Source organism: Pirellulales bacterium, from assembly GCA_019636335.1.
Classification (GTDB): Bacteria; Planctomycetota; Planctomycetia; order Pirellulales; family JAEUIK01; genus JAHBXR01.
Genome location: JAHBXR010000010.1, coordinates 57672 through 115342, shown reverse-complemented (window position 1 = coordinate 115342; position 57671 = coordinate 57672). Strand labels below are relative to the sequence as shown.

Annotated in this window: 48 protein-coding genes and 3 tRNA genes (2 of these 51 cut by a window edge); 19 read left to right on the top strand and 32 right to left on the bottom strand. The window is 64.6% G+C overall.

Annotated elements, in window-relative coordinates:
• From KF708_11975 to sppA, 3 genes are all read right to left on the bottom strand, one after another.
• A protein-coding gene (locus tag KF708_11975; GenBank protein ID MBX3413397.1) for an AMP-binding protein crosses the window boundary here: on the bottom strand, positions 1 to 617 show its beginning. Its footprint begins 1612 nt before the window's first position; 617 of the gene's 2229 nt are visible here — the first part of the coding sequence; it begins with the start codon at positions 615 to 617; its stop codon lies beyond the left edge, outside the window.
• A 50-nt stretch (positions 618 to 667) separates the two neighbouring features.
• Positions 668 to 1801 (bottom strand): ABC transporter permease, encoded by a 1134-nt coding sequence (locus KF708_11970; GenBank protein MBX3413396.1) that lies wholly within the window; start codon positions 1799 to 1801, stop codon positions 668 to 670.
• Between the two features lie 680 nt (positions 1802 to 2481).
• Entirely contained in the window at positions 2482 to 3540 is a 1059-nt protein-coding gene (gene sppA, locus KF708_11965) for a signal peptide peptidase SppA (protein MBX3413395.1), read from the bottom strand.
• Between the two features lie 341 nt (positions 3541 to 3881).
• Here sppA and KF708_11960 point away from each other — a divergent pair, with 341 nt between their 5' ends.
• The 3 genes from KF708_11960 (at position 3882) to KF708_11950 (ending at position 6675) form a co-directional block, all read left to right on the top strand.
• Positions 3882 to 4592, top strand: coding sequence for an ABC transporter ATP-binding protein (locus KF708_11960; protein ID MBX3413394.1), 711 nt, complete (start codon positions 3882 to 3884; stop codon positions 4590 to 4592).
• 69 nt (positions 4593 to 4661) lie between these two features.
• Complete coding sequence (locus KF708_11955) at positions 4662 to 5561, top strand: hypothetical protein (protein ID MBX3413393.1); 900 nt, start codon at positions 4662 to 4664, stop codon at positions 5559 to 5561.
• Positions 5562 to 5679: 118 nt separating this feature from the next.
• Positions 5680 to 6675, top strand: coding sequence for a hypothetical protein (locus KF708_11950; GenBank protein ID MBX3413392.1), 996 nt, complete (start codon positions 5680 to 5682; stop codon positions 6673 to 6675).
• 186 nt (positions 6676 to 6861) lie between these two features.
• Here the strand turns inward: KF708_11950 and KF708_11945 are convergent, their stop codons facing one another.
• The 14 genes from KF708_11945 to KF708_11880 all read right to left on the bottom strand — a co-directional run bounded on the left by KF708_11945 (position 6862) and on the right by KF708_11880 (position 20506).
• Positions 6862 to 8634, bottom strand: a complete 1773-nt coding sequence (locus tag KF708_11945) for a glycosyltransferase family 39 protein (GenBank protein MBX3413391.1) — start codon at positions 8632 to 8634, stop codon at positions 6862 to 6864.
• Positions 8635 to 8664: 30 nt separating this feature from the next.
• A complete protein-coding gene (locus KF708_11940) occupies positions 8665 to 10071 on the bottom strand; it encodes a glycosyltransferase (GenBank protein MBX3413390.1) in 1407 nt (468 codons plus the stop codon).
• Between the two features lie 307 nt (positions 10072 to 10378).
• Positions 10379 to 10452 (bottom strand) — tRNA-His (locus KF708_11935).
• A gap of 42 nt (positions 10453 to 10494) precedes the next feature.
• Positions 10495 to 10671, bottom strand: a complete 177-nt coding sequence (locus KF708_11930; GenBank protein ID MBX3413389.1) for a hypothetical protein — start codon at positions 10669 to 10671, stop codon at positions 10495 to 10497.
• Between the two features lie 188 nt (positions 10672 to 10859).
• Positions 10860 to 11306 (bottom strand): TIGR03067 domain-containing protein, encoded by a 447-nt coding sequence (locus KF708_11925; GenBank protein ID MBX3413388.1) that lies wholly within the window; start codon positions 11304 to 11306, stop codon positions 10860 to 10862.
• A gap of 73 nt (positions 11307 to 11379) precedes the next feature.
• Positions 11380 to 12936, bottom strand: a complete 1557-nt coding sequence (locus tag KF708_11920) for a methyltransferase regulatory domain-containing protein (protein MBX3413387.1) — start codon at positions 12934 to 12936, stop codon at positions 11380 to 11382.
• 47 nt (positions 12937 to 12983) lie between these two features.
• Positions 12984 to 13478 (bottom strand): 6-pyruvoyl tetrahydropterin synthase family protein, encoded by a 495-nt coding sequence (locus KF708_11915; protein MBX3413386.1) that lies wholly within the window; start codon positions 13476 to 13478, stop codon positions 12984 to 12986.
• 21 nt (positions 13479 to 13499) lie between these two features.
• A complete protein-coding gene (locus tag KF708_11910) occupies positions 13500 to 14381 on the bottom strand; it encodes a triphosphoribosyl-dephospho-CoA synthase (GenBank protein MBX3413385.1) in 882 nt (293 codons plus the stop codon).
• Positions 14378 to 15268: an alpha/beta fold hydrolase gene (locus KF708_11905; protein ID MBX3413384.1), complete on the bottom strand. Its 891-nt coding sequence runs from the start codon at positions 15266 to 15268 to the stop codon at positions 14378 to 14380. Before KF708_11905 ends, KF708_11910 begins: the two co-directional genes overlap by 4 nt.
• On the bottom strand, positions 15262 to 16884 hold the full coding sequence (locus tag KF708_11900) for a serine/threonine protein kinase (protein MBX3413383.1): 1623 nt from the start codon (positions 16882 to 16884) through the stop codon (positions 15262 to 15264). The genes KF708_11905 and KF708_11900 overlap by 7 nt, the downstream gene beginning before the upstream one ends.
• A 138-nt stretch (positions 16885 to 17022) precedes the next feature.
• Positions 17023 to 17580, bottom strand: a complete 558-nt coding sequence (locus KF708_11895; GenBank protein ID MBX3413382.1) for a sugar O-acetyltransferase — start codon at positions 17578 to 17580, stop codon at positions 17023 to 17025.
• A 4-nt stretch (positions 17581 to 17584) separates the two neighbouring features.
• Positions 17585 to 18271, bottom strand: a complete 687-nt coding sequence (locus KF708_11890; GenBank protein MBX3413381.1) for a UbiX family flavin prenyltransferase — start codon at positions 18269 to 18271, stop codon at positions 17585 to 17587.
• Positions 18268 to 18942 carry a bifunctional demethylmenaquinone methyltransferase/2-methoxy-6-polyprenyl-1,4-benzoquinol methylase UbiE gene (gene ubiE, locus KF708_11885; GenBank protein ID MBX3413380.1) on the bottom strand — a complete coding sequence of 225 codons (675 nt, stop codon included), beginning with the start codon at positions 18940 to 18942 and terminating at the stop codon, positions 18268 to 18270. The genes KF708_11890 and ubiE overlap by 4 nt, the downstream gene beginning before the upstream one ends.
• 70 nt (positions 18943 to 19012) lie before the next feature.
• Positions 19013 to 20506 (bottom strand): UbiD family decarboxylase, encoded by a 1494-nt coding sequence (locus tag KF708_11880; protein MBX3413379.1) that lies wholly within the window; start codon positions 20504 to 20506, stop codon positions 19013 to 19015.
• Between the two features lie 255 nt (positions 20507 to 20761).
• Between KF708_11880 and KF708_11875 the strand changes: the two genes are divergently transcribed.
• The 4 genes from KF708_11875 to KF708_11860 all read left to right on the top strand — a co-directional run bounded on the left by KF708_11875 (position 20762) and on the right by KF708_11860 (position 25522).
• Complete coding sequence (locus KF708_11875; protein MBX3413378.1) at positions 20762 to 21556, top strand: 2-phosphosulfolactate phosphatase; 795 nt, start codon at positions 20762 to 20764, stop codon at positions 21554 to 21556.
• Positions 21557 to 21647: 91 nt separating this feature from the next.
• Positions 21648 to 23261, top strand: a complete 1614-nt coding sequence (locus KF708_11870) for a glycine--tRNA ligase (protein MBX3413377.1) — start codon at positions 21648 to 21650, stop codon at positions 23259 to 23261.
• On the top strand, positions 23258 to 24079 hold the full coding sequence (locus tag KF708_11865) for a sugar phosphate isomerase/epimerase (GenBank protein ID MBX3413376.1): 822 nt from the start codon (positions 23258 to 23260) through the stop codon (positions 24077 to 24079). The genes KF708_11870 and KF708_11865 overlap by 4 nt, the downstream gene beginning before the upstream one ends.
• A gap of 234 nt (positions 24080 to 24313) precedes the next feature.
• Positions 24314 to 25522 carry a tetratricopeptide repeat protein gene (locus KF708_11860; GenBank protein ID MBX3413375.1) on the top strand — a complete coding sequence of 403 codons (1209 nt, stop codon included), beginning with the start codon at positions 24314 to 24316 and terminating at the stop codon, positions 25520 to 25522.
• 49 nt (positions 25523 to 25571) lie between these two features.
• Here the strand turns inward: KF708_11860 and KF708_11855 are convergent, their stop codons facing one another.
• The 3 genes from KF708_11855 to KF708_11845 all read right to left on the bottom strand — a co-directional run bounded on the left by KF708_11855 (position 25572) and on the right by KF708_11845 (position 28288).
• Positions 25572 to 27005, bottom strand: a complete 1434-nt coding sequence (locus KF708_11855) for a cation:proton antiporter (protein MBX3413374.1) — start codon at positions 27003 to 27005, stop codon at positions 25572 to 25574.
• Between the two features lie 78 nt (positions 27006 to 27083).
• On the bottom strand, positions 27084 to 27566 hold the full coding sequence (locus KF708_11850) for a MarR family transcriptional regulator (GenBank protein ID MBX3413373.1): 483 nt from the start codon (positions 27564 to 27566) through the stop codon (positions 27084 to 27086).
• Positions 27567 to 27787: 221 nt separating this feature from the next.
• Complete coding sequence (locus KF708_11845; GenBank protein MBX3413372.1) at positions 27788 to 28288, bottom strand: DinB family protein; 501 nt, start codon at positions 28286 to 28288, stop codon at positions 27788 to 27790.
• 147 nt (positions 28289 to 28435) lie between these two features.
• Between KF708_11845 and KF708_11840 the strand changes: the two genes are divergently transcribed.
• A complete protein-coding gene (locus KF708_11840; GenBank protein MBX3413371.1) occupies positions 28436 to 29218 on the top strand; it encodes a methyltransferase domain-containing protein in 783 nt (260 codons plus the stop codon).
• Here KF708_11840 and KF708_11835 read toward each other — a convergent pair.
• The 5 genes from KF708_11835 to KF708_11815 all read right to left on the bottom strand — a co-directional run bounded on the left by KF708_11835 (position 29215) and on the right by KF708_11815 (position 35319).
• On the bottom strand, positions 29215 to 29865 hold the full coding sequence (locus KF708_11835; protein ID MBX3413370.1) for a hypothetical protein: 651 nt from the start codon (positions 29863 to 29865) through the stop codon (positions 29215 to 29217). The two genes, KF708_11840 and KF708_11835, sit on opposite strands and share 4 nt — an antisense overlap.
• Positions 29866 to 30313: 448 nt before the next feature.
• Positions 30314 to 32551, bottom strand: a complete 2238-nt coding sequence (locus tag KF708_11830; GenBank protein MBX3413369.1) for a cytochrome b N-terminal domain-containing protein — start codon at positions 32549 to 32551, stop codon at positions 30314 to 30316.
• A gap of 76 nt (positions 32552 to 32627) precedes the next feature.
• Entirely contained in the window at positions 32628 to 33218 is a 591-nt protein-coding gene (locus tag KF708_11825; protein MBX3413368.1) for a Rieske 2Fe-2S domain-containing protein, read from the bottom strand.
• A 151-nt stretch (positions 33219 to 33369) separates the two neighbouring features.
• The gene (locus KF708_11820) at positions 33370 to 34353 is read right to left on the bottom strand and encodes a DHH family phosphoesterase (protein ID MBX3413367.1); all 984 of its coding nucleotides are present in this window, start codon (positions 34351 to 34353) and stop codon (positions 33370 to 33372) included.
• Between the two features lie 12 nt (positions 34354 to 34365).
• The gene (locus tag KF708_11815; GenBank protein MBX3413366.1) at positions 34366 to 35319 is read right to left on the bottom strand and encodes a bifunctional riboflavin kinase/FAD synthetase; all 954 of its coding nucleotides are present in this window, start codon (positions 35317 to 35319) and stop codon (positions 34366 to 34368) included.
• A gap of 205 nt (positions 35320 to 35524) precedes the next feature.
• On the opposite strand from KF708_11815, the gene KF708_11810 reads away from it, so the two are divergent.
• The 7 genes from KF708_11810 (at position 35525) to KF708_11780 (ending at position 43420) form a co-directional block, all read left to right on the top strand.
• Positions 35525 to 37210, top strand: a complete 1686-nt coding sequence (locus tag KF708_11810; GenBank protein MBX3413365.1) for a Ppx/GppA family phosphatase — start codon at positions 35525 to 35527, stop codon at positions 37208 to 37210.
• 40 nt (positions 37211 to 37250) lie between these two features.
• Positions 37251 to 37324, top strand: a tRNA-Thr gene (locus KF708_11805).
• 148 nt (positions 37325 to 37472) lie between these two features.
• Positions 37473 to 38801, top strand: a complete 1329-nt coding sequence (locus KF708_11800) for a tetratricopeptide repeat protein (GenBank protein MBX3413364.1) — start codon at positions 37473 to 37475, stop codon at positions 38799 to 38801.
• 54 nt (positions 38802 to 38855) lie between these two features.
• Positions 38856 to 40064, top strand: a complete 1209-nt coding sequence (locus tag KF708_11795; protein ID MBX3413363.1) for a SpoIID/LytB domain-containing protein — start codon at positions 38856 to 38858, stop codon at positions 40062 to 40064.
• Positions 40065 to 40403: 339 nt separating this feature from the next.
• Positions 40404 to 41087: a TIGR03000 domain-containing protein gene (locus KF708_11790; GenBank protein ID MBX3413362.1), complete on the top strand. Its 684-nt coding sequence runs from the start codon at positions 40404 to 40406 to the stop codon at positions 41085 to 41087.
• Positions 41088 to 41439: 352 nt separating this feature from the next.
• Positions 41440 to 42549 carry a hypothetical protein gene (locus tag KF708_11785; protein MBX3413361.1) on the top strand — a complete coding sequence of 370 codons (1110 nt, stop codon included), beginning with the start codon at positions 41440 to 41442 and terminating at the stop codon, positions 42547 to 42549.
• A gap of 151 nt (positions 42550 to 42700) precedes the next feature.
• The gene (locus KF708_11780; protein ID MBX3413360.1) at positions 42701 to 43420 is read left to right on the top strand and encodes a class I SAM-dependent methyltransferase; all 720 of its coding nucleotides are present in this window, start codon (positions 42701 to 42703) and stop codon (positions 43418 to 43420) included.
• Positions 43421 to 43435: 15 nt separating this feature from the next.
• Here KF708_11780 and KF708_11775 read toward each other — a convergent pair whose 3' ends face one another.
• The 4 genes from KF708_11775 to KF708_11760 form a co-directional block, all read right to left on the bottom strand.
• Positions 43436 to 44557 carry a glycosyltransferase family 4 protein gene (locus KF708_11775; protein ID MBX3413359.1) on the bottom strand — a complete coding sequence of 374 codons (1122 nt, stop codon included), beginning with the start codon at positions 44555 to 44557 and terminating at the stop codon, positions 43436 to 43438.
• 64 nt (positions 44558 to 44621) lie between these two features.
• The gene (gene asnB / locus KF708_11770; GenBank protein MBX3413358.1) at positions 44622 to 46568 is read right to left on the bottom strand and encodes an asparagine synthase (glutamine-hydrolyzing); all 1947 of its coding nucleotides are present in this window, start codon (positions 46566 to 46568) and stop codon (positions 44622 to 44624) included.
• 91 nt (positions 46569 to 46659) lie between these two features.
• Positions 46660 to 47844, bottom strand: coding sequence for a glycosyltransferase (locus KF708_11765; GenBank protein MBX3413357.1), 1185 nt, complete (start codon positions 47842 to 47844; stop codon positions 46660 to 46662).
• Positions 47845 to 48168: 324 nt separating this feature from the next.
• Positions 48169 to 48241 (bottom strand) — tRNA-Lys (locus tag KF708_11760).
• Positions 48242 to 48478: 237 nt separating this feature from the next.
• Here KF708_11760 and KF708_11755 point away from each other — a divergent pair.
• Genes KF708_11755 through KF708_11745 form a run of 3 tightly spaced genes read left to right on the top strand, consistent with a single transcriptional unit; the run spans position 48479 to position 52118 of the window.
• Positions 48479 to 50347: a sulfatase-like hydrolase/transferase gene (locus tag KF708_11755; GenBank protein MBX3413356.1), complete on the top strand. Its 1869-nt coding sequence runs from the start codon at positions 48479 to 48481 to the stop codon at positions 50345 to 50347.
• A gap of 15 nt (positions 50348 to 50362) precedes the next feature.
• Positions 50363 to 51895 carry a putative sulfate exporter family transporter gene (locus KF708_11750; GenBank protein ID MBX3413355.1) on the top strand — a complete coding sequence of 511 codons (1533 nt, stop codon included), beginning with the start codon at positions 50363 to 50365 and terminating at the stop codon, positions 51893 to 51895.
• Positions 51870 to 52118, top strand: coding sequence for a hypothetical protein (locus KF708_11745; GenBank protein ID MBX3413354.1), 249 nt, complete (start codon positions 51870 to 51872; stop codon positions 52116 to 52118). The genes KF708_11750 and KF708_11745 overlap by 26 nt, the downstream gene beginning before the upstream one ends.
• 107 nt (positions 52119 to 52225) lie before the next feature.
• Here KF708_11745 and KF708_11740 read toward each other — a convergent pair whose 3' ends face one another.
• Positions 52226 to 53893, bottom strand: a complete 1668-nt coding sequence (locus KF708_11740) for a tetratricopeptide repeat protein (GenBank protein MBX3413353.1) — start codon at positions 53891 to 53893, stop codon at positions 52226 to 52228.
• A gap of 325 nt (positions 53894 to 54218) precedes the next feature.
• On the opposite strand from KF708_11740, the gene KF708_11735 reads away from it, so the two are divergent.
• Positions 54219 to 55565 (top strand): DEAD/DEAH box helicase, encoded by a 1347-nt coding sequence (locus KF708_11735; GenBank protein MBX3413352.1) that lies wholly within the window; start codon positions 54219 to 54221, stop codon positions 55563 to 55565.
• Between the two features lie 319 nt (positions 55566 to 55884).
• Here the strand turns inward: KF708_11735 and KF708_11730 are convergent, their stop codons facing one another.
• The gene (locus KF708_11730) at positions 55885 to 56832 is read right to left on the bottom strand and encodes a hypothetical protein (protein MBX3413351.1); all 948 of its coding nucleotides are present in this window, start codon (positions 56830 to 56832) and stop codon (positions 55885 to 55887) included.
• Positions 56829 to 57671, bottom strand: partial view of a DUF1559 domain-containing protein gene (locus KF708_11725; GenBank protein ID MBX3413350.1) — the 3' portion only. Its footprint extends 240 nt past the window's final position; only the last 843 of its 1083 coding nucleotides appear in the window; its start codon lies beyond the right edge, outside the window; its stop codon occupies positions 56829 to 56831. Before KF708_11725 ends, KF708_11730 begins: the two co-directional genes overlap by 4 nt.

Sequence of the window (57671 nt, the reverse complement as noted above, 5' to 3'; positions counted from 1 at the left end):
TGGGCCAGGTTCGCCAACACATTGCCGTGGCGGACCACGACCCCCTTGGGCAGACTCGTCGAACCCGAGGTGTATTGCAGGAAGGCCAGCGACTGGCGATCGAGTTCGGGCAACTGCCAACGATCGGCCCACGCCGCGTCGAGCGCGTCGGTGGCGACGAGCTCGTGGAGACGAGGGATCTTGCCTAGCATCGTGCCGGCCCAGGCCAGATCGGCGGCCGTGCCGAGGAGCACCGAGGCGTCCGCGTCGCGAATGATCGCCTCGAGCCGCGGAAAGGTTCGCGTCGCGCGGAGGGGATCGGGGGGATAGACGGGCACGGCCACCACGCCGGCGTAGAGACAGCCGGCGAGTGCCGCGATGTAGTCGATTCCGGTCTCATACATCAACAGAGCGCGCGCGCCGGGCGTGCAGGTGTGCTGTAACCGCGCGGCGACCGCTCTTGCCCGGCGATCCAACTCGGCGTAGGTGTAATCCTGCGGCGCCGCGTGGGGCTCGCCCAGCACCGTGAATGCAATCTGGTCCGCTTGTTCCTCGGCGCGCTGGCGAAATACCTCGACGAGGTTCGTCGCTTGTTGGCCGACGCGGCCGGCGCCCTGGGAGGGAAACGTTGCCTTCATCTTGTCCTTCTCAGATGCAGATCTCTCGAGGTTGTTCCGTTGCCGTCAAGTTAGCCTTCGTGTCGCAACGCCGTGGTGGGGGTGAGTCGCGACGCGCGAAAGGCCGGGTAGCTGGCCCCCAAAAGTCCGATCAGCAGGGCGATCACAAAGCCCTGAGCTACCACGTGTGGGGGAATCGTCGCGCTGACGAGTCCCGCCGTAGCCGGCGCGCGGCTGAGCAAATAGGTCATCAAGAACGCAAGCCCCGTGCCAACCACCGCGCCGGCAAGGCATAAAAGACTGGATTCGAGCAGGATCATCTGCACGATGCGCCCCTTGCGCCAACCGATGGCCCGCAGGATGCCGATCTCGCCCGTGCGTTCGAAGACCGCCACGATCATCGTGTTGAGCATGCCGATGGCGCCGATCACCAACGCAATGGCCGAGGTGCTCCACGCCATGGCGCTGGCGCCGCGGATGCGGTTATCGGTGGCGACGTATTCCTCGGTGGCCATGGCCGAGAGCCCCGCGCGCATGCCGTCGATGGTCGCCACGACGTGAGCGATCGTCTCGGCCGAGCGTGGTTCTGCCACGGTGACATTGAAGGCGGTGACGAGCCCCTCCTGCCCGAGCATCCGTTGGAGCTCGGCGAGGGGCACGATCATCGAACCGTTTTCGAACAGGTTTTGCCGATCGTAGGTACCGATGACCTCGAAGTCCTCGCCTTCGTAGATCTCGAGCTTGTCGCCGATCTGCTTGCCCAGGTTCTGGGCGAGTATTCGGCCGAGCAGAACGCTCTTTTGCTCGCCGCTCCGCAGGGTGCGCCCCGCGGTAATCTGCAGGTCGCGCACGGTTGGCGCGGCAGGATCGAGTCCTTGCAGTACGACGCCGATCTGGCCGGAATCTTCCAGCGAGATGGCATCCATCAACACCGGCTCGACCGAGGCGACACCTTCGAGGCCGGCAATTCGGGGCCCTAGCGTTTCATCCAACTCGCTGGCCATGCGATCGGCCGAGCGAGCCCGCACGACGATCACATCGATTCCGTTCCCAGCGTACAAGTCGAGAAACGATTGCCGAAATCCGTCGGCGATGCCCACCAGAGCCACCACCGCCGACACCGCCACGGCCATGCCGCAGACCGTCAGCGCCGAGCGGACGCGACGTCGCGTGAGGTTGCGGTAAACGAAGGTGGTTAAACGCATGACGCTGCTCAGGCGAGTATCGGCACTCGCTCGCTCAGTAGAATGCCAGGGTGGAGTTGTGGAGCCACAGGCTTGGACGCGGTCCGCGCCGGCGACGTTCCGAGGTAATCGCGGCAGGTGATCGAGCAAGGCGGGGGCGAAACGACGCTAAGTCGTGTCGACCAGTGGAGTTCATCCCAATTCTCGGCCAGAAAATGGCACCTCACCGCTCGGACGGCGGGATTTGATGCGGTTCGCGTGCGGTTTGACGGGCCTCGTGGCAAAACAGCCATCCTTGATCGCTACGAATGGTCCAGGGTGGGGCTGAGCAGGCCTCCTACTCGATACGACCCTCACGCCTGAATCGTATCGCGAATTGGTTGCCGGGAAACCATTTCCGGCAGACTGTAGTTTCCCGCACCACGAAGAAGGGGGGAAGCCCCGCTCCCTAGGGACGCAGCCCGAGCGCCGTCATATCGACTTGTTTTTCTGGCGACCACGCGCTGCCGCGCAGTGGCCAGAATCGTGTACCAATGGTGAAGATATTTTGCGAGGCGGAGACGCACTCAGCGAGAGCTGCGGCAGGGAATCGAATCCGCCCGCGTCGCAAGATCGCGACGAGATGTATCACGTTGACGACGAAGCGATCGGTTCCTGCACTTGTGCCGGGCAGCGTGCTCTTCGCGGAAATCGAGCGCGGATCAGCGCCCGCTCATGCGCTCGAGCGTGGGCTCGGGCTGCCAGAGATAAAGAAACGTGGGCAGTTTCGAGCGTTCTAGTCCCGGAATGCTCAGCGGGAGGAAGTTGGCCTGCAAGGGGACGTTCGGCGTGACGTCGTAGGGCGTGCGCGCGCGATCGTGGCAGCGATGCAGGGCCACGACCGGTGCGCCGGGTGCGCCCCCCATCTGCGCGGCGATGGCGATCGCATCGTCGACGTAGCCGATCGAGTCGACCAGGTGTCGGCCAAGTGCCTGCTGCGCCGTGAAGACGCGTCCGTCGAAGATGTCGGTCGGATCGTGCGCCACCTGGGGCCGCGCTTCGAGCACGACCTGCTTGAAGCGTCCGTGAAACTCGTTGGCCATCGTCTGCAGCAACTCGCGGGCCTCGTCGCTCTGAGCCCGGATGGGAGTGCCGAGATCGATGTACTCGCCCGATTTGATGGGCGTGCCCACGGCGTTGAATTGCGCCATGGCGTCTTCGAGGTTGTAGAGATTCAGGATGACGCCGATGCCCCCCGTGACCGAAGTCGGGTGGGCCACGATGTGATCGGCGGCCGTGGCGAGGTAGTATGCCCCGCCAGCCCCGACATCCATCAGGCAGGCCACGACGGGGATGCCGCGCCGGGCTTTCAGCTCGCGCAGATCGTGCCAGATGACGTCGGAGGCGGTCACGCCGCCGCCGGGACTGTTGATGCGAATCACCACGGCGGCATAGCAGGGGTCGCGAGCGATCTGATCGAGCTTTTCGCGGAAGAGCGCGACGGGATTCTCGCCTTCGCTGTAGAGTCCCGTCATGGGCTGATTGAGGATCAATCCGTCGACGTCGACCAGCGCAATGCGGCGCGGGGTCTCGACCTGACCGTGGACGACGGGCATGGCGACGAGCGGTCCCATGCTGTGCGGCTGGGGCGAGACGACCGTCACGCGGCTGTCGGTCTTGACCGCGATGGGATGGCGGCAACCGGCCAACGACAAGGCCAGCGCCACGAGCCAGAATGCTCGCGCGAGCGGCAGCGGCCAGTTTGCCTGGCGGCCCGGCATCGAGATCGCCTCCGTGACGCGCGCCGGCGGGCCGTGGTCGAGGCCCGTCGAACGTTGTGATGGCTGGTGCTCCGCCCACCGCGCGCCTGGCCGATCCTGGCGGTAGCGCGCGGTCCACCGATGTTTCGTATCGGTCCCACGAGGTGCGCCGCGACAGCTTGCGGGGCCGTTCGACACGCTTTCGGCCGGCCGAAGTAGCGGTTGCAACGCCCCCCATCGGGCTGCGGGGGACCTGTGTGCTAAGTTGTAGAGATCGTGCGCGTTCTACGTTGCCGTGCTGTCCGATCGCGAAAGTTCTAGCGATTGCATCGAGCGCATCCCCCCCTGCCCCGCGACTTGCCATGCCCTCTTCCCAACCAGATCCGAGCCGGGTGCTGCTTCGCGCCGAGAGGCTCGCCAAGCTCTATCCCGACGGCGACGTGCGGGCGCTCGACGGCGTGGACCTGACGATTGAGCGAGGCGAGTTTGTGGCGATCGTCGGCCCGAGCGGCAGCGGAAAGTCGACGTTGCTGCAGTTGCTGGGATTGCTCGACGAGCCGACCCAGGGTGTGGTCTATTTCGAGGGGCAGCTCGTCAACGGCCTGACGAACACCGATCGGATTCGCGCCCAGCGCATCGGTTTTGTGTTCCAGTCGTTTCACCTGCTGCCGATGCTCACGGCGCTCGAGAACGTGCAGGTGCCGATGTTCGAATCATCGCTCCCGGTCGCCGCCCGCGCGGAGAAGGCCGCACGCCTGCTGGCCGAGGTCGGCATGCAGCATCGTACGGGCCACCTCCCCATGAGACTTTCGGTGGGGGAACGTCAACGGGTGGCGATCGCGCGGTCGTTGGCGAACGATCCGGCGCTGCTGCTGGCGGACGAGCCGACGGGCAATCTCGATACGCGGACGGGCGAGGAGATTCTCGAGCTCTTTTTCCGTCTGCACGCCCAGGCCAATCTAACCGTGGTGCTCATCACGCACGACCCACGTGTGGCGGCGCGGGCGGCACGCGTGATCCATTTGCGCGACGGCAAGTTCGAGGCCGACGAGCGCCGCGCCGCGACGCCGTGACTTGCCTCTGGCGTAGAATTACCCGCACCTCGTGGTGAAAACCGCCGCCGTAGGGAGAGGAAGCGACCCATGAGCCGACTCAACCAAGAGATCGTGATGGGGCTGCTCGTGCTGGCAGGTCTGCTGCTGGCGGCCGAGGCCCGGGCCGATCTGCTCGAAGAACTCGTCCAGCAGGGAGTGAAGCTTCCCTCGGGAACGGCGGTCATGTTGCCCACGCCGATCATGTCCGCGGGCATGACGCCGGCCGAGCAGCAGGAAACGCTCCAACGTGCCGCCGACAAGTATCCGCTCGATCGATTTACGCGCAACGCGGTGGTGTCCCCCTTCGTGCTCGAGATCAATTCGCTCGACGACGAGACGGGCGAGCGGCGTGGCCAGCGCATCGACTTCTGCTTCGTGGCCTACGGCAAGCTGGCGGCCTTCGAAGACGAAGGTTTGTTCGACCAACTGGCCGGCGCCGCGGAGAGCGAATCGGCTCATCAAGAGACGCTCAAGGCTCGCGCCCTTACGCCCGAAGAGTTGAAACAGCGTGGGCTGACGCTCGCAGGCACTCCGGCGCTCGATCCGAATTTCATTGCGATCGACGTGTCGATCCTCGACCGCGTGCAACTGGGAGGCGTGGCCTATACGGAACGCGCCAAGCAAGCCGGGTCGGTGGTCGCGGCGCTGCGGCTCGACGAGCGCTTTGCCGAGGACAAGGAATTTCCCAATCGCTGGCAACCGCTGTTGCGCGACGCCGCCGGGCGGCTGAGCCCTGGCGATCCTCTGCCCTATACGGGGCTCGGCGGCTATATCAAGGTCACAGAATTGGCCGAGCCGCGAGGGGCCTTGTTCATCGAATGCCACGTGGCCTTCGATGAACCGCACGGCTGGTTCGAGGGCAAGAACCTGCTGCGTTCGAAGATGCCGCTGGTGGTGCAGGACAACGTCCGTTCGCTGCGGCGCAAGCTGGCGAGCGCCAGCAAGTAGCGGGCGGCCGCCGCTTTTTGCCGCTCGTGGCGGTTTGCTGTCCGGCGCTGGAGCCGAGGCGTATACTTCAGCCAGGCGCTGTTTCGAGCAGCGCCATCCCTGGAAAGAGGAACCGGCCATGTCGCGACGAGCTCGCTCGAACTTCTACGAAGGGTTGCTGCGTGGGTTGGTCGTGTGGCTCGCGGTAGGGGCTGCCTGGGTCGTCGCGTGGCCGGCAGGAGCGGCTCCCCCCACGGCAGTGGCGGACGAAGCCGATTCGAGCGATGCCGCGCAAGCAACTCCGGCCAAGACGAAATTCCTGCGCGTGACCCGAGACGAGGACGGAAAGCTCGTGGCGATGGAAACGGCCATCGTGCGCTATGTGCCGGCCGACGAGGACGAGGGGATCGTGGTCGATCTGGTGGCCGCGGTACACATCGCCGAACCGGAATACTTCGACGAGCTGAACGACGTGTTCGCGAATTACGACGCCGTGCTCTACGAACTCGTCGCCCCGGAAGACGCGAAGCCGAAGCCGGGCGAGCGCTCGGGGCATCCCATCGCCATGCTGCAAGGAGGCATGCAGAACATGCTCGAGCTGACGCATCAGCTCGACGGCGTCGACTACGAACGGAAGAACTTCGTACATGCCGACATGTCGCCCGAGGCCTTCGAGCAATCGATGCGCGATCGCAACGAGAACATGTTCTCGATGTTCTTCCGCATGCTCGGGCACAGCATCGCGCAGCAGAGTCTGGCCGCGCAGCGCAATCCCGGCGCCGCACGGCAATCGGACGCCGGCATGCTGCTGGCCTTGATGAATCCCGACCGCGCGATGTCGATGCGGCAACTCATGGCCGAGCAGTTCGAAAACATGGATGGTATGATCGGCGGTCTCGACGGGCCTAAAGGTTCGACGCTGATCTCCGAGCGCAACAAGGTCGCGATCGACGTGCTTCAGCGCGAATTGGCAAGCGGAAAGAAGAAGCTCGCCATCTTCTACGGCGCCGGCCACATGCGCGACCTCGAGCAGCGACTCGTCGACGAGCTGGGCATGAAGCTCGATTCCGAACGCTGGCTCGTCGCCTGGAAGCTCAAACGCGACAAGCAGAACGAAGCCGACAAGAAGAAGTGATCGTCGAAAGACGCGGCCGCGCGGCGCTGCTGGACCAGTCTGCGGTGACAACCAGAGTGGTTAGCACCGATGATTTTGCGACTCCGGCCTGGCACGCTGGCAATGCCACTCCGGAAAATCGTCCGTGCTACCTCCCACCGCCTGACCGCAACATCAAGGGGTAGCGGCGCAGCGTGTCATCTGGCGCTAGCGCGCCACGTTGATTTGTTTCGCGCTTGCGGTCTTGATCCGCGGCACGAAGGTATAGAGCTCGTACGTCTCGGTATAGCCCGAATCGGGATTGAGCACGTGGCGCTCACGATCGGCTAGTTCGAAACGCTGGCCGACTTCGGCCAGCCAGGCGTTGAACCTGGCGTCGTCCCGTTTCAGGTCGCCGACCCAGTAGACGACACAGACCAATGGACGTTCGGCCGTAATGGCGTCCCAGTCGGGAGGCTGCCCCGGTCCGCCATGCCGCGGTGAATAGATGCGCTGGTTGCAGAGATAGCGGGCCGAATGTCCCCATTCCCAATTCAAGGGGAAGAAGTCGAGTCCCAGGTCGCGGTAGACGCAGACCATCTCGACGCCGTGCGCCTTATCGTTCCAGAGCCAATCGGCAAAGGCCCGATCGCGCTCGTCGTGGATCGTCTTGTAGGGCATGACAAGATCAGCAATCCCCTGCCCCGCGCCGATCAGTCCCAGCACCGCGATGGCGACCAGGGCCATCGCGCGGCGGAACCACGGCTCGCGCCCCCACGAGATGATCCACGTCGCACCGAGCCCGGCGATCAGACAGATTGCCGGAGCGAGGTAGAGCACGACTCGCGTGCTGCCGCCGTAGGGATAACGCTGCAGCGAGGCGGCGACAAAGGCTAGGAAGAACGGTCCCAGGCAAGCCAGGAGTAGCGTGCGACGGCGCACGCGCCACAAGAGCACGACCCCGGCCACGAAGCAGATCAGATTGAGCGTGCTGGCGCCATTCTTGCCACCGATGGGGAAGGCAAAGATGTGACCGGTATGTTCGCGCACGAGCCACGTCACCAGGGCGATCGGCTGCGTGACGGGGGGGAAGGCCATTTGCCAATAGTCGCCCATACCCCCGGCACCGAACTCACGCTGGTATTGCGCCATCGCCATGACATATTGCAGCCCGCCGAACGAGGCGAGCAACGTGATGCCAAAGGCCACTACCGCCAGACGGATCGACGCCGTGCCGTGCCGCCACGCGTGCCAGCCGAGGGCCAGACCAACGCCGCCAGCCACAAACACCGACGGATAAGAAAGCCAGACCAACAGGGGCGTCACCGTGGCGAGCACCCACAGCCAGCGAGCCTCGCCCGGGCGGCGCAGCCACTCGCCCAATAGCGTCATCAGCAGCATCGCCGCGAAAAGATCGGTGGCATACGGTTTCACCTCGCCGCCATGCCGAATCGGGTAGTAGGCGACGGCAAAGAACGCCACTGCCATCAGCAAGGGGAGACCGCGCAAGATGCCGCTGGCAAAACGCCAGAACAACAAAAGCGTGGCAATGCCCGCCAGGCAGGGAACCAGGCGTAGCGAATACTCAGAAAAGCCAAACAGCCGCACGATCGTTAGTTCGGTCCACAGGAACAGCGGCGGGCAGACCTGGTGATAACGCAGCGGCTGTAGCAGATCGGCATAGCTTTGTTCGAAGAAGTTCGCCGCGACGTAGGCCTCGTCGCCCCACAAAGGGCAGCACAACAGGTAACGCAGCAAACGCAGCCCGATGCCGAGTACGAGAAAAGCGTAGGTCAGTTGAGTGACACGGCGTTCGGCAAGCGGGCTCAGTGAGAAGCCGGGCAGATCGAGCTGGGCGAGCGGCGTCTTGGCCGCCGGGGGAGTCGCGACACGCGGTTGCTCGAAAGCCGAATGGGCGAGATGGGGACCATGTGTCGCGAGATGTTCCGAGGGCGCCGGCGCGGTAGAAGTGTGATGGCGACGCTCGAGACGCTCCGACATGGCACGTTCCGTGTGCGATGAGTGGGTTGTTTAGGCCGCGCGCCTGAGCGCTGTGGTTGCCCGCCGGCGCCCGACGACCGTCAGTCGCGAGCCTGCGCTTGGCAGCACGCGATCGGTCCAGCGCGTCAGCGGCAGCAGCCGGTCGTTCCAGGCGACTTGTCGCGGGCTGGGAACCCCGGGCTCGCTGAAGATTCCAAGCGCGCGGGTGAGCAGTGCCGAGAGTTTTCCCGACTCGTGCGTCTGCACGACTTCGAAGCCGGCTTCTTCGACCCGGGCAGACAACTCGGCCAGGGTGTAGCGACGCCGGCGGCCAAGGGCTTGATCGGCGGCAGTCAGCGGGCCGCCGAGCGCCGTGACAACCAGGTGCCCGTGCTCGGGGAGGATCGTCGCCAGCCGTGCGAGCGCCGCACGATCGTCATCGACGCGTTCGAGCAGGTCGCCGCAGAGCACCGTATCGAAGCGACCCTGCTGCCAGCGGGCCAGGTCGGCGTCGTGGAACAGGTCGGCCTGCTCGATCGACGTGTTTTCGCGCACGGCGAAGCGACGGCGGAGACTCTCGACATACTCGCCCCGCGAGTCGGCCAGCACGACGTGATCGCGCGAGAGCATGCGCGTGCCGAGCGAGCTCTGTCCCGCCGAAACGTCGAGCACGCGACGACCCACGTGTGGCGCCACCTCGGCGGCCAGGGCCTTCTGTTCGGCTCGTGCGTTCTGGCGCGCGGTGAGCTCGTAATGGGTGAGATCGCTCGTGAACTGCGGATCGAGCATGGCGGAGCGGAAGATTTCCCACAGGGCCTTCACGCCGTCGATCGGGCGGATCTTCTTCCCCTCGAGCAGGCTCCGACCTTCGTACCGCACGGGGACTTCGTAGATGCGCGCGCCCCATTGGGCCAGGCGGCTCGTGAGCTCCGGCTCGAACGTGAAGGTTTTCGCCTGGATCTTCAACCGACGCAGAATGTCGGTGCGGACCAGCTTGTAGCAGGTTTCCATGTCGGTCAGGTTCAAACCGGTGAACAGGTTCGACGTGACCGTCAGGAAGCGGTTGACCAGGGTGTGCCACAGGTGGTTGGCCGAGCGTGGCGTGCCGAGGTAACGCGACCCGAACACCGCGTCGGCCAGTCCGGCGGTCAGCGGCTCGAGCAGTTGGGGATAATCGCAGGGGTCATATTCGAGATCGGCGTCCTGCACCAGCGCCAGGTCGCCGGTCATGTGATCCATGGCGGTGCGGATCGCACCCCCCTTGCCGAGATTCACGGCATGGCGGAAGGGGCGGATGCGGGCATCGGCCGTGGCCAACTGCTGCAAGAGCTCCCAGGAGCCGTCGCTCGAGCAATCGTCGACGGCGACCAACTCGATCTCCAGGTCGACCGGCGAGGCCAGCACTCGGCGAACGATTTCGGCCAAGGTCCAGCGCTCGTTGTAGATGGGCATTAACACGGAGAGCTTGCGAAAGGGGCCTCCGGCAGAGGGCGTGTTAGAATCTTCAGCCGATGTGGGGCCCGTGGGCGTCACCGAAAGGGACATGCAGCGTCCTCAATGCAAAGCGAAGGGAACGCGCCGGTCGGGGCGACCAGCCCTGGCGCGAGGGGGCGGATTCTAGTGACCGGCCGCCGCAGGCGGAATACGAATCATCGCGTCAGGCAATGGCTTACGTCGATTTGGTAAGCTGCGCGGACAGCGTTGGCCAGGTGGAGCCCTGGCGCATGAAAAAGCCGCGAGATCCGCGGCCTGGAATGAACAAGAGGGTGGCTGATGGGGCTCGAACCCACGGCCTCCAGATCCACAATCTGGCGCTCTAACCAACTGAGCTACAGCCACCGCGTGAGCAAGAGCCGAATATAGGCACCCGGCTCGGGAGGGTCAATCGCGCGCGGGACCCTCTTCTGGAAGGGGAGAGGCCTCGGTCGGGGCGGCGGTTCGCGCGCGGCGGCGCCGTTCGACGACGAAAAATCCGACGATCGCCAAGGGGAGGCCGCCGTACAACATTCCGGACTGCACGCGGTCATCCAGACCGGCCCGCCATAAGATCACGTGCATGATTTTGGTCCCGGTCGCAAAGCACAGGAAGGTCCAAACGAAGGTGTCCCACCGGCTGTTGAACGACTGTTCGCCACGACGCTCGACGACTGTACGTCGTTCGGATGGCTCCTGTGTCGCGGGGGCTTGGTAAGGGTTGTCGGACAAGGCAGCCCTCAACAGTCAGAAGGAGAATCGTGCTCGCGTGCCTACGGCGCGACCCGCTTGGCCTTGAAGATCAGCACGCCGCTGCCCGGCGGGCTGGCGAACTCCGTCGGACGCAGTCGGTCGAACGGGGCCGAGCAGATGCGGAACTCGTCACCGTCGATCTCGTAGATGCCGAGCATCGTCTTGTCGGCGTTGTCCCCCTCGGTGAACGTGCTGTCCATCGTCTTCGGCTGCCTGGTCGGATCGAAGGTGATCCGGGTGCGGGCGATTACCTGGTCTTTGTTCTTCCAGGTGATGTCGTGCCCCTCGACGACTCGAGTGATGTCCTTGAACGCCGCGACGTCGAGTTGCCGGCCGTCGACCTCGACCGATTCGATCTTCCAGGTTCCTTGCAGCAATTCCAACTCGGCGGCCAACTCTTTTTCAGTGGGTACTTCGGCGGCGAGCACACGCAAGGACAGCGCCAAGAACACGACGTACGCAGGCATGGTTCGTCTCCCGCCCGAGAACTTGAAGTGTGGGTATTACTCGTTGCCGGGCATTATCGCCCCTTTGCTGGCGCTACGCCAGCAAGAGGGCCCGCTGGGCGAGGCCCGCAAGGGCCGGCTCGAGCGCTTCTGCCACGATCCGCTCGATGGCGTCGCGAGCCTCGAGTGGCTGGCCGCCGACCTGCAATTGCAACTCGCCACGTTCGATCTGGTGGACCAATGCCCGGGCAAGCGTGCTCCGTTCGCGCGAACCGTCGAGCAGCGCGACCAGCGCTCGATCGAAAGGGGGCAGATCGGCCGACATATGATGGAGCGTGACGATCCGCTCGCCATGCGCCGCTTGATGCCGCGCCAGGGCCGACGCACGGGGGCGATCGCTCGCGCGGGACGCACACTCGAAAGGTGTGCCATGGAACATGACCGCCTTGGCGCGGATGCAGCGTAAGAGCAACTCGCCCAGTCGAGGGGAGAGTTGCTCGACCTCGCCCAGTTGGTCGACCACCTGGGCGCCGAGGGCCTCGAACGAGAGCGAGCAAGGCGCGGCGGCCACGAGCGCGATCAAGGCCGCCTTGGCCAACGGGTCGTTCGTCGAGAGGGTGACTCCTTCGGCCAGTACGAACTCGGCGATGCCGGTCGAGGCGGCCTCGACGGGGACGTGGGACGCACGTACGAGCGCCGAAAAGTGCAGCTTCGCACAGCGCTCGGGATCGGCCGGATGGCGAACCGGGACCGCCGCGTGGGCGAGCACCGTTTCGCGAAAAGTACGCCGCAAGAGAAAATCGACGTACTGCTCCAGCTCGATCACGTCCGCGGAAAGCTGGGCGAGCGTGGCGCGGACTTCTTCGGGCAGATCGTCGACTCGTTCGTCGAAACGCGCTTCGGCCACGTAACGCAGGCGATGCTCTGCCGCGCGGCCCGCGAACTCGTGGAAATAGAGCGGCTCGTTGAAGGTCTCGAGGTGCTCGTGAAAGACGTAGGCGTCGTGAGCCTCGCGCAGGAGGTCGATCTCTCCCTCGACCATCTGGGCAAAAGGGGTGCTGGGATCGGGCATCGAGCGGGCAAAGAAGTCGAGGAACGCGCGGGCCTCGTCCAGGCGCCGCCGCGGTTCCGTGATGCGCCGCGTATGGTACCGGGCCAGGTCGCGAATGATGCCGCGAAAGTGCCACCCTGGGTAGGTGTTGTAGCTGAGGCACGCCACCCCTTGCGGCGCGAGCAACGTGCGGCACAGCTCGAACATCTTCTGCTGCACGGCGGGGGGGACCCAGGAGTAGACGCCGTGCGCGACGATGTAGTCGAACGAACCCAGCGTCGCGTTGAGATCGAGAATGCTCGCCGCGCGCAGTTCGACATTCGCCAGCCCCGCCGCGCCGAGCGTGGCCTGCCCCATTTCGATCTGCCGGGCGGACAAGTCGAGGCCCACGAAGCGCGCGTCGGGAAAAGCCGCGGCCAGCGGCAGCAGATTGCCACCACTGGCACAGCCAAGCTCGAGCACGCGACACGTGCGGACCTCGGGAGGGTCGAGCCCGTGCAGCGCGGCAACCGCCGCGAGATTGTCGGGCGACATGGCGCGAAACGGCTTGCTGTCGTACGGGATCTCGTCGTAGCTGTCGGGATCCGCGTGCGAGGACATCGTTCGTTCCAATCCAATAAACAACTGCCGTACGGCAGGGGCGAACCTCAGCGGTCGTCGCGAAACTCGCACACGGCCGATTGTCCCTCGCATTCATCCACTTCGATGCGCGTCACGGTGGGACGCGCGATCCCCTTCCGCGCGAGCTCGTCGAGCAGTCGGCGCCCGATGTGCCGGGCGAGCATTTCGGCCGTCGTGTTCGGCACGTCGAGCAGCACGCAATCGCCCCGTGGAAAGATCCACTCGCGATCGGCGTGCGTCACGCGGACGCGACGCTCGTCTGCCTGGACCCGGATCGTGCGATGCTGGGTGGGCAATAGCATGTAGTGATCGAGTTCGAGGACGATTTCCTGCAACAAGTCGCGCAGCAGAATGAAATCGACGACGTAATGGTTTTCGTCGAGCGGGCCGTGGACCTCGGCCGAGACGCGGTAGTTGTGCCCGTGCAATCGTTCGCACATGTCGCCGGCAAAGGTAATGAAATGCCCAGCGCTGAAGACCAGGTAGTCCTTCGTGATGCGAACGCAATAGCTTTCGGTCACCGCGCGAATCTCGTGGGGCGCTCAACGTCGATAAAACCGGAACGGTGGCTTGATTATGCCATCGCGTAGGGCGACGAACAAACCGGCGGCGATCAGGTCGGCCGTGGTGCCGGGATTGCGGCGATGATCGTCGCTACGGAGCCAGAAGTCGAGATCGCCCAAGGCCGCGCGATAGGGGGCGCTCGAGGGGGCCCCGCAGACGAGCACGCGCGCGGCGCGATCGGCGGCTTCTTGAGACACCTGGCTGCCGCACTTGCGCGCGATCAGACTGTCGGGTAGTGCCGCCATCAACCGCACGTGGGCGTGGATGATCGTCTCTTCGAGCGGCCAGCCCGACGCGACCCCCTCGGCCAACCAGGGGAGGACACGGACGAGCACGTCGGAGAAGCCGTGCGTGTACTGCCGCGCCACCGAGTCGCGGTTTTCGGCCAAACGCATCGCCGCCAGCAGATCGTCTGGCGCTGGTCCGCGTACGTCCGCCTCGTCGACCCTGCCCAGGCCCCCCGCCGCCGCCATCCCTATGGCCTCGTACACGTCGCGGGCATCGTCGGCGGTCATGGTGGCGAGCACGCGTTCGACGTTGGCGGCGATCGACTGCTCGCGCGGCACGACGGCCAAGGGGGCCAGCAGGAGGATGGTGCCCAGGTAGGTGTTCGAGTCGGCCACCGATCGCATCGCGCGGACGGCTTCGAGCACGGCTTGTCCCACCCGCCCGCCTGGCGCGGCGCGTTCGATGGCGGGCCCAATCGCCGCGGCGGTAGCGAGAAAATCGGTGTAGGAGACATCCTCGAAATCGGCGTCACGATGGACATTGCCCGGCTTGCGTGCCGTGGCCTCGAGCAAGCAGGCCATGGTGGCGCATTGCCCGAGCGCGAGCTGCACGTGGCCCGGTGAAGCGCTCATCTGGTGGCGACGCCTAACGGATGTCGGACCAGAAAATCTTCGACCGCGTCGATGACTTCGTCCGGGGCGTCTTCGACCACGTAGTGTCCGGCCTGCTCGATGCGGCGCACGTCGGCCGAGGGAAAGAACTCGAGAAACCGCTCGAGAAAGTGGGGCGTGAAGCACCAATCGCGCATGCCCCACACGAACAGCGTCGGTCGATCGGCGAGCGTGGCCAGGCCCGATTCGATTGCCGCTAGTTTGGCGTAGCTCGGGTGTCGGGGCGAAAGCGGAATGTCGCGGACGAATTCGTACGTTGCCCGGCGGTGGTTCCACGAGTCGTAGGGGGCGATCAGCCCGGCGCGTACCTCGGCTGACATGCGGCGGGGATACTCGGTGGCCATCCATAGGGCCGAGCCCGCGAAAGCGTTCAACCCCTGCACGGCGAGCCGGCCGAGGACGGGCGTGCGGCAGAGCCGAATGCGAAGGGGAATTCGCTGGCTGCGGAACCCGGCGGTGTTGAGCAGCACCAAACGGGCGAATCGCTCGGGCATCTCGACGGCGGCGCCCAGGCCGATCGCCCCCCCCCAATCGTGTCCGATCAGCGTGACGTCGGACAAGTCGAGGCTTTCGACGAGTCGCCGCAGGTTCGAAACATGGCGCGCCAAACGATACTCGTAGTCGCGTGGCTTCGACGACAATCCGCAGCCGATATGGTCGGGCACGAGCACCCGGTAGCGATCGCGCAGCGCCAGCACCAATCGCCGCCAATAGAACGACCAGGTTGGATTGCCGTGTACCAGCAGCAGGGCTGGCCCGTGGCCTTCATCGAGATAGTGGTATCGTTCGCCTTCGATCGCCAGTTCGTGCGACTCGAAGGGATACAACTTGCGCCAGTTGCTCACGATCGCGGCTCGCTGGGGGGGAGTTCCGGGGGAGCGTCGCCGCTCAGTTCTTCTTCGGTTTGTCGCGCCAGCCAGGCATCCCACTGTTCTGCCTGCTGACGCGACATGGCCTGGCGATTCTTGTCGATGGCCTCTTGTAACATCCGGCGCATGGGGATGTCGAGTTGGTCGAGTTGCTCGCGCAGCGGCATCAATTCGGCCAGTACGGCGGCCGAGCCCGCATGATCACCGCGATAGCTGAGCATGACGCACTTGCCGGCCAGCCCGAAGGCGCGAAACTTTTTCTCGACTTCGTCCAGGTTGGCCAACTTGTCGAACAGCTCGTAGGCGCGGTCGTTGTCTCCTTTGAGCAGATACAAACGCGCGAGCTGTTGCTGGGCAAGCCGGGTGTAAAACGGGCTGTTCGGCCAATGCTCGGAGACGGCCAGCCAGGCTTCTTCGGTGTTGGCCGTGCTGGCGTACAGGTACTGTGCCAGCGCGCTCTTTTGCTTGGGCACGTGCGAACGGCTGGGATCGACCTGCCCCAAGAGGGACTGGTGCGTGTACCTGGCCAACGCGGCCCCGGCGAACAGTCCCAGTACGATCGCCATTGCCACGAAGGCCCAGGAGCGCGACGGCGGCGTGGCGATTGGTGTCGTGCGCATCAATGCCGCCAGGCGCTGCGTGGCGGCCCCGTCGATGGCGGCCATGGCGTCGGCGCGGGCGTCATCCAGGTCGGCGGCCAGCTCCGCGCCATCGCCATCGAGCCCTTCGATCCGCAAGGCGCGCAACTCGCGGAGCAAATCGCGCGGAGTCGCGTAGCGGTCGCCCGGCTCCTTGGCGAGCATCTTATGGACGACGCGGCACAGCGCCGGCGGAAGATCGGGACGCGCCGTTTCGAGTCGCGGCGGCTCGGTCTTCAGGTGCTGCACGGCCACGGCCAGGGGCGTCTCGCCGCGAAACGGGGGCTCGCCCGAGAGCATGTGATAACAGGTCACGCCGAACGAATAGATATCGCTCCGCGCGTCGAGCGCGCGTCCCTCGACCTGCTCGGGACTCATGTAGAGGGGCGTGCCCATCGTCACCCCGATCTGTGTGAGATGGACGCTCGCGCCATCGCCGGCGATCCGCGCCAGTCCGAAGTCGGCCACCTTCACCTCGCCGCTCCGGGCGAGCATGATGTTCTCGGGCTTGATATCGCGATGGATGATCCCCTGCTCGGCGGCTTTGACCAGCGCGGCGGCAACTTGCCGCATGATGCTCATCGCCAGCCGGGCGTTGGGGGGCCCGCGCCGCGCGAGCAACTCGTTGAGATTCTGCCCCGCGACGTATTCCTGCGCGATGTAATGGACGCCGTCGACACAGCCGACCTCGTGAATCTGCACGATGTTGGCGTGGACCAGGGCCGCGGCGGCTTGAGCCTCGTTGCGAAAGCGGAGGATGTAATTGGCGTCGGTCGCCAGCTCCTGACGCAAGACCTTGACCGCTACCTGCCGGCGCAAGGACGACTGTTCGGCCAGGTAGACCTCGGCCATCGCGCCGCGGCCGAGACGCCGCAGCAGGCAATAGTCGCCCAACTGCCGACCGGCCAGATCGGCATGTGAAGGGGGATCGTTCGCGCTGGCTTGCGATTGCGACATCGACATCGTCGGCGGGGGCCAAGGCAAGGGCCGTGGGCGAACGATCGCGCAGGGCTGCCCGGCGGCAGGAAGGGCCATTGAAGTATCGGCTGGGGCGGCACAAATGACAACCGTCGACGATTCCGTGCCGCCGGACCGTTACATCGTGATCGACCGAATGATCTTGGCCGGGTTGCCCGCCACGATCACGCCGGCGGGGACGTCGCGCGTCACGATGCTGCCGGCGCCGATGATCGAATTGGAACCGATCTTCACGCCGGGACAGAGGATGGCGCCGCCGCCGACCCAGACGTCGGAGCCGATTTCGATCGGCTTGCCATATTCGACCGAGCGGCGGGCCTGGGCCTCGAGCGGATGGGTTGCCGCGTAGATCTGCACGGCGGGGCCGAAGATCGTGTGATCGCCGATCGTCACCGGACAGACGTCGAGCACCACGCAGTTGAAGTTGAAAAAGCACTTCTTGCCCACCGAGATGTGCGCTCCGTAATCGCAATAGAACGGCGGCTGAATCCAGACGTCGTCTCCCCCGCGGGCGAACAACTGGCGCACGATGGCGCGCCGTCCCTCCTCGTCCGCTTCGCGCGTGGCGTTGAGCGCCTGGCAGAGATCTCGCGCGCGGGTCCGCGCCTGTACCAGCTCGGGGTCGAGTGGGTTGTAGAGCTCGCCGGCGAGCATCTTTTCTCGTTCCGTGGGCATCGGTTTACTCCGTGATTTCGCTCGAACCCCAGCGCCGCATCAAGTCGTGTTCGACCCCCAGTTGATCGCAAAGGCGCGCCACGACGAAATCGACCAGATCGCGCACCGTGCGGGCGCCATGGTAGAAGCCCGGCATGGCAGGCAGAATCGTGGCCCCGGCCTCGGCGCAGCGGCGCAGATTGTCGAGTTGAATCAGCGAGAGGGGCGTTTCGCGCGGGACGAGGACGAGCCGCCGGCGCTCCTTCAGGTGTACGTCGGCGGCGCGCTGGATCAAGTTCGTCGACGTGGCGTGCGCCACGGCGCTCACCGTGCCCCCCGAGCAGGGGCAGACCACCATGCCGTCGGTCAGGAACGATCCGCTCGCCATCGGCGCGCGGAAATCGCGGTAGTGATAGTAATGCAGCCGACCGACGCGCGGCGACGGCACGAGCGCGGCGCTATCGCGGGTGACGCCGAGCAACTCGGCAATGAGCGGATGACCTGCCTGCTCGCCTGCCGTGAGGGGGAGCGCGGCGGGGTCGAAACGCTCCAGGTCGAGCGCGACGCCGAGCTCGGTGCGAATCACTTCCTGCCCGGCTGGGCTGATCGAGAGATGCACATCGCGTCCGTCGGCCAACAGAACCTCGAGCAGGCGCAGCGCGTAGATCGCGCCGCTGCCGCCGGTAATCGCCACGACCAGGCTGCGTTTCATTTCGTGCCTACGTAAAGCGTGGCGACGCCGAAGGTGAGCCGCTCGTATTCGACGTGCGATAGGCCGGCCGCACGCATGCGCGCCGCCAGGGCCTCGCCCGAGGGAAACTCGTGGACGCTCTCGGGCAGATAGTTGTAGGCGCTGTGGCGATTGCGGGCCAAGAGCTGACCGATCCGCGGCAACACGCGGCGGAAGTACCAGCCGTAGACCGAACGCAGAAGCGGCTGCTCGGGGAGCGAAAACTCGAGCACCGCCACACGCCCCCCCGGCCGGCAGACTCGCGTCATCTCGCGCAGGCCACGATCCGTGTCGGTCACGTTCCGCAGGCCGAAGGCGACGGTGACCAGTTGGAACATGCCGTCGGCAAAGGGGAGCCGCTGGGCATCCGCCTCGACGAACACCGGCGGCGCTTGGGCGGCATCTCGCTGCGCCTTGGCATCGGCGCGGGTGAGCATTTCGTGGCAGAAGTCGGCGCCGACGATGGGCACGCGCCCGGCGGTGGCTCGCGCGTAGGCCAAGGCGAGATCCCCCGTGCCGGTGCAGAGGTCCAGGATGGGGTCCGTGCCTTGGACCGGGACGCGGCGCACCGTCTTCGAACGCCAGCGACGATCGATGCCGCCCGAGAGCAAATGGTTGAGCAGATCGTAACGCGGCGCGATCTCGCCGAACATCTGGCGGACGCGGGCTTCCGATTTGTCGAGCTTCGGAGGCTCGGTGGTGATGGTGGACAAGGGCTGCCTTTCAATATCTCGCCGCCAGGGCGCGTTCCAAACCGTACTCCTGCCAGCGTCGGGCGACTCGCTCCGCCGTATCCTCGCACGACGCGGCGCGCGAGGGCCACGCCCTGGGGTGCTCGCCGGCGAGCTTGGCGGTGGCGTCGATGGCGACGCTGCTCCCTAGCGTTAACCGCGTGGCGGCGTGATCCATCACACCGGTGGGCCCTTCGGCAAAGAAAAAATCACGCTCAGGGTGAGTATTGGCCGCCACGCGCTGCCAAACCAGGGCCGCCTGATGCGGGTCGATGTCGGCATCGACCAGGATGACCACCTTCGCGGCGAACGCCGGGGCCAGACCCCAGAGTGCCGCCGCCACTTTGCGCGTCTGGCCCGGGTAGGACTTGCAAATCGCCACCACGGCCACGTGCCCCGAGGGGGAGTGTTCGAGGAGCGCCACGTCGGCGATTTCAGCCGCCACGTACTGCAGATACGGGAGCAAAAGTTGCTCGGTCACCTCGGCCCGTTGCGTAAGCTCGTGCGGCGGAGAGCCTAGCACAAGGGCCGGAAACAAGGGATTCGCCCGATGCGTGATCGCCGTGACGTGCATCACCGGCGCGGCGTCGTAGGTATGCAGGTAGCCCGACGGCGTGGCGAGGGTGGGACCGGGGACAAGCTCGGCGGCAGGATCAACTATCCCTTCGAGGACCAACTCGACGTCGGCCGGCACGCGCAACTCGTGCGAGCGGCAGCGGACCATTTCGACAGGACGCCCGCGCCAGGCCCCCATCCAGCGATACAGGTCGATCTCGCTGGCCCAGGGCGCCGAGACCACGAGGCTTCCCAGGGGATCTCCCCCCAGCGTGATCGCCAGGGACATTTTCGTTCCACGGGCCTGGTGCTCCTGGTAGTGGGCGCGGGCAGCGTCGTGCGGACCCCACAGCAGTGTTAGCCGGCGGGCATCGAGCAGGCCGACGGCGATCTCTTCTGTCGTGCGTCGTTCTGTTTCGGGGCTGACCGTGTGCAGACGGCCGGTACGGATCGAACGGCACGATTCGCCCGGCCAGGCACGCAGCGCCGGAAGCTCGGCCAGATTGACATCGGTCGCCAGCCGGACCACTTGTTGACAGTGGCCAGTCTTGACGAGCTTGGGCTCGAAGGGGTCGCCTGCCGCGCCGGCGCCGTTGGAGGAACCAAAGGTCCTCCGCCACCAACCGACACGACCGCCGGCGGCCGTGGCCTCCCCCTCGGCAGCCGATTGGCGCAGACGTGCGCCGATTTCGGCCACCGACTCGACCCCCAGGGCCTGGATCAGCCGTTCGGAGCCTGCCAGTAGATTCGTGAGTACGGGCAGGCGTTGGCCGGCGACGCGCTCGAAGAGCAACGCAGGCCCCCGCTCGCGGGCGATCCGTTGCGTGATCTCGGCAATTTCGAGATCGGCGTCTACTTCGGCCCGAATTCGCAGCAACAGACCGTCGCGCTCCAACTCTTCGACAAAGTCGGCTAGGGAGGAGTAGGACATGGTTGCGGCAGGGGACAGTTAGGTGGCAGAAAGACTGCCGGGCATTGTATCCCTGCCCTGGAAACCCACCAACGGCCAGTCTTCTCTGGAAAAGAGCAAGTGGCACAGGCCGCCGGCCTGTGGAGCGTGAGTGAAGCACAGTTACCAGCACAGGCTAGCAGCCTGTGCTGAAGGAGTTAAGCTCTGCAATCTGCACAGGCTGGCAGCCTGTGCCACTTTGCAGTCCCTCGGATCGAAGCCTCACGACAATCCCCTATGCCAGCCCAGCTCAGTGTTCATTTTTTGCCTGCCTTAGTTCCTGAAGAAGCGCTTGCCGGCGCCTCGGTCGTGGTGATCGATGTCCTGCGGGCCTCGACGACGATCACGCACGCGCTGGAGGCGGGAGCCGAACGGGTCCTGCCCTGCGTCGATATCGACGAAGCACGCCGTGTCGCCAGCGCTCTGCCCGTCGGCACGGTCGTGCTGGGGGGCGAACGAGGGGGACTGCCAATCGAGGGATTTCACTTCGGCAATTCACCGCGTGAGTTCTGCTCGGAACACGTGCGGGGCAAGACCGTCGTCTTTACCACCACCAATGGCACGCGCGCCATGGCCAAGGCAAGGTTCGCGCGCGAGGTGCTCGTCGGCTCGTTCGTCAATGCGGCGGCGATCGTACGACGATTATTGTCCGCGCCGCAGATGCACTTGCTATGCGCCGGCTCGGGGGGGGAGATCACGCGCGAAGACGTGCTGGCTGCTGGGCTCATGGTGGCGCGCTTGATCGGCAATGCCGAGGGAGACCTCGAGTTACAAAACGACGAGGCTCGGCTGGCTCGCGAGGTGTGGCTGCAGGCGGCCGGGGCACGCACTTCGGACTGGCAATCGGCATCCCCCGTGGCAGCCTCGCTGGCGAACACCGCTTGGCTCGAGGATCTGTTGCGCGACAGCAAGGGAGGGCGAAACCTCGCGCGCATCGGCCTGGCGGCCGATATCGCCGATGCCGCGCGGCTCGATCGATTCGAACTCGTGCCCGTGCTCGATCTGGCGCAAGGGGCGATCACAGCCATATAGACCGTTTGCGGCCTCGGGTTGTAGACTGTCCAATTCGTTCGATCGCAGCACTCAGCAAAGGTTACACGGAGAGCACGCCCCGATCATGGACATGGACAAACTCGTCTCGCTCTGCAAACGGCGAGGATTTCTCTTTCAATCGAGCGAGATTTACGGCGGCCTGAACGGCTTCTGGGACTACGGCCCCCTGGGAGTCGAGCTGAAGCGCAATGTCAAGGAATCGTGGTGGCGCGACATGGTCACCAGCCACGATGAGCTGGCCACGCCGGCCGGCGCGCCCGAGCCCTACGAGATGACGGGGCTCGACTGCACGATCATCATGCATCCGCAGGTCTGGAAGTGCTCGGGACACTACGACCTGTTCCACGACTTCATGGTCGATTGCCGCGAGTCGAAGAAGCGCTACCGCCACGATCAGGTCCGCGGACGCTGGGTCGAGGCCAAGGGGCGTCGAGTCTTCATCACCACGCAGGTCGGCGGCGACGAGGGACTGGCCGAGACCGAGCAGCGCGCTCTTAAACTGTTCAACCTGCGCGGCAAGGATGTCGACAAGCTCGCCTGGCAGAGCGAGCTAGTGTCGCTCACCACCGTGCCCGACTTTACCGACGCGCTCGGCCCCGACGCCAAGGAGACGGGCACGCTCACGCCGCCGCGCGAATTCAACCTGATGTTCAAGACGTACGTCGGCGCGCTCAGCGGCGAAGAAGGGGCGGCCTTCCTGCGTCCCGAGACGGCCCAGGGCATCTTCGTCAACTTCAAGAACGTCTGCGACAGCACGCGCGTGAAGATCCCCTTCGGCATCGCGCAGATGGGAAAAAGCTTTCGCAACGAGATCACGCCCCGCAACTTTACGTTCCGCTCGCGCGAGTTCGAGCAGATGGAGATCGAGTTCTTCTGTAACCCGAAGTCGTCCCCCGAGTGGTACAAATACTGGCGCGACCGGCGCTATCGGTGGTATCTCGAGCTCGGACTGGCAGGCGATCGCTTGCGTTTGCGCGACCACGATGCGGACGAACTGAGCCATTATTCATGCGGCACCGCCGACATTGAATATGCCTTTCCGTTCCTGCCGCCGGGTGAGTTCGGCGAGTTGGAAGGGATCGCGCACCGCGGCGACTTCGACCTCCGCAGCCACATGGAAGGCAAGCTCGTGCGGCAGGGGAACGACCTGGTGCCCGAGCTCGACGCCGATGGCAAGCCGCGCCATCGCGGCAGCGGCAAGGATTTGAGCTACTTCGACGACATGACCCGCGAGCGGTACATTCCGCACGTGATCGAGCCGTCGGCCGGCGCCGATCGCGCGACATTGGCCTTCCTGTGCGAGGCGTACCAGGAAGATCTGGTGCCCGACGAAAAGGGCAATCCGCGCGAGCGCGTGTTCCTGCGGCTGCACCCGCGGCTGGCGCCGATCAAAGCGGCGGTCTTCCCGCTGGTCAAACGCGACGGCATGCCCGATATGGCGCAAAAGATCTATCGCGATTTGAAGCCACACTTCAACGTCTTTTACGATGAGAAAAGTGCCATCGGTAAACGCTATGCTCGCCAGGACGAAGTCGGAACTCCGTTTTGCATCACCGTTGATGGAGAGAGCCTCACCGACGGCACGGTCACCATTCGCGAGCGCGACACGTTGAAGCAATGGCGCGTCTCGGCCGATCGGTGCGTGGAGGAGATTCGCACGCTGTTGCGGGGCGCGACCGCATGAAACCGGCCATCAGCCAGGTCTCGTCGCTCGATTTCTCGTTCGAGCAGGACATCGCCGACTACGCGGCGGCGCAGTGTCACACGGTCGAGATCTGGCTCGGCAAGCTCGAAACGTATCTCGAGACGCACTCGCTCGAGGAGGTCCGCGCGCTGTTGGCCGAGCACCAGGTCGAAACGCCGGTGGCCAGCTTTCAAGGTGGGTTGTTGATCTCGCAGGGAGACGCCCGCCGCGAGCATTGGGCCCACTTCGAGCGCCGGCTGGCATGGTGTCCCGAGTTAGGAATTAAAACGCTCGTCATCGCTGGCGACCTGTATGGTCCCTTGTCGGGACAGGACTTGGAACGGGCCAGCATGTCGCTGGGGCAGGCGGCGGTCGCGGCGGCGAAGCAAGGTGTCCGGCTGGCGCTCGAGTTTCAGGCCTCCGCCACGTTTGGCAACAACCTGCAGACGGCCGCCGCGATCGTCTCCGAGGTGAACGAGCCGAATCTGGGGCTTTGCCTGGACGTGTTTCATTATTATCTCGGCCCCAGCAAGCCGGACGATTTCGGTACCCTCTCGGCCGAGAATCTCTTTCACGTGCAACTCTGCGACCTGCTCGGCCAGCCACGCGAGTTGGCGACCGATGCCGATCGCATTCTGCCTGGCGATGGCGACTTTCTGCTGGAACCGCTCGTCGACCTTTTGCGTCACATTGGCTACGAGGGTTGCGTCTCGCTCGAGGTAATGAATCCCCAGATCTGGCGCATCCCACCGTTGCAGATGGCCGAGGTCGGCATGACCGCTCTGCGCAAGCTGCTCGGCCAGGCGAGCATGGGCTGACGCTAGGCGGCGTCGCATTCTCGCGGCGCGCCGTCAGACTGACGACGCATTCGTGTGGCCAAACCGATGGAGAATCGAGCGCAGCACGAGAGATTTGCGCGCTACGTTCCACGGCACGCCAATTGCGTTTACAACGAAGTGGCGAACATCGTTCGCTTGCCGCGAAACTCGGGCGGCAGGATAATTCCGATCGGATGGGATCCGATCCAGCGTCGTCGAGGGGGGAGTAAGCTTATGCGCAGCCGCGTCATGATGGTAGCGGCCCTGGTCGCGTCTCTGGGAATCGCCTGGCAGGCCAGCCCGGCAGCAGCGCAGTTTCGCGCGGGCCGCACATCGCACAATCATTCGCACGGGTCGAACGCCAATCAGCAACCAGCGCCGACACCCCCGCCGGCCTCTCGTCCGGCCCCCTCGTTCAATCAGCTTCCGCCTGGGTGGGGGCAGGGACAGATCCACAACCCGGCTTCGCCACGCTACATCGACATGCAGCCGAATGGTTTGGCGCGCCGCGGCGACTATCCGCATCGTCAGCCCCCCGCCACCGCCACCTTGTGGAATACCAACTTCTGCAACACGTGGGGGAACAACTGGGGCAACAACGGTTGGAATAACTCCAATTGGTGCGGTAGCTACCCCTCGAATTGCTTTCCGAACTACAACTACTGCTCGTACTGGCTACCGCCGGCGGTGATGCCGGCTCAATATTTGTATGGGCCATTCGCGGGTGGTTTGTTCGGCGGCGTGTCGCCCGCCGTGACGGCCGGTGCTCCGTACATTCAGAACTTTGTCGTCGAAAATCCCTCGCCGCCGGCGAACGTGGCGGTGAACGTCGGTAATGGCAACGCGAATGCGGGAGACATGCTCCGCCGCGACGCCGTTGAGGCGGCGCGTCCCATCGTGCCGCGGGTGCAGGTCGCCACGACAAACAACGAGCGCCGCGCCAAGTCGTTGCGTTTCATCGGCCACGGCGACACGCAATTCGAAAAGGGAGAGTATCGGCAGGCGGCGGAGCGCTATCGCATGGCGATCAAGGCCGCGCCGGACTTGTCGGAACCGCACGTTCGCCTTGCGCAGGCGCTGTTCGCGCAAGGCCGATATGCCGACGCCGTGACCGAGTTCCGCTCGGGGAGCGATTTGCACCTCGCTTGGGAGAAGTCAGCTTTCCGCTTCGAGAAGGTGTATGGCCGCGATCAGGCGAGCCGCATGCAGCATTTGAAGGAACTGGGCGCCGCGCTACTCGAGCAGGAGAACAAGCCCGACCTGCTCTACCTGATGGGGCTGACGTACTACTTCAGCGGCCAACCGGGGCAATCGCGCGAGTACTTCCAGCGTGCCACCGAACTTTCGGGAGGCGATCCGCACATCGATCGGTTCATTCGCGAGATCGATCGTCGAGCGACCGAGGCCCTGGCGGCGCAGGGCGCCGGCGCGGTCGAGTTCTAGTGCCATCATGCAGTTCCTCGAACGGACGCGTCGTTCTATTTCGCGCGATTCAGATTGCCGTAGCGGCCGTGGAATTCGCCGGGTGTGATTCCTTGGGCGAGGACGCGGCGACGTTGCCGGCTGATGGAACCAGCCATTGCAGAACGGGGGCTGTCGTCGCCGTGGTCACCAGGGCCATGATGACCATCATCGCGAAGAGCGTGGGGCTGATGACTCCCAAGTCCAGTCCGATGTTCAACACAATGAGCTCCATCAGCCCTCGCGTGTTCATCAGCGCGCCGAGAGCGGCCGATTCGCGCCAGGGCAGGCCCGTCAATCTCGCCGCACCGAGAGTACCGCCAAATTTTCCGGCCGTCGCCACGAGGATGATCGCCGCGCACCACAGCCAGCTCTGCCAGCCACTTACCAGACTGATCTGCATTCGCATGCCGGTGAAGGCGAAGAAGGCGGGCAAGAGCAAGACGGTGACCAGATCCTTTAATTTGACGGAGAACTCTTGAGCAATCCGGCTATCGTGGGGAATCACCGCGCCGAGCAAGAATGCTCCGAAGACCGCATGAATGCCGATCAGTTCGGTGGTCAGGGCGGCCAGGAGCACCGCCAGAAAAGTGCCGGAGACGACTAGCGGAGAGAGCGTCTGGGACGGACTCGTCAAGCGCGGAATCAGACGGTCGAGCAGCGGCCGGACCAGGAGAACCATGCAGGCGATAAAGGCGAGTGCGCCGCCAATTACGAAGGCCGCGCTGCCAAGCTTGGCTTGAGCGACGCCGACGACTAACGCCAGCAGGCACCAGGCCGTCACGTCGTCGGCCGCCGCACAACTGAGCGCCACCGCGCCGAGTTCCGTTTTGTCCAGCTTGCGGTCGGTGAGAATGCGGGCCAACACCGGAAAGGCGGTGATCGACATCGCAACGCCCATGAACAGCGCAAAGCTAGTGAACGGCACCCCCTCGTGCGAGAAAACCGGATACAGCCCCAAGGCGAGCGCGGCGCCAAGCACGAAGGGCACCACGATGCTCGCGTGCGACACCGCCACGGCGGTGTGAGCCCGGCCGGCCAGGCGGGCCGCATTCAATTCCAGTCCGACGAGGAACATGTAGAGAATAACGCCGATCTGCGACACGGCCCGCAGCGCCGCGGGAACTTGCCCGTTCGGGTCGCTGACCGAGGAAGGGATGAGCATATGGAATACATCGGGCGACAGGGCGCCCAACAGCGATGGGCCGAGCATGATCCCTGCGATCACCTCGCCGATGACGGGAGGCTGGCCTAAATACTTGCAGACACGTCCGAGAACAAATCCGACAAATAGGACGGCTGCGAGAGTCGCGATGACGTGCAATACAACGTCTACCTGACCTGGCTGTGGCTGGCCCACGGGGCGTGCATCGGCGGGAGACGCTCCGGCGGTCAAATCACTGCCGAACGCGCGGATCAAAAGGAACAGACCGATGCCGCCAGCGATGAGCGCCAGGTAGCTCACGAGGCCTCGCCAGCGGAATGGACGAGAGACATCCTGGGCAGTGCCTGGGAGCAGGGGGCTCGACATGGGGCCTCCGGATTATTTCCAAGGACTATCCGATGGCTCGTGCGGCCCTCGTGCTTTGCGCAGAAGCCGAACCAGCTCTTTCAACTCGGATGGCGAGAGATGGCCGAGTTGACGCTTGTGGCACTCACGGAGCGGCTCGGTGATCTGTTGAACGAGCGCCAGGCCCGCTTTCGTGATGCCCACCAAGACGGTCCTGCGATCCTCGTCACGGCGTTCGCGAACGATCAGCCCCCGTTGCTCGAGTCGGTCAAGCATGCGCGTGACGTCGGGAGCCCGCGAAACAAGCCGGGCTACCAGGCTCAAGGTCGGCACGAGATCCGGATGGGCGCCACATAACAACCGGAGCAGGTTGTACTGTTGCGCCGTGAGTTCGAACCGAGCGAAAAGCTCGTCCTCCAGCACGCGCAGCCGGTCGTAGGTCCGCCAGAGGGCGAGAAACGCCTCTTGCTGTAGCGAATCGAACCGGGCGGCGGACAAAACGGTTGGCCTGGACATGACCGCCACTATAGACGTCCAAACAATAGATGTCTAGACAACTATCGTCTGGACATCCAGCAGCCCCCTTGCAAACGGTTCGCGGGGCCGAGATCAAAGGGCGACGGGCGATACCGGCGCCGAAATAATCGCATCCCTGTCCTGAATTCCACGGCAGCGAACGTCGGCCGGAGTCGCAGTCCGTATCGGTTGCAACGCGGTTCGCGTGTTGCGCGGCTACGTTACCACGTCGCGGCGGCGCCGAAGAGTCGCTTGAGCAGTCCGATCTGACCGACGTGGACCATCTCGTGCCGCGCGCACCACAACAATGCACCGAAACGCGTGTTGAACAGCGGGTGGGGGTGGTGAGGCGGCTCGTCGAGCAGCGCGTCGTCGAACGTGGGCGCCTCGGCCAGCACCTGCTCATGAACGGCATCGAAGACGGCGCGCAGTTGCTGTGGAGTGGGGTATTGGGTGGCGTCGGCCACCGGCACGGAGCCGCGCCCGAAGATCGTCACGTAACTGGTGGGAATCAACCGTTCGTCGTCGGCCTGGGGGCCGCGCACCTGCACGAGCGCCAGACGATATTGGGCCATGGCCATGTGCCCCACCTGCCAGGCAAGGTGCGTGACTCCTTCGGTCGGCTGGCGAAACCAGTCGGCCGGATCGGCCTCGTCGAGCACGCGCGTGGAGTAGGCACGCACTTCGGAGATCTGTTGTAAGGCCAATTCCAGGCGGTTCATGCGGGTGGCTCCCTGCTCTGGGGGTAATCGGACTGCATTTGGCGCGAACCAGTCGGTCGTCGTGTCCCTCTGGCTGGTTGCCCGCCCCTGCTGCGAGCACGATACTCGAGAGTGTTCACGCTGCAAGTCACGCTGAGGATTTCGTCCATGACAGATACTGCGTCGGTAGGTTCGCCCCCTGTCACTCAAACTTGGGATCCCAGCCTCTACGACCGCCGCCATTCGTTCGTCTATACGATGGTCGCCGACATGCTCAAGCTGCTCGATGCGCAGCCGGGCGAACGCATCATCGATCTGGGGTGTGGTACGGGGGTGCTCACGGCCGACATCGCGAAGACGGGGGCTAGCATCGTGGGCTTGGATCTCTCGGCCGAGATGATCGATCAGGCGAGACGTAACTTTCCCGAGCTGCGCTTCGAGGTGGCCGATGCCGCGGAATTCACCGTCGACGAGCCGGTCGATGCGGTGTTTTCGAATGCGGCACTGCACTGGGTACGCCGTAGCGAGGATGCCGTGCGCGCGGTCGCGCGGGCCTTGCGGCCGGGGGGGCGATTCGTGGCCGAATTCGGCGGGCATGGTTGTGTGCAGCAGATTCTCGAGGCGACCAGCGCCGCGCTCGGTCAACCCACGGCCGAGATTTCGCCCTGGTATTTTCCCACCGTGGGCATCTACGCCCCGCTGCTGGAGCGGCACGGTTTCGAAGTGCGCCATGCGGCGCTTTTCGATCGCCCCACGCCCTTGGAAGATGGCGCACAGGGGCTGCGCAACTGGCTGCGGATGTTTGCCGGTGGGATCTTGTCCGCCCTCGATCAAGATCGCCGCGAAGAGGTCTACGCCGACGTCGAGCAACGACTTCGTCCCAGCCTGTGGAAGACCGATCGCTGGGTGGCAGACTATCGCCGCATTCGCATCGTGGCGAATAAGCTTTAGCGATGCGGTTCCTGCATTCGCACGGCGAGCGAATCGAGTTGGCCTTTCAGTTCAGCCAGTTTGGCGTCGGGCATGGCAGAGATGCCCGGGTCGGTATAGTAGCTATGCGTGGCCGAGGTGGCTGTGAGTCGCTGCGAATGCTGCATCGCATCGACCTGCTGGTAGAGGGCCTCGATCTCGGCCCGCGGATCGTCTGCTTCCTCGTCGTCGGCACGTCCGAGCTGCAGCAGCAACCCCACCACGAGCGCGGCCTGCCCACCCAATGCGATCGGCAGCCCCAGATCCCACAACTCGGGCCGGCTGCCGAATAACGACCACCCGACGAGGATTGCGCCGCACACGAAGGCCCCGATCCCCAAGGCGATCGCCCCCCACGCCAGTTGCGACATGAGCGACATCGGCTGCCGTTTCTTGCCGATCGCCTGCGGCTCGCGCGGACGGCCCGCCGTGCGCAACGCCATGGGCAACGGCTCGAGATGCGCCGTGTGCAGATCGATGGGTTGCGCCGGGTTCGCCAGACGCAAGACATGATGTGCCCGCCCCAAAGGGACGTCGAACTCGAACGGATCGAAAGGAGCGCTCCGCGCGAGCCAGGCATCGCCGAGCAATTCGTCTTCACTGGCGAGCGGAAAGGTGTGTTCTGGCATGTCGGCATCGACGGACGCCGCTTCGGGCAACGCCAGCGCATGGCCGCATCGGACGCAGACCAGGTCTCCGTCGATGCCCGAGGCTATGCCCGGTACGTCTTGCCGACAACTAGGACACCACATCCGAACGCCTGCTTCCCAATCCGACAGCACCCCGATCATGGCGTGGAATTCCAACCTCACGGTGACCCGTTTGGGCCGGCGTTACCGACGCCAAACGTCGCCGCTACGCGAAGTTCAATCCCACACGACAAGCGTAGCGCGCGGTGGCGCTACGGTGTTTCGTCGTCCATGATCGGCCAAAGCGGGTGTCAAACTGTATCGATTCCGCAAAGAGTACGGGCGAATTCCCAGGGCGGGGCAATAAAATGGCGCGAATGCACCGATTGCATAGAGCATGCAGCCGGAAAGCCGACCAGTCTTGGCGGCCCGAGCTTGATATGTATCCCTACAAAGTGGCAGATGGCTCTTCTGAGACCGGTTCGGAGGGGGCCGGCTCATTTTCGCTGTCCGCTTCCGGCGTCGGGGTGGGCTCTTCCGAGGGCTGGGAGTCGGCCGCTGGCGGCTCCTCGGCCGGGGGTGTTGCCGCGGGAGCATCCTCGGTCGGCGCTTCTTCGGCCTGGGGGCTATCGGCCGGAGATTCTTCCCCAGGCTCCGGCTCGTTCGGACTCGCGGGCTCTTCAACCGGCTCTGCCGGTGCGGAAGGATTCTCGGCTGCCGGTTCGGCCGCAGCGGGCATGGTTGCCTCGCTCGAGGCCTCCGGAGTCGGTGCTGCGGACGTCGTATCGGACGCCGGCGGTGGGGCAGGATCCGCGGCCGCACCTTCGCCGGTCGTCGAAGCAAGGGTGAATTCGGGACGGTACCACTCCCCCCGGAGCCAACGCACGAGCACATCGAGTTGCTCTGGGCTGAGCTTGTTCGCCAACGGATTCTCGCGATGGGTGGCGAAGCCGGGCATCCCCCCGTCGACCGCCTCGCGATAGAAGCGCTCGTGCGTCGGGTCGCTGATGAACTCGCTGAGCCAGCCGTACGAACCGTAGCCCGTGAGATCGGGGGCACTGCCCAACTCGCCCGCATCGTGAAAGCGATGGCAGTCAGCGCAACCGACCGTCTCCTTGAGCAGCGTGGCGCCCTCTTCGATCGTGGCGGCGTCGCGCGCGTCGATCGCTTCCTGAGAGGGGAGGTGTGCCTCGGCCGAAAGCGCCGCGACGACTTTCTGGAGATCGGCTTTTTCTTCGTCGCTCATGCTGGGCACGGTGTCGTTTACCCAGCCGACCATGTCCCCTTGTTTGTAGGGAGTGGCGCCGAAGTAGGCCGCCGTACCAATATGCTCGGGAGAGAGCAACCCGGCGATCCACTCGCGCGTGGCGAAGCCGTACAGATTCGAGGCCGTGGGTGCTTCGTCGCCCGCCAGCCCGTGACCGTTCTCGTCGACGTGCGTGTGACACATCACGCAGTGGCGATTGAACAGGAGTGGGCCTTGAATCATCGGGTCTTGTCGCACCAGGGCCAGCGCGCCAGCGGCGCCGATGCCCTCGGGCGCGTGGGTCAAATCACGCACGCGCGTGGCGTTCATTTCTGCCTGTTCGACAGCCGCCAGATAGGTCTCGTCGCCGCGATCTTCGACCATGGCCTGCACCGTGAGCGCGCCGATGCCGATGCCCATCACGATGAGAAAGCCGATGTTGAAGCCGTGCCCCAGTCGCCAGCGTCCCAGGATGGGCATCAGGAAGAGCACGCCCATCACGGCGCCGGGAATTACGATGGCGCCGTAGATTTCGGTCTCGCCGTGGAAGAACTTCAAGAACTGGAACAGGAATAAGAAGTACCACTCGGGTCGCGCGGCGGAATACGGGCTGGCCGGGTCGGCCGGTGCGCCTAGCTCCGCGCCCAGGTAATAACCGGGCGGCGCTCCCGCGGGGCGATCTCCCAACCCCGGCAGAAAGACCAGCCCCAAGACGACGAGCAACACGGCCAGACAGGCCACGGCGTCGCGCATCACCTGCTCGGGCCAGAACGTGTGATCGGGCTTGCGCTCGGGGTCGCGCGCATGAATGCCGTGACGGCGGAAGAGCGCCACATGGAGCACCAGGAAGAAGACGAGCAGTGCCGGCAGCACGCCGGCGTGCAGAGCGAAGAAACGGGTCAGCGTGTGGTGGCCGTACGTGGTGCCGCCGACGACCAGCCGTTGCAGATCGGCGCCGACGACCGGCACGATGCCCATCAGGTTCGTGGCGACGCGGGTGGCCCAGAATCCCTTTTGATCCCAGGGCAACAGGTAGCCGGTGAGCGCGAGCCCCAGCACGATCTGCATCAGGATCAGGCCGAGCCAGAAGTTGATCTCGCGCGGCGCTCGGTAGGCGCCGTCGATCACCACTTGCATCAGGTGGAGTGCCAGCAACACGACCATGGCCTGCGCCATGAAGTGGTGCAGACCGCGCACGAGCCAGCCTCCTTGCATGTCGTATTGGATGTAGGCCACGCTTTCCCAGGCCGTTTGGGCGCTGGGGCTATAGGCCGTCCACAGCACGAAGCCCGTCACCACCTGCATGAAAAAGGCGAAGACCAGCGTGCTGCCCCAGACATAGCGCCAGCGGGCACCGCCGGGAATGTGCTCGTACAGCGCTGCGCCGACGAGGTCGCGATACCCGGTGCGATCGTCGAGCCAATCGAAAAACGCTCTCATCGTGCAACACTTTCGCTACTTGGTGCAGAACGGCAACTTTGCGGGGGACGCCCGTCGACGTGCGCGCCGTGGCGACTCAGGCGTCGGCGATCTTCTCGGGCGTGCCGGCGCGGAAGTTCTTGAACTCGACCCACACCTCTTCCCGGCCCTCGACCATGCGGATTTCGACCGCCAGCGCGTCGAGGTCGCGGGGGCTGGGGCAACGTTCAGGATGGATACGCGTGCCGTTCGGCTCGAAGGAACTGTCGTGGCAAGGGCACTGAAAGTGCGACTCCTTGCTCAGAAAGTCGACGAAGCAGCCGGCATGCGGACAAACGGCGTTCAACGCCTCGACCTGGGCGACGCCCTCTTTCGTGCGCCGCAAGAACACCATGCCCACGGGCTCGTTGACGAACTTGTTCCAGGCATCGACGCGATCGGTAATCACGGGAAACGAACGGGGCACGCCATCGGCGGGCAACTCGTCGAGCGAGGCGATGCGAAGGAAACCACCGGCACTGCCCTGCCGGCGCAGGGGATCGAACAGGACCAGGAGACCGGCCGCAAACGGAAAGACACTGACGATACCCCCCACGATCACGGCCGTGGCCGTGGAGAAGAAGCTGCGGCGATCTTCATCGCCGGCGCGAGCATCGCGCGGCGCGGAGGTCCGGTCGCTCGAGACCATCGGCATTTCTCCTGACGCAAGATCGCGTCGCGGTGCAACGCCTGCTTACCGCGGGCGCATTGCACGTTCGGCGATTGATACGAGGCGGGCAAATGAAAGGTGGGATGGCCGTGCAGGCGGAGGAACGCAACCCTCGACGCGCGAGCGAGTATTACACCGCTCTGCGCACCGCGTCAAGCACTTTGGATTGGGCGATTTCGAACGGACCGTCGACCGTGGCGCCGGCCGCGGCGCGGTGTCCACCCCCGCCGAATTGCTCGGCTACCTGGCTGCAATCCATCGTGCCGCGACTGCGCAGGCTCACCTTGAAGGCGCCGCTGGATTGCTCGACGAGAATCACCGCGGCCTGCGTGCCGGCCACGGTGAGAGTCAAGTTGATGATGTCTTCGGTATCGGAGGGGGCGGCGCCGGTGGCCTGGAAATCTTCGGCCAGCACGGCGGTGTGGATCAAACGTCCGTCGAGCTCCGTCACCGCGCGACTGAGAATGCGCCCGGTAAGCTGCAGCCGCGCGAGCGTGTCCTGCTCGTGCAGGTTGCGATAGATGTCCGCGGGGTTTGCCCCGGCGTCGACCATCGATCCGGCGGTGCGAAACGTATCGCCTCGCGTCGAGCCGAAGCGAAACCAGCCCGTGTCGGTCGCCAGCGCCGCGAAGAGGGGCGTGGAGATCTCCTCGCCAACGGTCACTCCCAGGGCGCGCGCGGCGTCGAACACGAGCCGGCCGGTGGCCTCGGCCTGCGTGTCCTTGAATTCCTCGGCGCCGAGATCGTCGGCGCTCACGTGGTGGTCGAGCACGATCTTGCGGGCCTTGGTCGTGCGAATGACCTCGCCCATGTCGCCGAGCTGCGCCCAGGCGCTTGTGTCGAGAATCATCAGGATGTCGAAACGGTCAACGAGCTCGCCGACTTGCACATCCTTGCCGATCTGCTTGATGCGCCCTGTGGGGTCGAGGAACTTGAGGTTCCGCGGCACACCGTGGCCGTTGACAATCATGACTTCCTTGCCGAGGGCGTCGAGCACGCCCGCCATGCCCAGCTCGCTGCCAAGCGCGTCGGCATCGGGGCGAATGTGACTCGTCAGCAGAAAACGCTGGTTCGCCGCGATACGTTCGACGAAGCGGGGCCAATCAATCGACATCGTGCGTCTCGTCTACCGTGCGTGGCGCGGGTCCGGAATGGCGGCTTGTTGTGCGATGGCGCGGGCCGTTTCGACGTCGCGCGCCAATTGAGCCTGGAGGGCGTCGATCCCGGCAAAGGGCTGAATGTCTCGCAGGCGGCGGAGAAAGTCAACCACGAGCGGCGCGCCGTAGATCTGCCCGGCGAACCCAATCAAGTGTACCTCGACCTTGACGCCCTGCTCGCCGAAGGTGGGATTGGGACCCAAATTGATGGCCGCCGGCCAAGGCGTGCCCTCGACTCGTGCGATGCCGGCGTAGACCCCCTGCCCCGGCAAGAGCGTGTCGATGGCCGAGACGTTGGCCGTGGGAAAGCCGATCTTCGAGCCACGCGCGGCGCCGTGCGTCACCATGCCGCGAATGCGATACGGCCGGGTCAACATGCGGCTGGCCTCGTCGATCTGGCCCGCGGCGATCAGCCCCCGCACGCGCGAGCTGGAGACGTATTCTCCCTCGCTCACGACCGGTTCGACGATGTCGAGGCTCATCCCCGCCGCGTCGCAGTAGCCGCGCAGCACGTCAATCGTGCCGGCGCGGTCGCGACCGAAGCTAAAGTTCGGTCCCTCGACCAGGGCCCGCGCGTCGAGCTTCTCGCGCACGATGCGATCGAAGAACTCGCGCGGTGAGAGCGCGAGTAGGGCCTCGTCCGTGGGATAGGCGAGCATGCCGTCGACGCCCAACTCGACGAGCAACTCGGCCTTGCGGTCGGTCCAGGTCAGTGGGGGGGGCGCTGCGTGCGGTCGCAACAGTCGCACCGGATGTGGGTCGAAGGTAAAGACGATCGCGGGCCCCCCCACGGAACGTGCCGCCGCGAGCAGACGTTCGACGATCCGCGCATGCCCCAGGTGGACGCCATCGAAGTTGCCGATCGCCACCGCGCCAGAACGCAGGTGCGCCGGCAACGCATCAAGATCGCGAATGAGTTTCACGGGGGAGCAACGGCCTCGGCAGGACGAGATGACGATTCGGGTTGTTCGACGGGGAGAATAAGGAGTTGTTCGCGGGAATTGCACATTATCCCGGCCCGGTGCCGCTTGGGCAATTGGCCGTTCGTGCCGGCCCCGACCCTGGTCGGAAGTCCCTTTGTAATCTATTCTTCTAGAGATCCGGGATCACGGCGCGCGACGCACAACGATGGAACCGAAACAATACCTTCTATCGGCCGATATGGCCCCGCGACTGGCGGCCATCGATATCGGCACGAATAGCGTCCGACTCATCATCGCCGAGGCCCTGCGCGGCGGCACTTATCGCATCCTCGACGACGAGAAGCAGACCACGCGCCTGGGACGCAATCTCAGCTCGACGGGCAATCTCGACGCCGAAGCGGTCGAACTGACGCTGCAGGCGCTGCGCCGCATGAAGCAGATCGCCGACGGCTACCAGGTACACGAGCTGCGCGCCATCGCCACCTGCGCCGTGCGCGAGGCGCAAGACGGCGCCGACTTCTGCCGTCGCGTGAAGGAAGAGGTCGGCATCGATATCGAGGTCGTCAGTGCCCGCAAAGAGGCGCGGCTGGCCTTCTTCGGCGTGTTGCGCGGCTTCGACCTGGCGGGCAAGAACGTGGCCGTCGTCGACATCGGCGGGGGCAGCACCGAGATCGTGCTCGCCTCGGGGCGCGTGATCGAGGCGATCTATACCACCCCGCTCGGCGCCGTGCGACTCACCGAGCTCTATCAGAGCCAGATGCCGATGACAGGCGCGAACTTCAAGGCGCTCATGTCGGGCATCGAGCGCCGCCTGCGCAAAGAGACGGAAGAGCTACTCTTCGCGCCCCATCTGCTGATCGGTTCGGGCGGAACCTTCACGACCCTGGCGGCCATGGTCATGGCTCGCAAGGGACAGGTCGAGCTGCCGATCCAAGGCTATCTGGTGACCCGGGCCGAAGTCCGCCACCTGCTCGATCGGCTGCGCAAGATGCCCGCCAGCCGCCGGCGCCACGTGCCGGGCTTGAGCCCCGATCGCGCCGACATCATCGTGGCGGGCATCGCCGTGATCGATTGCGTGATGGCCCACTTCGAGGTGAACACGTTGCAGGTACACTCCGGCGGCGTGCGCGACGGATTGCTGCTGACGATGGTCGACCAGTCGCTGGGCGAAGTGGTCGCCAGCGCCCCGGATCAGATCGCGGCGATCGAACGTTTTGCGGCTGGCTGTGGCGTCGATCTGCCCCACTTGCAGCATGTGGGCCGTCTGGCCGTGTCGCTCTACCGGCAGATGCAGCCGGTCTACGGTTGGCCGACCGATGACGAACGCCTGCTGTTGGCGGCTGCCCTGCTGCAGGATGTCGGCTACCTGATTAACTACGAGCGGCACCACAAGCATAGTTACCACCTGATTCTCAATAGTGGTCTGCCGGGCTTCAGTCCCGCCGAACTCGAGTTGATCGCGCACGTGGCTCGTTATCACCGCGGGGCGAGGCCCAAACGCAAGCATGCCTCGTTCCAGCAGTTGCCTCGCGTCGATCGCCAACGCGTGCGGCGGCTGGCGGCGATCTTGCGCGTGGCTGGCGGCCTCGACCGCAGCCACACCCAGCAGGTCCGCGACGTCGTGGTCGATGCGTCGAACCAGCAGGAAATCCAGATGCGGGTCGTGGCGGCCGAGCTACCGGAGGTCGATCTCTGGGGGGCCCGCGAACGAACCAGGCTGTTCGAGAAGACGTTCGACGCGGCCCTGCAGTTGGAGTGGGCTCCGTTGGGGACGGAAACGCTCGTGACGGCAAGTTCGAACGAACCTGGCCTTCACAACGGCCATCCTGACAGGGTGGGGGGCCACGCTCGTCCGGGCGCCGCCCTTGACGATTCTCAGGCCGTCCTTTAGCTTTGTAGGCTTGGGCTGTAAGGCTTTACGCCCACAGGTCGCCAGCGTAGCTTCAATCGGCAGAGCACCGCATTCGTAATGCGGGGGTTGGGGGTTCGACTCCCCCCGCTGGCTTTCTTGAAATTGCGTCCGACGACCCCGTGGCGGCAGGCGGCCCAGGCGGGAATCCGCACGGCGCACGCCGCTACACCATCCCACCAGCCAACGGTGCCGACGCCTTCGTCTGGCGCGGTTCGTTTCTGACGAGCGAGGAGCACACGACATGTCCCAAGCGGGGTTGGAGATCGACCTCAAGCAACTGGTTCTGACGCCCGGCGAGTTCGGCAATCGCGAAGTCGATGCCATCAAGCGCGCCATCGGCGAGGACTTTGGCAACTACCGCACGCTGCGCGAGGCCGTCCAAGAACTCGAGGTGAGCGAGAGCCTGTCGCCGGCCGACAAGACGCGATTGGGCGTCTGCCTGGTGTTGATGGGGCGCTACCGTCACGCGGCGCAGGTGCTGCAGCAATCGGACGGCGGCGCGCTGGCCAAGTTCTACCTGGCCAAGGCGGCCGCGGCGCAAGAACAGTACGACGTGGCGCTCGAGAACTACAAGGCCGCCGCGTCGGCCGGATTCGATAAGGATCGCTGCACGCTCGGCATGGTCGAAGCGACGCGCGGCGCCGGGAACGCCACGGGGGCGCTCGAATTGCTCGATAGCCTGTCGGGGCCCGTCGAGCAAACCGCCGAATACCTGTATCAGCGCGGGACGACGGTGGCCGTGTTAGGGGGCAATCCCAGCGAGGTCGTCGCCCTGTACGAGCGTGCGGTCGACTCCGAGCCGACGCATCCCGGGGCCTTGTTCGGCCTGGCGATCGAGAACGATCGTCGCGGCAACGACGACGAGGCGCTGCGGCTGTACGAGCGTTCGACGGCGCAGTTTCCCACGTTCGTGGGTGCGGTGCTCAACCTGGGCATCCTCTACGAAGACCGCAATCAGTTCGATCAGGCGCGCCGCTGCTACCAACGCGTGCTCGACAGCTATCCCGATCACCCGCGTGCCCGGCTGTTCTTCAAGGACGCCGAGGCCTCGGGCGATATGTACTACGACGAAGACGCCCAGCGCAAGCGCGACCGCTTGAGCCAGGTGCTCGGCATCCCAGTGACCGACTTCGAACTCTCGGTCCGCAGCCGCAATTGCCTGCAGAAGATGGGCATCGGCACGTTGGGCGATTTGACGAACTGTACCGAGCAGGAGTTGCTGTCGAGCAAGAACTTCGGCGAGACGTCGCTCGTTGAAATCAAGGAAATGCTCGCCTCGAAGGGGTTGCAACTCGGCCAGTTTGCCGGCGAGCGCCAGCGTCCGGACTGGTCGTTCGAAGCCGATTCGATGAGCGCCGACGAGCAGGCCCTGCTGTCGAAGCCCATCGCCGATCTGAACCTTTCGGTTCGTGCTCGCAAGTGCATGATCCGCTTGGGCATCGGCACGATCTCCGAATTGGTGCGTCACACGGGAGACGAACTGCTCGAGTGCAAAAACTTCGGCGTGACCAGCCTGAACGAGGTCCGCGAGAAGCTCACGCAGCACGGGTTGCGTCTCCGCGGCGACTGATCCGAGGGCCTTTGGGCACGGGAACTCAACGGAGTGAGCCGACCGGCGATAGGCATGTTGACCGCGGCCGTTCTCTTGGCGGTCGCGACGTGGCGTCTGAGCGCTCCGCCCGCGGCGATGACCCGGTTGCGCGATCGCGAAGCCGATTTCGTGGCCTCGACGTTGCCCCCGGTGCGCGTCCGTCTGGGACAGGCCAGCGAGCAGGTCTCGCTGCGCATCGAGGGACCCTACCGAGTGATGGCCCGTGGCGACTGGCGCGTCTTGGCGCAGGGGCCGCGGCTCGAAGAAACGTTCGCGCGCGTCGCTGATGATCGTCTGCACCTGGGCGAGCGCCCCTTTGCCGCACAACAGGTGGATCTGCACGTATTGGCGCCGGGCTCGCTGTGGGTGGAGGGCCGGCGGTATCCGGGCCACTTGCGTCTCGTGCGCGACGGCGAGCAGCGCTTGCTCGTGGTGAACGTCGTCGAGTTGGAGCAGTACGTGGCAGGCGTGGTCGAAGCCGAAATGCCGGCTTCGTTTCCGCTCGAGGCCCGTGCCGCGCAGGCCGTGGCGGCGCGCAGCTTCGTTCTGTGCCAGATGAAGACGTCGGGCGTCGTGAACGAGTTCGACGTCGAGGATGGCACCGGCGCGCAAGTTTATCGGGGGCTGCCAGCCGGGGACGCCACGTTGTCGACGGCCGCGACTCTCTCGGCACAAGAGATTGCCGAACGCACACGCGGCATCGCCTTGACCTATCAGGGGCGTATTTTTTCGACGCATTACTGCGCCACGTGCGGTGGCTCCACCGCCGATGGCCGCGCGGTCTTTGCGGCCGCCGCGCCTCCGCTGGTCAGCGTGCCCTGCGAGTTTTGCCAACAGGCGCCGCGCTATCGCTGGGAAGTCGAGTTGCCGCGGGCGTGGGTCTCCGAGCGGGCCCAGCAGTGGTGCGCGGCGCGGGGACGCAGGTTGGGGCCGCTCGTATCTATCGAGATCGATTCTGCCCCGGCCGGTGGCGTGGCCACCATGCATCTGCGCGGACGCGAGGGAGAAACAGCACTCACGGCACACGAATTCCGTCAGCAACTCGTCGGTGTGGAGCGGCTGCCGAGCGCCGTGTTCGAACTAATCGACGAAGGGGACACGTGGCGCGCACGGGGCCGCGGCTTTGGGCATCGCGTGGGCATGTGCCAGTGGGGGGCCCGGACGCAGGCCCAACTCGGCCGCTCTTGCCAGGAGATTCTGGCGCACTATTACCCGGGCGCGGCCTTGAGCGTCGTCGAGTAGCCGTCGGCATTGTGTTCCGGTTCCTCGGGGAATGAACGCATTGGCGTGGGTGATCCTCGCGCGCGACGACGGTGGGCCTCGTTCAGGCTTTGGACGAGGCCGTGCGGAACACCTCGGGGGCGCGCCGGCGCCATTTCCGCAGAACGCGGTCGTCTGGATTGGGCAAGCAAGTGGGCCGGTTCGAGCGGCGAAACAGGCTTGCGTCGGACGGCATCCCGGAAAACATGAGCCAAAAATTCCACATTACGCGCGCATTCCGCGTTGTAGGCTTATATGTTCTTCGAGAGTTTTCAGGGTGGAGAATCAGGTAGCTACCGTACTGTTAGGAGCAGAGATCCCATGTGGCGAATCACTCCCAAGCATCTCGTCCTGGCCCTGGCCTTTTCGGCCTGTGGGCTCTGGATCGAGACGGCCCACGCCCAGTGGGTCCAGTATCGCGAGGATTCCTCGATCTGGGTGAGTCCGCGGCTCTATCGGCCGTGGGGCACGCTCGATGGAGCCCCGCGTTGGCGTTTCGATGGCTGGTGGCATCAGTACACCGGCAGTTGGGGATATAGCCCCAATCTGCACGGCGAATGGTTCCTGCGGACCGGACCGCCGTACAAGCAATACAGCTTCTCGCAGATCCGAGAAGCGAACCTCGGCGATGGCGTGCTGCGCGAAGTGCTCGATGAGCCCGTCGAAGAGCTGCCGAATGTGATCGATCAGATCGAAACGCCGATGTCTCAGGCTCGTGTGGCGCCCGATGCCCTGGTGTTGAAAGTCCACGTGCCGCAAGATGCCCGCGTCTATATCAACGACGAATTGACGACGAACGAAGGGGCTTTGCGTTACTTCAACTCGATCGGGCTCGAACCGGGCGAGGCCTACGTGTACCGGGTGCGTGCCGAAGTGGTTCGTAACGGCAAGGTCCTTTCCGAGACGAAGGTGGCTCGCATCGGGGCCGGTAAGTCGGCCGATCTCCAGTTCGGACTCATCGGTGGAGAATCGGAGCGAGTCGCCACTCGCCAACGCAGCAACTAAGTAGTAGCAGATTCGATCTGGGGCGTTCGACGCAGGACCTGCGTCGGCAGACCCTTCGATCCGTAGCCCCCGCGCGAAGCCCGAGACTTCGCGCGGGGGTTTTATTTTGCGCCTGGTCCGGAGTCGTTGTACGAGCATTCGCAAGTCTTTGTGACAGGTTCAAGCTGGGTAAGCCGCGCGCGAGTTTGCCGATCGAGAGTGACTTTGCCACGCGGCGCGACCCGATTAACTGCTACAGCCGCTACAACCCGATTAAGTGGAACACGCCACGCTGCGAGGCCGCTTGCGGCGCGTGTGGGCCGGAGCCTTTCACCGGCGAGTCTTCCGCGTGTTCACGAATCGAGGATGGGCGATGATCGAGCCTCAAGGGCACTTGCGATGTACCGGGCGACGTGCCTGGTGGTCGTTGCGGACGGTGGGGGTTGCGCTGCTGTCGATGATGGGTTCGGCGATGGCTCAACAGCCGATCGTCGCTCCCGCGCCGCCGGTTCCCCCCTCGTCGTTCCCGATTTCCTCGGCGCTCGGCAGCGGTATGAACGCGGGGCTGGCCACCTCGCAGGTGGGGCTTTCTTCTCCGACGGGCACGGAGACCGTGCTCAGTTCGGAACCGATCACGCGCGAAGAGGCCATGCTGATCGGCCGGTCGAACGTGATCGATCCGGGCGGACCCGATTTCTGGAACCCCGATCTCGAAAAATCCCGCGCGATGGCCGAACTGTGGCCGTTCGTCACCTGGTACCTGAAGGCTGGTACAGTGACGCCCGTCGGCGGCGGCTTTCTCGAAGATCACATTCGCACGGGCTTCACCATTCAAACGGGTGGGCGCGCGCCGATTTCTGATCCCGATGCGCCGCTCGTCTGGTTTGGTGAAATCGGCGGCACGTACATGGGCAACGACGGCACCGGTAGCGGCGTCATCCGGCCGGGGGCGCTGGTCATTACTCCTCCGTCGGTCAATCTCATTCCGCAGCCGCCGATCATCGAGCTGGAGCCGAATTTCTACAACACCTACCTGGCGTCGATGCGTCGTGGCTCGATCCAAGTGGGGACCGGACTGCAGTTCACCCCGCAGTTCGCCGCGAATCAGGGGTGGCGCAAGCTGCAGTTCAATGGTCGTGGTGGCCTGCGACTGGGGCATGCCCGCATGAAGTATCTCGATACCTATACGCCGGAACTGCTGGCCGATATCGTGGCGGCCGAGGCCCTGGTACCCGGCGCCAGCATCAGCCTGCGTCCGTCGAATGTGTTCGAGCTGGGCGACACTTTCTTCGGGCTCTACACCAGCCTGGGCTTTGCGATCACCTGGGAGGACGTCTGCTGGGGACCATGCTACTTCAGCACCGTCAGCCTCGCCGGCGACCTGGAATATTCGAACGAGTGGATCGACACGGGGGCGTTCAGCCCGACCGACAACAGCCTGGGCACGCTCGTGCCGACGATCAGCCTGAATCTGTGCTGGTAGTGCGCGGTCGAGGGGCGCGAAATAAACTAGCTGTGCGGAGGCTTTCGCCAGCGATCCCGTCCGCCACAGGTGAAAAGCTGCTATCCTGGTAGAACTTGAGCCGCCGCGGCCAGGGGGCCGGGCGGTATCTTCGCACGGGGAATAGCACGTCTTGTCTGCCACGGATCCCTCGCAGCGCGATGCCGCGCTCGCCCAAGTTCGCCAAGAGTACGAGTCGCGCACCGCACGCTGGAACAACCGCGACGCGGGACGCACCGCCCTCGACTCCCAACTGCTCGAGCGGACGCTGACGTCGTACGGCGCGATGCTCGAGCGGAATGGCTTGCGCCCCCTCGGCGAACGCCGCGTCTTGGATGTGGGATCTGGCCGCAACGAGTTTCTGGCGGCCTGTCATGAGCGTTGGGGGCACACGGGTCCCCTGCTCTGCGGCGTCGAATTGATGCCCGATCGTGTCGAGGGTGGACGGCAAGAGTATCCCTACCTGACGCTCGTCTGCGGCTCGGCCGACCGGCTCGAGTTTGCCGATGCGTCGTTCGACCTGGTTCATCAGGGGATGCTGCTGACATCGATTCTCGACGAAGCCCTGCGTCGGGCGATCGTGGCCGAGATGATGCGCGTCGTGCGACCGGGTGGGTACATATTGTGGTACGACTTCGTCTGGAACCCGACGAACCGGCATGCCCGGGGGATCGGCTACCGCGCGCTGTGCAATTACTTTCCTGGTTGGAAGGTCGCCGATCGGCGCCGCGTGACGGTGGTGCCGCCGCTGGCGCGTCTCGTCTCACGCGTCTCGCCGGCACTGGTCGGTGCGTTGGAACGCTGCCGCGTGCTGAACCTGTGGGAAATGGCCCTGCTCGAGAAGCCCCGGTAGGGGCAGGTGGGGGACTTACGCCGCATACCGCTCGAAGATCTCGGCGAACTTCGCGGCGCTCTCATTCCAGTTGAACCGCCGGATGCGCTCGCGCCCCCGTTGCACGTATTCGTCGCGCAGGCGGGGGCTGTGATAGAGCTCGAGCACGGCATCGGCAAACTGATCGGGATTGCGCGGCTCGACCAGGATGCCCGCCTCGCCGACGATCTCGGGAATGGCGGTGGTTTTGGCGGCAATCGTGGGGCAACGGCGGGCCATCGCCTCGAGCGGGGGCAGGCCGAAGCTTTCGAGAATGCTCGTGAAGACGAGACACAACGACCGCCGCAGCAACTCGTCGAGTTGGTCCTGCGAGCAGTAACCGCGCCAAGTGACGCGATCGTCGATGCCCAGTTCGACCGCCAATTGTTGGAAGGGTTCCCAACTGCCGCGCCCGTGTCCGCCGGCGACGTCGAGTCGCCAATTCACTTCGGGCGCTTTGTAGACGAGAAACGCCAGCGTGCGGAGCAAGGTGGGGGTGTCTTTGTGACGGTTGGCGCTTTGGATGGCCATCAAACGCGGCTCGCCGGTGTAACGCTGGTCGATCTCTTCGGCGCGGCGCAAGGCCTGCTCGGAGAGCCCGTTGTAGATCACGTGGTTGCGCGGGGCGGAATCGGGAAATACCCGCTCGGCCTCGCGGCGGATGTACTCGGAGACGAAGACGTTGGCCGCGGCCGAGCGGAGGGCCTTGTTGGCGGCCCATTTCCGCACCATTTCGCCCGGCACGGAACGCGTGACGCCGACCTGGCCCGGCGTGACGAAGCGCCAGAGATCCTGGTGATGCACGATCTGCGGGAACGACACGTTGTGGACGTAGTAGTTGTTCGTCATCAACACGTCTGGCTTGAAGGCGGCCAGTTGCGCGCCGAAGAGCGAATTTTCCCAGAGGAACTGCTTGCGTGCGCCGGCCACGTTGATGGCCTCGACGCGATCGGCGCACTTCGTGTCGGCCACGGCGTTGAGCGTATCTTTCTCGCTCGCCACGACGGTGATATGCAGCTTGCTGCCGATCGTGCGCCAGGCCTCGATCAGCCCGAGCAACACCGTGAGGCCTCCTCCCGGCTTGATCGGCATGGCGTTGATGCAGAGATGCGTAGTCATCGGTAATCGTGGCGAGTCGTGACGGTCTGGTAAGGGGGATCAAAGGCGATGCGTCGAAGTGGCGTTATCCTGCGGCCGCCAGGGGGGCCGGTGCATCCATGAAATTGCGCATCCATAGCTCGAGCGTCAGGAGCTGCCAGATCTGGAAGGCCCAATCCTGGCGACCGGCCTGATGTTCTTGGACGAGGCGCCGCACGGCGGCCGGCTGGAATAATCCTCGGCTCCGCACGACTTCTTCGCTCAGCAGATCGCCGACCATCTCGCGCAATTCGTTGGGCAGCCAATGATCGACCGGCGCGCCAAAGCCTACCTTGCGCTGGCGGAAAATCTCCTGGGGCAGCACGTCCCCCATGGCCTTGCGCAACAGGTATTTGGTGGTCCGGCCGTGCAGCTTGGCCGCCGGCGGCACGTTCCAGGCGACCCATTCGGTCAGCTCGCGATCGAGGAATGGCACGCGCACCTCGACCGAGTTGGCCATGCTCATCTTGTCGTTGTAGGTCAGATTCAAGGTCACCATGAAGACCTTGAGATCGAGGTACAGCATCTGGTTCAGGAAGTCGGCATGTCCCACCTTGGCAAAGTGCCCCAGGTGGCGGCGCCGTGGATCGAAGTCCCCCAACAGGGCCCGCATGCGGTCGTTATACAGCTCCTCTTTGAGATCTTCGGTCATGTACACGCCGTCCATGATGAAGCGATCCTTCGGTGGCAAAGAACCGCTGCGGGCCATCTTTTTCGCCAGACGCACGTAGCGGCGCAACTGCGTTCCACGGAAGCTGGGCAGGGCATCAATGGCCGGCTCGACGACGTACTGGCGCACCGAGGCCGGCAGCGAGCGATAACGCCGCGCCATGTAATGGGCCACGTACTTGCGATAACCGGCGAATACCTCGTCTCCCCCCACGCCCGACAAAAGCACGGTGACGTCGCGTCGCGCTTCGCGATTCACCAGGTAACAGACGAGGATCGCCGGGTCGGCGACAGGCTCGTCCATGTGCCAGATCAGCTTCGGCAGCAGGCTGGCCACGTCGGGTTGGATCTCGATCTGCGTGTGCTGGCAGCCGAAACGCTCGGCCGTACGCCGCGCGACCGAGTCGTCGTCGAAGTTGCTGCCGACGCGGAAACGCTCGGGAAACGACGTCGTGAAAGTGCGGACCGGTTGATTGCTCTTCGACTGCATCACGGCGACGATGCTGCTCGAGTCCATGCCGGCGCTCAGAAAGGCGCCCAGGGGGACGTCGCTGCGCATCTGGCTATGCACGGCCTGGGTGAAACGCTCGCGCAGCTCCATGGCAAGATCGTCTTCGGTGCCGGCGTACCGTTCGCCGTCGGGCGGGAACTCCATGTCCCAGTATTGGGTGAGCTGGAGTCGGCCGTCCTTGTAGATCGCGTAATGGCCGGCCGGTAGCTTGACCACGCCGTCGAACATCGTCAGCGGATCGGGTACCCACAGAAACGACAGGTACTGGTGCAGGGCCGCAAGATTCATCCGCCGCGGCGCGCCGGGCAGTTGCAGGATTGCCTTGGCCTCGGAGGCGAACGCCAGGCGTTCATTCTGCTGGCAGTAGTAGAGCGGTTTGATGCCGAAATGATCGCGGGCGAGAAACAACTGCTGCGAGCGGTCGTCCCAGATGGCCAGGGCGAACATGCCGTTCAGCTTGCGGACCGATTCGGGGCCCTCGTGCTGATAAAGATAAAGCACCGCCTCGGTATCGCTGTTCGAACGGAAGACGTAGCCCGCCGCTTCGAGCTCGGAGCGCAACTGTGGATAGTTGTAGACCTCGCCGTTGTAGACGATCGTGATCGAGCCGTCCGGCGTGCTCATGGGCATGTGGCCGGCGGGGGACAAGTCGAGAATCGACAGTCGCCGCGACCCGAGCCCCACCCAATTGCCGTCGCGCGTGCGCGTTTCCCACAAGCCGCGGTCGTCGGGACCGCGGTGGGATTGAATGTCGGTCATCAGGGCGAGGGTTTGGAGATCGCCCCAATTCACCGCGCCGGCAATTCCACACATAAATCAGATCCGCTCGAAAAAAACTGACGCCATCCGCGGGGCCGGCCGTTCCGGTTGCCCGCACCATCTCTGGCGCTTTCTTCATTCTATCCTAGGGAGCTATCGCGTGAGCCGGCATGCGACGCTCGACGATCGAGGCATACAGTCGCTCGTGGCGCTCGGCGATCTCGCGCGAGTCGAGCTGTGTCGTGACGAACTGGTAAGCAAGCTCCCCCGTGGTCTGGCGCCAGTCGGGGTCCCGGGCCGCCGCGAGCAGCTTCTCGGCGAGATCGGCCTCGTCGAATCGGGCCACGAGACCTAGTTGCCGGTCGCGCACCAGGTCGGCAATGCCGCACCCTTCGCACACGACCACCGGCCGCCGGCAGGCCCAGGCCTCGCACAGGACGTTCGGGAAAAGGTCGTAGCGGCTCGGCAGCACGAGCAGGTCGGAATCGACCAGGGCTTGTAGCTTATCGCGGTCGCGCAGGTGTCCGACAAAACGAATGTTGTCGGCAAGACCATGCCGCGCGACCTGTGCTTCGATCTCGCGTTGGACGCCGTCGTCGCTGCCTGCCAGGCAGACGCACAACTCGGGCAGCTCTCGCACGGCGCGTGCCACCGCCGGTACGAGCAGGTCGAGTCCCTTGATGGGGTGGAAGCGGCCGAGAAACAGGGCCATGGGGCGATCGCCCAGTCCATGCTGGGCGCGAAAGGCGCCGCGCTCGGGCAGGTCGGCGAAGGATGTGGGGTCGATGCCGAGCGGGATCGTCTCGATGCGCTCGTCAGCAACGCCCAGCGCCACGAATTGTTTCTTCTCGAATTCGTTGAACGGCAGGCACTTCGTGGCGTGGTGCAGAATCGAGCGTCCCAAGACGGCGTCGTAGAGACGCTTGTAACGGCGGTTGCCCTGCTCGTACGTCAGCGAACCTCGGCCAGTGATGACATAGGGGACACCGGCCTTACGGGCGATGCGCGCGGCGGCCGTCGTTTGCAGCGAACGGAAGCCGTAGAGGTGGACGACGTCGAAGTTGCCGATCTCGCGCCGTAGCGTTTCGTTCAACTCGGGCGAGAGTACGAAGGTCCGCGACGACCAGCCGCGACGAAAATAGTGTACTTTCACTCCGTCGAGATTTTGCACCTCGGTCTGCGGGAAGAGGTTCTGGTCGTAGCTGAAGAAGGTGGTGGTGTAGACCGAGACCTCGTGCCCCTTTTGTGCCAGGATCGACGCCAGATAGCGCAGCTCGGCCGGCGCACCGCAGGCAGGCACGTAGCTCAGGCAAACGTAGAGAATCTTCATGCGCTGCCGAACTTCAAGGAGGCGAACACCAACGGGATCGGGACGCGCGGCGCCAACGGGCCGCTCGGGTGCGAAGTGGCTTGAAGGGGTGAGCGAACTGGCTCATGCGTGCGAAAAGAGACCGGAGAGGAGAAAAGGCCGGTCTCGCGTGTTTCGCCCGTGCATCCCCCCTTGCGGCTGCTCGGATTCCGACCATTGCCAGTATAGGTAGGCAACCGGCGAGCCGTCAAAGCGCCGCGGCAGGGTTGTGGTCGGATAACTCCTTGCCAGAGCGTTGGTTACGCCGGCAGAGGGGCACCGCAGCGAATTGGTACGAGAAAAAAATGAGGCTGCTGGGACTTGAACCCAGGACCTACGGATTAAAAGTCCGTTGCTCTACCGACTGAGCTACAGCCTCTGGTGGCGGATGGGGAATGCGAAAGCCTGGGGCGACCGCATGCGAGCCTCATTCTAGAGGGACGGGCGGCAGGCGAAAGCCCCGGGCGCATTTTCGCGCCGCCTTAGACAAGAGCCCGTTTCAGGACAAGAACCAGTTTCGAGCGGCAAGGTTCGCCCCGTCGGTAGCGGCGAGCTCGGCCCTTCGTTGGCGAGGCCTATTGTCCCCCGTCGGCCTTCGTGGCATCCTCGTACCACTATGAAAGTGATTCAGGCGATTGTGCTGCTCGTCGCGACGGGAGGGGCGGTGGCACCGATGGCGGCCGCCCCGGTTTCCCATCCCAACATTGTCCTGGTGCTTGCCGACGATCTCGGCGGTACCGATCTGGGCTGTTACGGGCGTAACGACCATCGCACTCCCCATCTCGACCAGTTGGCGAACGAGGGAATGCGCTTCACGTGCGCCTACACGGCGCAGTCGATTTGCTCGCCGTCACGCGCGGCGCTGATGAGCGGCAAGTGCCCGGCGCGGCTGCATTTGACGAATTTTCTGCCGGGGCGGGCCGATGCCCTCTCGCAACGGCTGCTGCAGCCGCGCATCGAGGGACAGTTGCCCCTCGAGGAAGTAACCCTGGCCGAATTGCTCCAGCGGCGTGGGTATGCGACGGGGCTCTTCGGCAAGTGGCACCTTGGCGGGCCCGGCTTCGGGCCGCTCGAGCAGGGTTTCGACGTGGCGGTTGAACCAAAGGCCGCCTCGGAGGCGACGCTCGCCACGGGGGGCAAATCGGAATACGCCATCACCGCGGCGGCCGAACAGTTCATCGCGGACCACCGCGACGAGCCCTTCTTCTGCTACGTGCCGCATCATTGTCCGCACATTCCGCTGGCGGCGGCGCCGGAACTGATCGAAAAGAATCGGGATGCGTTCCATCCCGTCTACGCGGCGATGGTCGAAACGCTCGACGCCACCGTTGGGCGACTCATGAAGAAGGTCGACGAGCTCGGCCTGACCGAGCAGACCATCTTCATTTTCACGAGCGACAACGGTGGGCTCCACGTGCTCGAGTTTCCCGGCACGCCGGCCACGTACAGCCGTCCGTATCGGGCGGGCAAGGGATACTTGTACGAAGGAGGGCTGCGCGAGCCCTTGCTGGTGCGCTGGCCGGGGGTCGTCAAACCGGAGAGCGTCTGCGAGACCCCCGTCGTGTTGAGCGACCTCGTGCCGACGCTGCTCGAAGCGGCGGGAGGGGACGTGGCGGCGGAAGTCGGACCACTCGATGGGGTGAGCATCCTGCCCCTGCTGCGGGGCGAGACGATGCCTGAACGCACGCTGTACTGGCATTTTCCAAACTACACGAATCAAGGGGGCCGGCCCGCGGGCGCGATTCGCCAGGGCGATTGGAAGCTCGTCGAGCAGTTCGAGGATGGCAGCGTCGAGTTGTACGATCTGGCGGGGGACGTGGGAGAGGCGAAGAATCTCGCCTCGGCGGAGCCCGCGCGTGCCGAAGCGTTGCTGGGCAAGCTGCGTGCTTGGCGGGCCAGTGTCGGCGCGCAGATGCCGATGCCCAATCCGGACTTCGATGCGGCCCTGCATCGACGGCTCTATATCGAGCAAGATCCCTCGAAGCTGGTTGCCGAGGCAACGGCCGCCGAAACCGAACCGGCGTGGAAGGAATGGCGCGCCGCCATGAACGCCGCCGTCAAAGGTCGCAAGGCCAGTGTCACGCCATCGCAGGGAGATATCCGGCTGCGGGCCGCCGATGCTCGCGTGCATGCCAAGACGATGCGCTACGAACCGCAGCCGAACAAGAACGTGTTGGGCTATTGGACGAATGTCGACGATTGGGCCGACTGGGAATTCGATGTTCCCGCGGCAGGCGTCTATGAAGTCGAGGTGCAGCAAGGTTGCGGCGCCGGCAGCGGTGGAGCGGTGGTGAACGTCGAAGTAGGGGGCAAGACGCTCCCCTTCACCGTGCAGGAAACGGGCCATTTTCAACACATGATCCAGCGCGAGATCGGCACGGTGGAGCTGGCTGCCGGCAAGCAGACGCTGGCCGTACGGCCGCGGTCGAAGCCTGGCGTGGCGGTGATGGACTTGCGGCGCATCGTCTTGCGCCTCGTACCGTAGGAGTGGAAAACGAACATGGACGTTCCGTCCGAATCAGGCGAAATCGGCTCGACAGCAGGGGCTGCGAAGAAGTATTGGCCCGCGCTGCTGGCGACGGAAGATCTCTGGTCGATCTGGTTGGGTTGGATCGTTCTGCTGGCGGCGCTCGCGGCCGTGTGGCTGGCGCGTCCGGCGGATCAGCCGCAGCGTCTGGCCGATTTCGCGCGGTTGCAAGATCGCCTCGAAACGCTTGAACGTGATCCGGCCGCCGAGGCCGAAGAAGTGAAGGCTTTGCGCCACGACGTGTCGCGTTTGAACCAACAGATGGCCACGAACCCGTTCGATCGGTGGTTCGCGAACCTGTCGTCGTGGGACGACAATCCGCTCGATGCCTTTGTCGGCAAAGGGGGCACGAGCCTGCTGCCGGGGTTGCTCGCCGTGTTCGTCGTGTCGCTCGTGCTCTTTGGGGGTGGCGTCGCGGGCATGGGGACGCCGGCGCGCGGCTTTCCGCTGGCGTTTGCGTGCGTGTTTCTGCTGGCGGTCGGCGCGTATGTGCTGGCTGGACAGAAGGTCGTCAAGCACTACAACCTCGAGTACGCGCTGTGGGCGCTCGTGGTGGGGCTGGTCATCAGCAATACGCTCGGCACGCCACGTTTCCTGCTACCTGCCCTGCGGACGGAGTTCTACATCAAGACGGGGCTCGTCCTGCTGGGGGCCGAGATCCTTTTTCATCGCCTGCTGACGCTGGGCCTGCCCGGCGTCTTCATCGCCTGGGGCGTCACGCCGGTCGTGTTGATTTCCACCTATCTGTTCGGGCAACACGTGCTGCGGATTCCCTCGCGGTCGTTGAACATGGTGATCAGCGCCGATATGTCGGTCTGCGGCGTGTCGGCCGCCATTGCCACGGCGGCGGCCTGCCGTGCGAAGAAGGAGGAACTGTCGCTGGCGATAGGCCTGTCGCTGGTGTTTACCGTGGCGATGATGGTCATCATGCCGGCGGTGATCGTGCGGATGGGGATCGGTCCCGTGCTGGGCGGAGCGTGGATCGGCGGGACGATCGATTCGACCGGCGCCGTGGCGGCGGCGGGAGGGATGCTCGGCGAGTCCGCGCTGGCGGTGGCGGCCACGGTCAAAATGATTCAGAACATTCTGATTGGGGCGATCGCCTTTGGCGTCTCGGTCTACTGGGTGACGCGTGTCGAACGCGATGCCGATGGAACGCGGCCCAGCCTGTTCGAGATTTGGTACCGCTTTCCGAAGTTCATTCTGGGATTCGTGGCGGCCTCGATTGTGTTTACTTTCGTGGGCAACAGTGGCGTCGAGGGGGATGCCATCGCCGAGGCGGCGACGAGCACCTCAAAGACGTTTCGCAACTGGTTCTTCTGTCTGGCGTTCGTGAGCATCGGCCTGGAAACGAGCTTCCGCGAGTTGAGCAAGTTTCTGGTCGGCGGCAAGCCGCTGATTCTTTATGTCTGCGGGCAGACCTTGAATCTGATTCTCACGCTGTTCATGGCGTGGCTTATGTTCGAAAAGGTCTTTCCCGATGCCGCCAGCGCCCTGGGGCAATAGCCGAGCACGCCGCGTCACCTCGTTTGCTGGAGTGGTGGCGTTGGCGGCACTGGTTTGGTTGGTCGTGCTGCCGACGCTCGGCAACGTGCCGAGCGTGCGCGCCTACATCGAGTACAACGAGCGCGCGGGGATCGATCCCAGCGCGAAGTTCTATTCCGAATTGCCGGCCATGCGGCAGTTCATCGATCGCGCCACGGCGGCGCAACGGCGCCTGCCGAAGTAGAAGAGCCCTGTGGCCTGGTCGCTTGGTTGAGTCTCGCTCATGACCCCGCTTGCGAAACGGGCATGGCAGCCCGTGTCGTGGCCGGTATGCGCGAAAACAGCCCGCGATTACCTGGCCGCCGGTTTCGGCCGCGCGAGGCTTGGCTGGCAGAAGCAGGAGGAGGTGATCTCGACGTCGGCGTCGATCCAGGTGGCGCGAAAGCGCACGTCGATCTCGGCTGCTTCTTCGTGCTGGCCTTGTTCGCTCAGGCTTTGCGCCAGTCCGAAGAGGGCCCAGCCATTGTCGGGGTAGCGCTTCAGGTCGGCGCGATAAACTGCTTCGGCCTCGGCCGCGCGACCTTCCTTGAGCAGGGTCGCCCCCAGGGCGTGGCGCACCGGGTGAATCCAACTCGGGGGCTCGTCGTAGCGCAGTTGATCCTCGAGTTCGATGGCCTCGCGCAACTCGGCAAGTCCCTCTTCGACGTTTCCTTCGCGGTAGAGGATCTCGCCGGCGAGCAGGTGCTGGGCGATCGAGGCGACGTGCGTGCCAAGATTGTTGCCGATGGTCGACTCGGCCGGAATCTTCTGCTGCGCGGCGAGAAAGGCCTGCTGCTCGGCGCGGGCCAACTCGGTTTCTCCGCGGGCCGCGCGAGCCACGCCGCGCGACGCGTGGTAGAGCGCCCGCGACAGGGGCAGGTTTTCGGCCGGCTCGGGCGCGGCGAGCACTTCATCCCAGCGACCGAAACGGATCATCAGTTCCACCGGCATGGCCAGGAAACCGTCGGCGATCAACGGGCTCTCGGCGACCCATTCCGGTGGAATGCCGTCGGCCATTTCCTGGATGGCGGAGAGGGCCAGTTTGCTCTGACCGCGCATCGTGGCGGCAAAGGCGAGCATGTGATGATTGTGCGCCATGTAGACGTGGTAGAAGCCCTGCTTGCCGGCGAGCCGGCGGTAGTGGCGGTCGGCCTCGATGGCCCGCTGGTTCGACGTGACGGCCAGGTCCCAGTTGCCGAGCCGCACGTCGATGTGCGACGGCATATGGACCAGGTGGCCCAGCCCGGGCGCGACCGTGCGCAGACGATTGGCCACGTCGGCCGCACGCTCGGGCGAGGGGGACGCCTCGACCGCGTGGATATACAGGTGCAAGGCCAGCGGATGGTGGGGCGACAGCTCGAGCACGCGTTCCAACAGGGCGACCGTTTCGTCCGTGCCCGGCTGGGCTTCGCCCTCGGGAGTCCATTGATCCCAGGGACGCAGGTCCATGATCGCTTCGGCACAAAACGCACCGACGTCGGGGTCCTGCGGAAACTGCCGCCAAACTTCGCGCAGGGCAGCGGCATACGCCTCGTCGAGCGGACGACGATCTTCGGGGGGCGTGGCGGCATAGCGCTTGCCGAGCGCCGCGATCAGCGCGCGTTCGACGGGCGTGCCTTGAGGTGAGTAGCGATTCGCCTCCTGCCAAGCCTTCCAGGCTGCGGCCGATCGCTCGGGAGGCATGGCAGGGTTATTGATGTGCGGTCCGTTGGCAAGCGCCACGCCCCACCAGGCCATGGCACACCGCGGATCGTGCTCGAGCGCGGCTTCGAACGAGCGTATGGCCTCGTCGTGATTGAAGGCATGGAGGAAGGCGAGCCCCTCGTCGAAATAATCTTGCGCTTCGGCAGACGTGGTCGTGATGGGGCGCGTGTGTGGGCCGAGTCCCGGAAAATGCGGCTGTCCCTTTTCACCGGCGCTAGCCGAACCCGCGGTCAGCATCAGCAGCAACAGTCCCCACGGTCGAGCATGCCCTGGCATCGTTTTCCTACGCTTTCTCGTCAGAACCAGCAAAACATTACGGCTACCAGAAAACCACATGGGCTTCGCCCCTGCAATGGTGCGGAAATATGGCCCGATTGGGTCGTAACGGCACAAGGGAGGGCGGGGTGCTAGCGGTTGCCGCGACGCGCAAACGTCTGCTGCCATCGACTTCTGGCGGGCATGTGCTATAATCCACGCATCTGAGATCCGCGATGCGTCTTTGTCCGACCATTGGATTTCTGCCAGGTACCAATGGTTTCTTGAAGGACGCATGGAGCGTCTAGCGCATTTGGTCCTGGGACTCTCCCACGAGACCGTTCTGATGAAGTTTGAAGAGCTTGGGCTCTCTGAGCCCATTCTGCGCGCCGTGTCAGCCGCAGGTTACGTCACCCCCACGCCGATTCAGGCGCAGTCGATCGTGCCGGCCCTGCAGGGCCGCGATCTGCTGGGCTGTGCCCAGACGGGCACGGGCAAGACGGCCGCCTTCGCGCTGCCGATGATCCATCGCCTGACGGCCGCTGGCAATCCGCCAAAAGGACGGGGCCGCCGCATCCGCGCGCTGGTGCTTTCGCCCACGCGCGAGCTGGCCTTTCAAATCGGCGAGAGCTTTCGCACCTTCGCGCGGCATACCACGCTGCGCGAGACCGTAATCGTGGGAGGGGTGAACCAGAATCCGCAAACCCGCGCCCTGCGTAACGGCGTGGATATCGTCGTGGCCACCCCGGGGCGATTGCTCGACCTGATGAATCAGGGATTCGTCGATCTTTCGCACCTCGAGATCGTTGTGCTCGACGAGGCCGACCAGATGCTCGACATGGGCTTTCTGCCCGACGTCCGTCGCATCATGGCCCAGGTGCCCAACGAGCGGCAGACGCTGTTCTATTCGGCGACCATGCCGGACGACATCCGCAAGCTGGCCGACGCGATCTTGCACGATCCCGTCCGGGTGCGCGTGGCCCCGGTCAAGGAGACGACCGACCTGATCACGCAATCGGTCTACCTGGTGCCGAAGCCTCACAAGCCTCAGTTGCTGGCACACCTGCTGCACGCGCAGCCCATGTCGCGGGTGTTGATCTTCACGCGCACCAAGCACGGCGCCGACCGCGTCGTGCGGCAGTTGAGCAAGGTGCGCGTCCGGGCCGAGGCCATCCACGGCAACAAGTCGCAGGCGGCGCGTCAGCGCACGCTGGCCAACTTCAAGGCTAACTTGACCTCGGTGCTCGTGGCGACCGACATCGCGGCACGAGGGATCGATGTGGATGGTATCTCGCACGTGGTGAACTACGACTTGCCCGAGCAGCCGGAGACGTACGTCCATCGCATTGGACGCACGGGCCGTGCCGGGGCGACCGGTTTCGCCATCGCCTTCTGCGACCGTGAAGAACGCGGCTATCTGCAGGCGATCGAGCAGCAGATTCGCCAGCGCATCGACGTGGCGACCGACCATCCCGAGTACAAGCCGGTCGAGCGGCACGAAGAAGCCCCGCGCGAGGATCGCCGCCCGGCGGGTCCGCCCAAGCGAGCGAAGGTTAAGAAGCCGTTTGCCAAGAAGCGTACCGACGCGGCCCCGTCAGCCGAAGGTACGGGCCCCCGCCCAGCGTGGCAAGGCACCAAGAAACGCAAACGCCGCCCCGGTAAGCGCGAGCGCCGAGCACTATCGGCGCTCTAGAAAGGCGCGTCAGCCAATGGTCACGAAAACGCATGGCTGGCAAGAAAGTTAGAGCGGTAACCTGCCTGACGCCAGGGTAACTCGTCATACTCCTACCGGCTTACCGATCGCGCCAGATCTTGATCGCAACCAGCACAACGATCGCCACGGTGCTGACGGTCGCGTACGATCGCCACGACCACCCGCGAACGTCGATGATTGAGAGCAGACTCCACCCTAAGCTCGGAAAGAGTTGGAAAAGAAGCGTCAGCAGGCTGACGAGCAATAAGGCCCCTAGCCAAGGCGATCCTTCTGTTTGTTCGGCGGCCATTGGTGTACCTCACGTGGGCTGACCTGCGATAACGGACGTGCGCCGCCACAGCGCCCACCACGCCAGAACGAGGGGGAGCGCGACCACGGCAAACTGAGCCAAGAGTTGCCACCATGTGAAGCGCCGGAGTTCGTCTTGCAGCCGAAGACGCAAGGGCACCGTGCCCGGTGCCCAGGTTGCGGACTCGCCGCGGCGCTGCGCGAGGAGCCAATCGAGCAGATGATAGTCGCGGAAGGCGAGGGTCCAGCAATCGTGGCTCACCGTATTGACCTCGGTTAAATCGACGCTGCCATTCAGGCGCGCAAGCTCGTCAACCGTGCGGCGCACGCCGGTCGGTGGAGTCCAGGCGTCGTCGCGCGAATGGAACGCCCAGATCGGCAGGTGGATGAGCCGATCCAGACCGTCACTCACGCTTCCTTCCGACGCCAACGGCGCTACGGCGGCAAACAAGTCGGGATAGCGCTTGGCGAACTCCCAACACGCGGTGCCCCCCAACGATAGTCCCGTCAAGTAGATGCGATTTTTATCGATCCGGCGTTCCGCCAGCAAACTCTGCACGACCTTGTAGTGCATGGCCAGCATGTCGTCGGAGGCAGGCTCGCCAAGTACCGACACTTGGTGGAACCAAAGCCCATTCACGCATGGGCATTGCACTGCCAACAAGTAGAACGGAAAGCGGCGGCGATCTCGCGGCGCATTGAACACGAGTTGGTCGAGCCACCGTAGTTGGCTCACATTTGTTTCGCCGCAATCACCGTACCCGTGTAGCCACACAATCAGCGGGAACTGTTCATCCAAGTTGTCTTCGGGAATGAACAACCGGTAGCGTACCACGCCACCTTCGAGCGGCCCGCTATCGACGCGAAATTCCAGATCCTCAAACAACGAGAGAAAATCTAGATCGGATGTCCCCAGCGTGAGCGCGCCAACCAGTATTGCCAACGTGGGAACGCTCACGGGCTTTGCTCCGCGTTATCTTCCTTGGCGGGCGTCATCCAGCGCAGAATGACGCGCGGGTCGATCGCTTCGCTGACCGCTTCGACGCGCCCATCCGCGAATACCAGGTTGGCGCAGCCGGGATGGAAGCTATAGAGCCCGCGCGTGTTGTCGGCTTGGATCAATGTCGCCGTGCCTGCGTCGGACCCTTGCAAGAAGAGAACGCTTCGGGGGTCTGCCCAGGGAGCCTCCGCTGGCTCGGAGCCCTCATCCCGCCATCCGGCGACCCACCGTTGCGGGCGGCCCGCTACCTCGATCACCATGAACGTGTTCGAAAGGCCGTCGGTGATTTGTCCGGCGGAGAGTCCACTCGAAAACGTCGTCTTTTTCGTCGAGCCCAACACTTGAAGCAGCTTGGTGAACACATGCGCAGGTTCATCATTGAACAAGGGAAACATGCTGGCCAACCCCAAGTCGAACGACGGCGTGATGGGGTAGTCCAACTTCGAGTAGCCGAGGTTGAGCGCCAGCGTGCGTTCGGCCCCCCATGCCACCGTGTAATCGGAGAAGCCGCCGCGATAGCTGCCGGCGTACTTCTTGTCGAGAAAGTCCCACATGGGCTGTAGCATGGCGTCGCTGTAGGGGCCGGGCACGATATGGGGCACCGCCAGCGACGGCACGAACGAGGTGGGCTCGAAGTGATCGCGCGTCGGCGCCGAGGGGCATATGGCTACCGCCGGCGTGCGGCTCACAACCGGCTCGTTTTCCTTGGCGAAGAACGACGCCGAGTGCATCGTGGGCGCGCCGGCGTCCGCCTCGAGGTAAGGCAGCAAATCGGCCATGTAGTCGTAGACGACCCA

What these genes read in the sequence shown, in the direction of transcription:
- KF708_11945 (MBX3413391.1), bottom strand. Translation starts at nt 8,634, where the DNA reads ATGTCGGAGCGTCTCGAGCGTCGCCATCACACTTCTACCGCGCCGGCG.
- asnB (MBX3413358.1), bottom strand. Translation starts at nt 46,568, where the DNA reads ATGTGTGGAATTGCCGGCGCGGTGAATTGGGGCGATCTCCAAACCCTC.
- KF708_11875 (MBX3413378.1), top strand. Translation starts at nt 20,762, where the DNA reads ATGCCAGCCCAGCTCAGTGTTCATTTTTTGCCTGCCTTAGTTCCTGAA.
- KF708_11795 (MBX3413363.1), top strand. Translation starts at nt 38,856, where the DNA reads ATGTTGACCGCGGCCGTTCTCTTGGCGGTCGCGACGTGGCGTCTGAGC.
- KF708_11955 (MBX3413393.1), top strand. Translation starts at nt 4,662, where the DNA reads ATGAGCCGACTCAACCAAGAGATCGTGATGGGGCTGCTCGTGCTGGCA.
- KF708_11820 (MBX3413367.1), bottom strand. Translation starts at nt 34,353, where the DNA reads ATGTCGATTGATTGGCCCCGCTTCGTCGAACGTATCGCGGCGAACCAG.
- KF708_11755 (MBX3413356.1), top strand. Translation starts at nt 48,479, where the DNA reads ATGAAAGTGATTCAGGCGATTGTGCTGCTCGTCGCGACGGGAGGGGCG.
- KF708_11890 (MBX3413381.1), bottom strand. Translation starts at nt 18,271, where the DNA reads ATGAAACGCAGCCTGGTCGTGGCGATTACCGGCGGCAGCGGCGCGATC.
- sppA (MBX3413395.1), bottom strand. Translation starts at nt 3,540, where the DNA reads ATGCCGGGCCGCCAGGCAAACTGGCCGCTGCCGCTCGCGCGAGCATTC.
- KF708_11850 (MBX3413373.1), bottom strand. Translation starts at nt 27,566, where the DNA reads ATGTCCAGGCCAACCGTTTTGTCCGCCGCCCGGTTCGATTCGCTACAG.
- KF708_11870 (MBX3413377.1), top strand. Translation starts at nt 21,648, where the DNA reads ATGGACAAACTCGTCTCGCTCTGCAAACGGCGAGGATTTCTCTTTCAA.
- KF708_11860 (MBX3413375.1), top strand. Translation starts at nt 24,314, where the DNA reads ATGCGCAGCCGCGTCATGATGGTAGCGGCCCTGGTCGCGTCTCTGGGA.
- KF708_11830 (MBX3413369.1), bottom strand. Translation starts at nt 32,551, where the DNA reads ATGAGAGCGTTTTTCGATTGGCTCGACGATCGCACCGGGTATCGCGAC.
- KF708_11735 (MBX3413352.1), top strand. Translation starts at nt 54,219, where the DNA reads ATGAAGTTTGAAGAGCTTGGGCTCTCTGAGCCCATTCTGCGCGCCGTG.
- KF708_11740 (MBX3413353.1), bottom strand. Translation starts at nt 53,893, where the DNA reads ATGCCAGGGCATGCTCGACCGTGGGGACTGTTGCTGCTGATGCTGACC.
- ubiE (MBX3413380.1), bottom strand. Translation starts at nt 18,942, where the DNA reads ATGTTCGGCGAGATCGCGCCGCGTTACGATCTGCTCAACCATTTGCTC.
- KF708_11840 (MBX3413371.1), top strand. Translation starts at nt 28,436, where the DNA reads ATGACAGATACTGCGTCGGTAGGTTCGCCCCCTGTCACTCAAACTTGG.
- KF708_11800 (MBX3413364.1), top strand. Translation starts at nt 37,473, where the DNA reads ATGTCCCAAGCGGGGTTGGAGATCGACCTCAAGCAACTGGTTCTGACG.
- KF708_11920 (MBX3413387.1), bottom strand. Translation starts at nt 12,936, where the DNA reads ATGTCCTCGCACGCGGATCCCGACAGCTACGACGAGATCCCGTACGAC.
- KF708_11970 (MBX3413396.1), bottom strand. Translation starts at nt 1,801, where the DNA reads ATGCGTTTAACCACCTTCGTTTACCGCAACCTCACGCGACGTCGCGTC.
- KF708_11785 (MBX3413361.1), top strand. Translation starts at nt 41,440, where the DNA reads ATGATCGAGCCTCAAGGGCACTTGCGATGTACCGGGCGACGTGCCTGG.
- KF708_11835 (MBX3413370.1), bottom strand. Translation starts at nt 29,865, where the DNA reads ATGCCAGAACACACCTTTCCGCTCGCCAGTGAAGACGAATTGCTCGGC.
- KF708_11865 (MBX3413376.1), top strand. Translation starts at nt 23,258, where the DNA reads ATGAAACCGGCCATCAGCCAGGTCTCGTCGCTCGATTTCTCGTTCGAG.
- KF708_11925 (MBX3413388.1), bottom strand. Translation starts at nt 11,306, where the DNA reads ATGCCTGCGTACGTCGTGTTCTTGGCGCTGTCCTTGCGTGTGCTCGCC.
- KF708_11775 (MBX3413359.1), bottom strand. Translation starts at nt 44,557, where the DNA reads ATGACTACGCATCTCTGCATCAACGCCATGCCGATCAAGCCGGGAGGA.
- KF708_11930 (MBX3413389.1), bottom strand. Translation starts at nt 10,671, where the DNA reads ATGCACGTGATCTTATGGCGGGCCGGTCTGGATGACCGCGTGCAGTCC.
- KF708_11790 (MBX3413362.1), top strand. Translation starts at nt 40,404, where the DNA reads ATGTGGCGAATCACTCCCAAGCATCTCGTCCTGGCCCTGGCCTTTTCG.
- KF708_11810 (MBX3413365.1), top strand. Translation starts at nt 35,525, where the DNA reads ATGGAACCGAAACAATACCTTCTATCGGCCGATATGGCCCCGCGACTG.
- KF708_11895 (MBX3413382.1), bottom strand. Translation starts at nt 17,580, where the DNA reads ATGCCCACGGAACGAGAAAAGATGCTCGCCGGCGAGCTCTACAACCCA.
- KF708_11880 (MBX3413379.1), bottom strand. Translation starts at nt 20,506, where the DNA reads ATGTCCTACTCCTCCCTAGCCGACTTTGTCGAAGAGTTGGAGCGCGAC.
- KF708_11910 (MBX3413385.1), bottom strand. Translation starts at nt 14,381, where the DNA reads ATGAGCGCTTCACCGGGCCACGTGCAGCTCGCGCTCGGGCAATGCGCC.
- KF708_11950 (MBX3413392.1), top strand. Translation starts at nt 5,680, where the DNA reads ATGTCGCGACGAGCTCGCTCGAACTTCTACGAAGGGTTGCTGCGTGGG.
- KF708_11825 (MBX3413368.1), bottom strand. Translation starts at nt 33,218, where the DNA reads ATGGTCTCGAGCGACCGGACCTCCGCGCCGCGCGATGCTCGCGCCGGC.
- KF708_11900 (MBX3413383.1), bottom strand. Translation starts at nt 16,884, where the DNA reads ATGTCGCAATCGCAAGCCAGCGCGAACGATCCCCCTTCACATGCCGAT.
- KF708_11845 (MBX3413372.1), bottom strand. Translation starts at nt 28,288, where the DNA reads ATGAACCGCCTGGAATTGGCCTTACAACAGATCTCCGAAGTGCGTGCC.
- KF708_11765 (MBX3413357.1), bottom strand. Translation starts at nt 47,844, where the DNA reads ATGAAGATTCTCTACGTTTGCCTGAGCTACGTGCCTGCCTGCGGTGCG.
- KF708_11750 (MBX3413355.1), top strand. Translation starts at nt 50,363, where the DNA reads ATGGACGTTCCGTCCGAATCAGGCGAAATCGGCTCGACAGCAGGGGCT.
- KF708_11745 (MBX3413354.1), top strand. Translation starts at nt 51,870, where the DNA reads ATGCCGCCAGCGCCCTGGGGCAATAGCCGAGCACGCCGCGTCACCTCG.
- KF708_11960 (MBX3413394.1), top strand. Translation starts at nt 3,882, where the DNA reads ATGCCCTCTTCCCAACCAGATCCGAGCCGGGTGCTGCTTCGCGCCGAG.